Annotated in this window: 55 protein-coding genes and 1 tRNA gene (1 of these 56 running past the window's edge); 25 read left to right on the top strand and 31 right to left on the bottom strand. The window is 67.2% G+C overall.

The features are described 5' to 3' along the window. The 11 genes from VGP60_RS01365 to VGP60_RS01415 all read right to left on the bottom strand — a co-directional run. Positions 1–833 (bottom strand): solute symporter family protein (locus tag VGP60_RS01365; protein ID WP_414640269.1); only part of this gene is annotated, 833 nt, incomplete at its 3' end. Then, positions 830–1,165 carry a DUF485 domain-containing protein gene (locus VGP60_RS01370; protein ID WP_327545959.1) on the bottom strand — a complete coding sequence of 112 codons (336 nt, stop codon included), beginning with the start codon at positions 1,163–1,165 and terminating at the stop codon, positions 830–832. The genes VGP60_RS01365 and VGP60_RS01370, both read right to left, overlap by 4 nt. A 231-nt stretch (positions 1,166–1,396) precedes the next feature. Then, the gene (locus VGP60_RS01375; RefSeq protein WP_327545960.1) at positions 1,397–3,187 is read right to left on the bottom strand and encodes a cation acetate symporter; all 1,791 of its coding nucleotides are present in this window, start codon (positions 3,185–3,187) and stop codon (positions 1,397–1,399) included. Positions 3,188–3,238: 51 nt separating this feature from the next. Then, complete coding sequence (locus VGP60_RS01380; RefSeq protein ID WP_327545961.1) at positions 3,239–3,736, bottom strand: hypothetical protein; 498 nt, start codon at positions 3,734–3,736, stop codon at positions 3,239–3,241. A gap of 2 nt (positions 3,737–3,738) precedes the next feature. After that, positions 3,739–4,575, bottom strand: a complete 837-nt coding sequence (locus tag VGP60_RS01385; protein WP_327545962.1) for a LytTR family DNA-binding domain-containing protein — start codon at positions 4,573–4,575, stop codon at positions 3,739–3,741. 130 nt (positions 4,576–4,705) lie between these two features. Next, the gene (locus VGP60_RS01390) at positions 4,706–6,151 is read right to left on the bottom strand and encodes a glycoside hydrolase family 16 protein (protein ID WP_327545963.1); all 1,446 of its coding nucleotides are present in this window, start codon (positions 6,149–6,151) and stop codon (positions 4,706–4,708) included. 233 nt (positions 6,152–6,384) lie between these two features. Continuing rightward, a complete protein-coding gene (locus VGP60_RS01395; RefSeq protein ID WP_327545964.1) occupies positions 6,385–7,230 on the bottom strand; it encodes a S49 family peptidase in 846 nt (281 codons plus the stop codon). A 39-nt stretch (positions 7,231–7,269) separates the two neighbouring features. Beyond that, the gene (locus VGP60_RS01400) at positions 7,270–8,562 is read right to left on the bottom strand and encodes a sensor histidine kinase (RefSeq protein ID WP_414640270.1); all 1,293 of its coding nucleotides are present in this window, start codon (positions 8,560–8,562) and stop codon (positions 7,270–7,272) included. A gap of 161 nt (positions 8,563–8,723) precedes the next feature. Next, the gene (locus VGP60_RS01405; RefSeq protein ID WP_327545965.1) at positions 8,724–9,575 is read right to left on the bottom strand and encodes an Fpg/Nei family DNA glycosylase; all 852 of its coding nucleotides are present in this window, start codon (positions 9,573–9,575) and stop codon (positions 8,724–8,726) included. 17 nt (positions 9,576–9,592) lie between these two features. Next, positions 9,593–10,033, bottom strand: coding sequence for a DUF983 domain-containing protein (locus VGP60_RS01410; RefSeq protein WP_327545966.1), 441 nt, complete (start codon positions 10,031–10,033; stop codon positions 9,593–9,595). A gap of 103 nt (positions 10,034–10,136) precedes the next feature. Beyond that, entirely contained in the window at positions 10,137–11,636 is a 1,500-nt protein-coding gene (locus VGP60_RS01415) for a sigma-70 family RNA polymerase sigma factor (protein ID WP_327545967.1), read from the bottom strand. A gap of 181 nt (positions 11,637–11,817) precedes the next feature. On the opposite strand from VGP60_RS01415, the gene VGP60_RS01420 reads away from it, so the two are divergent. Further along, positions 11,818–11,890: transfer RNA gene (locus VGP60_RS01420), tRNA-Gly, on the top strand. Positions 11,891–12,227: 337 nt separating this feature from the next. Next, the gene (locus VGP60_RS01425) at positions 12,228–12,788 is read left to right on the top strand and encodes an alkaline phosphatase family protein (RefSeq protein ID WP_327545968.1); all 561 of its coding nucleotides are present in this window, start codon (positions 12,228–12,230) and stop codon (positions 12,786–12,788) included. A gap of 24 nt (positions 12,789–12,812) precedes the next feature. Here VGP60_RS01425 and VGP60_RS01430 read toward each other — a convergent pair whose 3' ends face one another. The 3 genes from VGP60_RS01430 to VGP60_RS01440 form a co-directional block, all read right to left on the bottom strand. Further along, positions 12,813–13,214, bottom strand: a complete 402-nt coding sequence (locus VGP60_RS01430) for an Imm7 family immunity protein (protein ID WP_327545969.1) — start codon at positions 13,212–13,214, stop codon at positions 12,813–12,815. A 28-nt stretch (positions 13,215–13,242) separates the two neighbouring features. Next, a complete protein-coding gene (locus VGP60_RS01435; RefSeq protein WP_327545970.1) occupies positions 13,243–13,773 on the bottom strand; it encodes a DUF2716 domain-containing protein in 531 nt (176 codons plus the stop codon). A gap of 294 nt (positions 13,774–14,067) precedes the next feature. Then, positions 14,068–14,745, bottom strand: coding sequence for a GAF and ANTAR domain-containing protein (locus tag VGP60_RS01440; protein WP_327546017.1), 678 nt, complete (start codon positions 14,743–14,745; stop codon positions 14,068–14,070). A 194-nt stretch (positions 14,746–14,939) separates the two neighbouring features. On the opposite strand from VGP60_RS01440, the gene VGP60_RS01445 reads away from it, so the two are divergent. Beyond that, positions 14,940–16,019 carry a methyltransferase domain-containing protein gene (locus tag VGP60_RS01445; RefSeq protein ID WP_327545971.1) on the top strand — a complete coding sequence of 360 codons (1,080 nt, stop codon included), beginning with the start codon at positions 14,940–14,942 and terminating at the stop codon, positions 16,017–16,019. A 65-nt stretch (positions 16,020–16,084) separates the two neighbouring features. On the opposite strand, the gene VGP60_RS01450 is transcribed toward VGP60_RS01445, so the two are convergent. Next, a complete protein-coding gene (locus VGP60_RS01450; RefSeq protein ID WP_327545972.1) occupies positions 16,085–16,693 on the bottom strand; it encodes a hypothetical protein in 609 nt (202 codons plus the stop codon). A gap of 287 nt (positions 16,694–16,980) precedes the next feature. Here VGP60_RS01450 and VGP60_RS01455 point away from each other — a divergent pair, with 287 nt between their 5' ends. The 4 genes from VGP60_RS01455 to VGP60_RS01470 all read left to right on the top strand — a co-directional run bounded on the left by VGP60_RS01455 (position 16,981) and on the right by VGP60_RS01470 (position 24,411). Beyond that, positions 16,981–18,081 carry a hypothetical protein gene (locus tag VGP60_RS01455; protein WP_327545973.1) on the top strand — a complete coding sequence of 367 codons (1,101 nt, stop codon included), beginning with the start codon at positions 16,981–16,983 and terminating at the stop codon, positions 18,079–18,081. A gap of 127 nt (positions 18,082–18,208) precedes the next feature. Further along, positions 18,209–19,456 (top strand): hypothetical protein, encoded by a 1,248-nt coding sequence (locus VGP60_RS01460; protein WP_327545974.1) that lies wholly within the window; start codon positions 18,209–18,211, stop codon positions 19,454–19,456. A 22-nt stretch (positions 19,457–19,478) separates the two neighbouring features. Beyond that, the gene (locus VGP60_RS01465; protein ID WP_327545975.1) at positions 19,479–23,174 is read left to right on the top strand and encodes an FkbM family methyltransferase; all 3,696 of its coding nucleotides are present in this window, start codon (positions 19,479–19,481) and stop codon (positions 23,172–23,174) included. Between the two features lie 67 nt (positions 23,175–23,241). Beyond that, the gene (locus VGP60_RS01470) at positions 23,242–24,411 is read left to right on the top strand and encodes an acyltransferase (protein ID WP_327545976.1); all 1,170 of its coding nucleotides are present in this window, start codon (positions 23,242–23,244) and stop codon (positions 24,409–24,411) included. Positions 24,412–24,569: 158 nt separating this feature from the next. Here VGP60_RS01470 and VGP60_RS01475 read toward each other — a convergent pair whose 3' ends face one another. The 3 genes from VGP60_RS01475 to VGP60_RS01485 form a co-directional block, all read right to left on the bottom strand. Then, positions 24,570–25,238, bottom strand: coding sequence for a response regulator transcription factor (locus VGP60_RS01475; protein WP_327545977.1), 669 nt, complete (start codon positions 25,236–25,238; stop codon positions 24,570–24,572). Beyond that, positions 25,235–26,320, bottom strand: a complete 1,086-nt coding sequence (locus tag VGP60_RS01480; protein ID WP_327545978.1) for a sensor histidine kinase — start codon at positions 26,318–26,320, stop codon at positions 25,235–25,237. Before VGP60_RS01480 ends, VGP60_RS01475 begins: the two co-directional genes overlap by 4 nt. Before the next feature lie 127 nt (positions 26,321–26,447). After that, complete coding sequence (locus tag VGP60_RS01485) at positions 26,448–27,284, bottom strand: helix-turn-helix transcriptional regulator (protein ID WP_327545979.1); 837 nt, start codon at positions 27,282–27,284, stop codon at positions 26,448–26,450. A gap of 102 nt (positions 27,285–27,386) precedes the next feature. On the opposite strand from VGP60_RS01485, the gene VGP60_RS01490 reads away from it, so the two are divergent. From VGP60_RS01490 to VGP60_RS01510, 5 genes are all read left to right on the top strand, one after another. Further along, positions 27,387–28,820, top strand: coding sequence for an MFS transporter (locus tag VGP60_RS01490; RefSeq protein WP_327545980.1), 1,434 nt, complete (start codon positions 27,387–27,389; stop codon positions 28,818–28,820). Positions 28,821–28,937: 117 nt separating this feature from the next. Continuing rightward, the gene (locus VGP60_RS01495) at positions 28,938–29,453 is read left to right on the top strand and encodes a sigma-70 family RNA polymerase sigma factor (RefSeq protein ID WP_327545981.1); all 516 of its coding nucleotides are present in this window, start codon (positions 28,938–28,940) and stop codon (positions 29,451–29,453) included. After that, positions 29,450–30,328, top strand: a complete 879-nt coding sequence (locus VGP60_RS01500; protein WP_327545982.1) for a VOC family protein — start codon at positions 29,450–29,452, stop codon at positions 30,326–30,328. The genes VGP60_RS01495 and VGP60_RS01500 overlap by 4 nt, the downstream gene beginning before the upstream one ends. Before the next feature lie 12 nt (positions 30,329–30,340). Next, a complete protein-coding gene (locus VGP60_RS01505) occupies positions 30,341–30,754 on the top strand; it encodes a hypothetical protein (protein WP_327545983.1) in 414 nt (137 codons plus the stop codon). 41 nt (positions 30,755–30,795) lie between these two features. Beyond that, on the top strand, positions 30,796–31,671 hold the full coding sequence (locus VGP60_RS01510; RefSeq protein ID WP_327545984.1) for a phytanoyl-CoA dioxygenase family protein: 876 nt from the start codon (positions 30,796–30,798) through the stop codon (positions 31,669–31,671). Between the two features lie 84 nt (positions 31,672–31,755). Here the strand turns inward: VGP60_RS01510 and VGP60_RS01515 are convergent, their stop codons facing one another. Next, a complete protein-coding gene (locus VGP60_RS01515) occupies positions 31,756–33,537 on the bottom strand; it encodes a gamma-glutamyltransferase family protein (protein ID WP_327545985.1) in 1,782 nt (593 codons plus the stop codon). A 9-nt stretch (positions 33,538–33,546) separates the two neighbouring features. Next, positions 33,547–34,854: a UDP-glucose/GDP-mannose dehydrogenase family protein gene (locus VGP60_RS01520; RefSeq protein ID WP_327545986.1), complete on the bottom strand. Its 1,308-nt coding sequence runs from the start codon at positions 34,852–34,854 to the stop codon at positions 33,547–33,549. Between the two features lie 157 nt (positions 34,855–35,011). On the opposite strand from VGP60_RS01520, the gene VGP60_RS01525 reads away from it, so the two are divergent. Both VGP60_RS01525 and VGP60_RS01530 read left to right on the top strand, forming a co-directional pair. Beyond that, positions 35,012–35,770, top strand: coding sequence for an SDR family NAD(P)-dependent oxidoreductase (locus VGP60_RS01525; protein WP_327545987.1), 759 nt, complete (start codon positions 35,012–35,014; stop codon positions 35,768–35,770). Positions 35,771–35,848: 78 nt separating this feature from the next. Further along, a complete protein-coding gene (locus VGP60_RS01530) occupies positions 35,849–36,382 on the top strand; it encodes a hypothetical protein (RefSeq protein WP_327545988.1) in 534 nt (177 codons plus the stop codon). On the opposite strand, the gene VGP60_RS01535 is transcribed toward VGP60_RS01530, so the two are convergent. Continuing rightward, complete coding sequence (locus VGP60_RS01535) at positions 36,379–38,025, bottom strand: TM0106 family RecB-like putative nuclease (protein WP_327545989.1); 1,647 nt, start codon at positions 38,023–38,025, stop codon at positions 36,379–36,381. The two genes, VGP60_RS01530 and VGP60_RS01535, sit on opposite strands and share 4 nt — an antisense overlap. An 88-nt stretch (positions 38,026–38,113) precedes the next feature. Between VGP60_RS01535 and VGP60_RS01540 the strand changes: the two genes are divergently transcribed. Beyond that, positions 38,114–38,578, top strand: coding sequence for a DUF6474 family protein (locus VGP60_RS01540; protein WP_327545990.1), 465 nt, complete (start codon positions 38,114–38,116; stop codon positions 38,576–38,578). A gap of 62 nt (positions 38,579–38,640) precedes the next feature. Here VGP60_RS01540 and VGP60_RS01545 read toward each other — a convergent pair whose 3' ends face one another. From VGP60_RS01545 to VGP60_RS01560, 4 genes are all read right to left on the bottom strand, one after another. Further along, positions 38,641–39,621 (bottom strand): glycine betaine ABC transporter substrate-binding protein, encoded by a 981-nt coding sequence (locus VGP60_RS01545; protein WP_327545991.1) that lies wholly within the window; start codon positions 39,619–39,621, stop codon positions 38,641–38,643. Next, on the bottom strand, positions 39,621–40,397 hold the full coding sequence (locus tag VGP60_RS01550; RefSeq protein WP_327545992.1) for an ABC transporter permease: 777 nt from the start codon (positions 40,395–40,397) through the stop codon (positions 39,621–39,623). Before VGP60_RS01550 ends, VGP60_RS01545 begins: the two co-directional genes overlap by 1 nt. Next, a complete protein-coding gene (locus VGP60_RS01555; RefSeq protein WP_327546018.1) occupies positions 40,394–41,533 on the bottom strand; it encodes an ATP-binding cassette domain-containing protein in 1,140 nt (379 codons plus the stop codon). Before VGP60_RS01555 ends, VGP60_RS01550 begins: the two co-directional genes overlap by 4 nt. A 73-nt stretch (positions 41,534–41,606) precedes the next feature. Continuing rightward, positions 41,607–42,254 (bottom strand): ABC transporter permease, encoded by a 648-nt coding sequence (locus tag VGP60_RS01560; protein WP_327545993.1) that lies wholly within the window; start codon positions 42,252–42,254, stop codon positions 41,607–41,609. Positions 42,255–42,560: 306 nt separating this feature from the next. On the opposite strand from VGP60_RS01560, the gene VGP60_RS01565 reads away from it, so the two are divergent. From VGP60_RS01565 to VGP60_RS01580, 4 genes are all read left to right on the top strand, one after another. Next, positions 42,561–43,112: a hypothetical protein gene (locus tag VGP60_RS01565; protein WP_327545994.1), complete on the top strand. Its 552-nt coding sequence runs from the start codon at positions 42,561–42,563 to the stop codon at positions 43,110–43,112. Positions 43,113–43,177: 65 nt separating this feature from the next. Then, positions 43,178–43,951: a YcnI family protein gene (locus VGP60_RS01570; protein WP_327545995.1), complete on the top strand. Its 774-nt coding sequence runs from the start codon at positions 43,178–43,180 to the stop codon at positions 43,949–43,951. Further along, positions 43,951–44,493: a copper resistance CopC family protein gene (locus VGP60_RS01575; protein WP_327545996.1), complete on the top strand. Its 543-nt coding sequence runs from the start codon at positions 43,951–43,953 to the stop codon at positions 44,491–44,493. Before VGP60_RS01570 ends, VGP60_RS01575 begins: the two co-directional genes overlap by 1 nt. Next, positions 44,493–45,521, top strand: coding sequence for a copper resistance D family protein (locus VGP60_RS01580; RefSeq protein WP_327545997.1), 1,029 nt, complete (start codon positions 44,493–44,495; stop codon positions 45,519–45,521). Before VGP60_RS01575 ends, VGP60_RS01580 begins: the two co-directional genes overlap by 1 nt. A gap of 350 nt (positions 45,522–45,871) precedes the next feature. Here the strand turns inward: VGP60_RS01580 and VGP60_RS01585 are convergent, their stop codons facing one another. Further along, positions 45,872–46,759 (bottom strand): aminoglycoside phosphotransferase family protein, encoded by an 888-nt coding sequence (locus VGP60_RS01585; protein ID WP_327545998.1) that lies wholly within the window; start codon positions 46,757–46,759, stop codon positions 45,872–45,874. Between the two features lie 20 nt (positions 46,760–46,779). Beyond that, positions 46,780–48,168, bottom strand: coding sequence for a helix-turn-helix transcriptional regulator (locus tag VGP60_RS01590; protein WP_327545999.1), 1,389 nt, complete (start codon positions 48,166–48,168; stop codon positions 46,780–46,782). Between the two features lie 316 nt (positions 48,169–48,484). Here VGP60_RS01590 and VGP60_RS01595 point away from each other — a divergent pair, with 316 nt between their 5' ends. The 4 genes from VGP60_RS01595 (at position 48,485) to VGP60_RS01610 (ending at position 50,689) form a co-directional block, all read left to right on the top strand. Next, positions 48,485–48,817: a hypothetical protein gene (locus VGP60_RS01595; protein WP_327546000.1), complete on the top strand. Its 333-nt coding sequence runs from the start codon at positions 48,485–48,487 to the stop codon at positions 48,815–48,817. A gap of 12 nt (positions 48,818–48,829) precedes the next feature. Continuing rightward, positions 48,830–49,231: a hypothetical protein gene (locus VGP60_RS01600; RefSeq protein WP_327546001.1), complete on the top strand. Its 402-nt coding sequence runs from the start codon at positions 48,830–48,832 to the stop codon at positions 49,229–49,231. 422 nt (positions 49,232–49,653) lie between these two features. Beyond that, positions 49,654–50,508 (top strand): helix-turn-helix transcriptional regulator, encoded by an 855-nt coding sequence (locus tag VGP60_RS01605; RefSeq protein WP_327546002.1) that lies wholly within the window; start codon positions 49,654–49,656, stop codon positions 50,506–50,508. Positions 50,509–50,512: 4 nt separating this feature from the next. Beyond that, complete coding sequence (locus tag VGP60_RS01610; protein WP_327546003.1) at positions 50,513–50,689, top strand: DUF397 domain-containing protein; 177 nt, start codon at positions 50,513–50,515, stop codon at positions 50,687–50,689. Here VGP60_RS01610 and VGP60_RS01615 read toward each other — a convergent pair. Continuing rightward, the gene (locus tag VGP60_RS01615) at positions 50,664–51,914 is read right to left on the bottom strand and encodes an MFS transporter (RefSeq protein ID WP_327546004.1); all 1,251 of its coding nucleotides are present in this window, start codon (positions 51,912–51,914) and stop codon (positions 50,664–50,666) included. The genes VGP60_RS01610 and VGP60_RS01615 overlap by 26 nt on opposite strands. Then, positions 51,907–53,229, bottom strand: a complete 1,323-nt coding sequence (locus VGP60_RS01620; RefSeq protein ID WP_327546005.1) for a GH1 family beta-glucosidase — start codon at positions 53,227–53,229, stop codon at positions 51,907–51,909. The genes VGP60_RS01615 and VGP60_RS01620 overlap by 8 nt, the downstream gene beginning before the upstream one ends. A 140-nt stretch (positions 53,230–53,369) precedes the next feature. On the opposite strand from VGP60_RS01620, the gene VGP60_RS01625 reads away from it, so the two are divergent. Further along, positions 53,370–54,011, top strand: coding sequence for a TetR/AcrR family transcriptional regulator (locus tag VGP60_RS01625; RefSeq protein ID WP_327546006.1), 642 nt, complete (start codon positions 53,370–53,372; stop codon positions 54,009–54,011). A 43-nt stretch (positions 54,012–54,054) separates the two neighbouring features. Here the strand turns inward: VGP60_RS01625 and VGP60_RS01630 are convergent, their stop codons facing one another. Then, positions 54,055–55,245, bottom strand: coding sequence for an alanine racemase (locus VGP60_RS01630; RefSeq protein WP_327546007.1), 1,191 nt, complete (start codon positions 55,243–55,245; stop codon positions 54,055–54,057). An 89-nt stretch (positions 55,246–55,334) separates the two neighbouring features. Between VGP60_RS01630 and VGP60_RS01635 the strand changes: the two genes are divergently transcribed. After that, complete coding sequence (locus tag VGP60_RS01635) at positions 55,335–56,642, top strand: D-arabinono-1,4-lactone oxidase (RefSeq protein WP_327546008.1); 1,308 nt, start codon at positions 55,335–55,337, stop codon at positions 56,640–56,642. On the opposite strand, the gene VGP60_RS01640 is transcribed toward VGP60_RS01635, so the two are convergent. Then, a protein-coding gene (locus VGP60_RS01640) for a hypothetical protein (RefSeq protein WP_327546009.1) crosses the window boundary here: on the bottom strand, positions 56,599–56,855 show its 3' portion. 181 nt of this gene lie beyond the right edge of the window; the window shows 257 of its 438 coding nt (coding positions 182–438); its start codon lies beyond the right edge, outside the window; it ends in the stop codon at positions 56,599–56,601. The genes VGP60_RS01635 and VGP60_RS01640 overlap by 44 nt on opposite strands.

Consider the following 56,855-nt stretch of genomic DNA (forward strand, 5'->3'; position numbering starts at 1 on the left):
TAGAAGCGCATCAGCACGTGCGGCAGGCCGGCGGTGCCGAGTACCAGGGCGATGCCGAGCGAGAGGAAGTCGAGCTTCGACGTCCCGGTGGCGCCGTACTGCTTGCCCGGTCCGAGCAGCGCCTCGCCCTTCGCCCCGCCGCCCGCCTTGTCGACGGCGCCTTGCAGCAGGCTCGACAGGTTGAAGCCGTATTTGCCGAGCACCCAGAGTGTCATCACGAACGCACCGGCGATGAGCAGGACCGCCTTGATGATCTGCACCCAGGTGGTGCCCTTCATGCCGCCGACGAGCACGTAGACGATCATCAGGACGCCGACCACGGCGATGACGAGCGACTGCCCGGCCTTGCTCTCGATGCCCAGCAGCAACGCGACCAGCCCACCGGCCCCGGCCATCTGCGCGAGCAGGTAGAAGAACGACACGGCCAGCGTCGACACCGCCGCGGCGGCGCGCACCGGGCGTTGCTTCATCCGGAACGCCAGCACGTCACCCATGGTGAACTTGCCGGTGTTCCGCAGGAGCTCCGCGACCAGCAACAGCGCGACGAGCCACGCCACCAGGAAGCCGATCGAATAGAGGAAACCGTCGTACCCGTTGATCGCGATGGCCCCGGCGATCCCCAGGAACGACGCCGCCGAGAGGTAATCGCCGGAAATCGCGATGCCGTTCTGCGGACCGGTGAAGGCTCGCCCGGCGGCGTAGTAGTCCGACGCGGTCTTGCTGTTGCGGCTGGCCCGGAACACGATCACGAGAGTGATCAGCACGAACACCGCGAAAATGGTGATGTTCAGCGCCGGGTTACTGCCCTCGACCGGCGCGGCGAGGTTGATCATTTGGCTGCTCCCTCGATATCGCCGCGGATCTTGTCGGAGATCGGGTCGAGGTTCTTGTTCGCGTAGCGCACGTACAACCCGGTGATCACAAAGGTCGAGACGAACTGCAGCAGGCCGAAGATCAGGCCGACGGTGATGTTGCCCGCCACCTTCGTCGACATGAACCCGTGGGCGTAGTCGGCGAGCAGCACGTAAAGCAGGTACCAGAGCAGGAAGATCGCCGACACCGGGAAGACGAAGTTACGCAAGCGCTTGCGTAACCGGGCGAATTCCGGGCTGGCTTGGATCTGTTCCCAATCGGTCTCGGCCTCGTGGGCGACGTCTTTCTCCATTGCGGACCTCCTGCTCCGTCGGTTCCCGACACGCCGGGTTTCGAGTCGTTGATCGGTTGTTTTTGCCTGCGGCACGACTCAAGCGCCGACTGAGATCATCCCCCCGCAGGGCCACCCATGCTGATAATCCGATTGAGTGAACGGTATGACGCAAAGTAGATCAATGCGCGTCTGTTCTCGACGGAATGTCCTGATTCGATTACCGAAGGGAATGTCATCGCCCCGAACCGGCTACTTGCGGTGCTTTCCCTTGGTCAGCCGCACCTTTTCCTCGACCTGGTTCCCGAACCGCGCGACGGCCCGGTCCCGCATGAAGCCCAGCGGATCCGGCGCGTGCAAGCGCAACATCACGGCGTTGAGATCCTCGGGGATGCCGTACTTCGTGGCCTTGCTGACGACGTAGGTCGTGAGGAACGCGGCCGGCACGGTGATCAGCGCGGGCTGGCTGGTGAACCAGGGCGCCCAGTTGCCGGTGTACCCGCTGACGATGTCGGCGACCAATGCGAGCAGCACGAGCCCGCCACCGACAGTCATCCCGGCCATCGCGCCGGGCCAGCTCAGCTTCCGCCACCAGATGCCGAGCACCAGCAGCGGGCTGAACGTCGACGCCGCGAGCGCGAACGACATGCCGACGCTGAACGAAATGTCCTCGGCCCGCAGCAGTACCGCCAGCACCATCGGCAGGAACGCGACGATCGCCGTCGCCACGCGGAAGTCCCGTACCCGCCCCGGAAGCACGTCGGTCGAGACCACTCCGGCGACACTGACCAGCAGCCCGGACGAGCTCGACAGGAAGGCGGCGAACGCGCCCGCCGCCGTCACCGCGCCCAGAATCTGCCCCGCGACGCCGGGCAACAACGCGCTCGGCAGGCGCAGCACGGCCGCGTCCGACTCGCCGGTCACCAGCAACTCAGGCACGTACATCCGGGAGAGCGCGCCGAGCATGGTCGGGAAGAGATAGAACAAACCCAGTAACAGCAACACATGTACGGTCGTGCGCCGCGCGGCCTTCCCGTCGGGGTTGGTGTAGAACCGCACCAGCACATGCGGAAGTCCCATAGTGCCGAGGAACAACGCGAAGATCAGCGAGTACGTCTGCAGCAGGTCGGTCACACCACCGGAGCTCGCGCGCAGCCAGTCCGCGTTCTGCGTCTGCGCGCCGCTGATGACCGGGACCGGGGTGCCGGCGGAGAAGCGCAGCGTCGTTCCCGCGGCGACCTGACGCTTGATCCCCGACGCCCAGTACACCTCGCCGTCCGCCGTCGCGCCGTCCACTCGCCCATACGCCCAGAGGTTCACCGACCCGGCGACCTCGACGGTGATGTCCGTCTTGACGTCGACCGTGGTCTCCTGCACGAAAACCGGCGGCGCCTCCGCACCGAGCGGCCGGGCGCCGTCCGGGCCGCCACCGCCGAGGAAGACCACGCACAGGATGAACGTCGGCGCCGCGATCGCGAACAGCTTGAGCCAGTACTGGAACGCCTGCACCACGGTGATCGCGCGCATGCCGCCGGCGATCACGTTGACCGCGACCAGGAAGGTCACCAGCACCGCGCCGGCCCACGCCGGGACCGGCAGGATCGTCGCCAGGGTCAGCCCGGCGCCCTGCAGCTGCGGGACCATGTAGAGGATGCCGATGAAGATGACGAACGCCGTCGAGAACTTGCGCAACGAAACCGAACCAAGCCGCGCCTCGATGAAGTCGGGCAGTGTGTACGCGCCGGAACGCCGCAGCGGCGCGGCGACGAAGAGCATCAGCGCCAGATAACCCGCGGTGAACCCGATCGGGAACCACAGCGCGTCGGCGCCGTCCTTGAGCACGACCCCCGCGACCCCCAGGAAGGACGCGGCGGAGAGGTACTCACCGGAGATGGCGGCGGCGTTGCGGCGCGAGCGGACCGTTCGCCGCGCGACGAGGAAGTCATGGGTGGTGACGGCGAACCGGGACGAGCGGTGACCCAGATAGAAGGTCACCACGGCGACCAGCACGATGCCGGTCAACGCCCATGGGTTCAGCTGCACTGGGAGATCCTCGCACTCGAGCGCCCGCGCTCGGTCTTCGACTGGTTGCGGTCAGTTCTCGATCATGTCGACGAAATCGCGCTCGTGCCGCTCGGCGAGCCGGTTGTACCAAAGCCCGACACCGAACAGCAACGGAAACGGCACGACCCCGAGGATCAGCCACGGCATCGGCACGCCGATGAACGACAGCCGGCCGAACGACGGGACGAAGTAGAACAGGATCGGCAGCGACCCGAGCAGGGCCACGACCAGCAACGCCAGCAGCAGTCCGGTCCGGAGCTGCGCCTTGACGAGGTCCTTGATGAGGAGCTCGCCCCAGCTGGTCTGTTCTTCCAACTCGACGCGGGCACGCAGGGTGTTGGCGGCGACCCGCGGATCGGCGAGCACCACCCGTTGCCGGCGGATCTTCTGCTGCGGCTCCGCCTGTTGCTGGTTCAGGAACTGCTCGACCAGATCGGGTTCGGGCGGGTCGGTGCGGTTCAGGTTCTTGCCGAGGGTCGGATCCGGTTTGCGGAACCCGTCTTCCCCGTAGTAGTTGTCTTCGGTCATCGCTAGGAGTTTCTAGACGAGCCGACCAGCCGGTCCTTCAACTCGCGGGTGTGCCGTCTGCTGACCGGCAGCACCTTCTCCTCGTTGCCGATGACCACCTGGTAGCCGCCCTGGCCCATCCGCAGCTCGGTGATGAGCCCGAGCGCGACCAGGAACGACCGGTGGATCCGCACGAAGCCGGCCTTTTCCCAGCGCTCTTCGAGCTGTGCGAGCGGGATCCGCACGAGGTGGCTGCCGTCGGTGGTGAACAGGCGCGCGTAGTCGCCCTGCGCCTCGACCCACCGGACCGAAGAACGCTGGATGAGTTTCGTGGTGCCTGCCAGCTCGACCGGGATGACCTCGTCGTCGTTCTTGACCGGCGCGGCGCCGCCTGGCGGCGCGTCGAGCGAAGGCGCGGACTGGAGCTTCTCCACGACCCGCTGGATCGCCCTGTCCAGGCGGTTCTGCTTGCACGGCTTGAGCACGTAGTCGATCGCGCCGAGTTCGAACGCGTTGACGGCCTCGTCGGCATGCCCGGTCACGAAGACGAGCAGCGGCGGCGGGCTCAGCGCGCTGAGCACCTTCGACATCTCCATGCCCGACAGCCCTGGCATCTGGATGTCGGCGAACACGGCGTCGACCGGGGGAAGGCCGCGTTCCTTCCGCATCCTGAGCTCGGGGTCGTCGGACGCGATGATGCGCCGCAACGCCTCGGAAGCGTCGACCGCTTCGAGAACACGGCTGACTTGGTGGTTGCTGTCCAGACAGTGGACCAACTCGGACAAACCATGCGGCTCATCGTCCACAGCGAGGACGATGAGCTGACGGGTGGCATCTTGAGCACTCACAGTGATTCGCATCCTGCCTATTGCAGGCGGCAATGTCCATACCTTCGAGACCACGCGCACCGATGAGATGGTCCCGCGTTCGACCGTACCGCCCAACGGTGCCGATGCCCCCACGCTGAAGGCACCGGCACCGAATGACCGACTAGTGGCCGAAGGTGAACCAGTTCAGGTTCACGAAGTCAGCCGGTTGGCCGCTCGTGAACGTCAGGTACACCGTGTGGACCCCGGTCGTGGCGCCGATGTTGGCCGGGATCGTGCGCCAGCTCTGCCAGCCGCCGGTGTTGCCGACGGCGAAGCTGCCGACCGGTGCGTTGCTCCGGCTGTCCAGCCGCACTTCGACCAGGCCGCTCACCCCGCCCGCGGCCCCCGAGGCGACTCTCGCCACGAACTGGCGGCCGGGCGTGCTCCCGAAGTCGACGTTCGGATAGGACGCCCAGTCCCCGTTGCCCGCCGGGCCGACAGCCTGTCCGCCACCGGTGTCGGTTGTGGACTGCGTGGCCAGTCCGCCCTGCTGACCGAAGGATTCGGCCTGGATGGTGGCGTAGGCGTTGCCGGGATTACCCGGCGTGGTCGGCGTGGTGGGCGTCGTCGGAGTGGTGGGTGTGGTCGGGGTCGTCGTGGTGCCACCACCACTGGTGGACACCGACACGTAGTCGACGACCATCGGGCGACCGGGCACGATTCCCGGTCCTGGTGTGGTGGTGCCCGAGTTGTTGTTCGGGAAGGCGCCACCGATCGCGACGTTCAGCAGGATGAAATAGCCCGCGTGGTTGGTCATGTTGGCCCACGTCGTGGCGTCGACCTGGTTCTGGCTGACGGAGTGGAACTGCTGCCCGTCGACGAACCAGCGGAAGACCTGCGGCGAGGCGCTCGCGTCCCACTCGAAGCGGTACGTGTGGAACGCGGACTGGCAGCTCGCGCCGGGGCAGGCCCGGTTGGCCACGATGCCGGTGGTCTCGTTGCACGGGCCGCCGGGGTTGACGCCGCAGTGCAGCACGCCCCACACGGAGTTGATCCCGTTGACGTTCTCCATGATGTCGAACTCGCCGATGGCGGGCCAGTTCCAGTTGTTGCCGCGGTACGGCGAGCCCAGCGCCCAGAATGCGGGCCAGTAGCCGAGCGCGGCGGCCCCGGTGACGTTCGGCATCTGGATGCGGCTTTCGATCCGCATCGCACCGCCTGCGGGCGGCTTGAAGTTGGTCCGCTGCGTCTCGATCCGGGCCGACGTCCACGCGCCCGCGCCGTCGCGTTGCGGGGTGATCTTCAGGTTGCCCGCGCCGTCGAGGGCCAGGTTGTTCGGGTTGGTCGTGTAGTTCTGGATCTCACCGGTGCCCCAGTTCCCCGGCCCGCCCGGGTAGCCGAACCCGGTGTCGTAGATCCAGTTGGACGCGGACGGCAATGAGTTGGCGGCGCCGTTGAAGTCGTCCGCGAAAACTGTGGTCCAGCCCGGGTCCGGTGGCGGGACCGAGGCTTCGGCGGTCATGGTGAGCGGAATGGCGACCAGCACCGCGCCGGCGACCGCACTCAACGTGCCCCACCAGCGCCGGCGGGTTCGTGGCGCTCTGGACGAAACTGATGTGACGGGCATGGGTGACCTCCTCGTCAACCCGAACCGGCCGATACAGGGCATTTGTTGCCGGTCACAACAAAGCCTCGCCCCATGAGACCTGAAGGTCTAGACCATGTCTGTACGCCATTCGAGTGAAAGTGTGGTCCTTATCACATGGTGCCAAGCCTTAATATGCACTTTCTCGCCTAAGTGCCCCCCTTTTCGCGACGTGAAAAGGGGGGCACTTAGGCGAGAAAGTGCGACCGGTTAACTCAAAGCCCGAATCGCGACCAAGCCGCTTTCGTCGTCACCGCGTCGATCAACGCACTGGCCGCCGCCGGCGCGCCGATACCCAGCCTCGCCAGCAACGCTTTCTTGGGCTCCGCAACGGAAATCTCCGCCCCCGGGTACCGCGCGTTGATCACCTCGCGTAACGTCCCGACCCCGTCGATGAGCCCGAGTTCCAACGCCTTGTTCCCGAGCCAGACGTCACCGGTGAACAGATCTTCCTCGGTGGACAATTTGTCCCCGCGACGTTCCTTGACCCATTCCACGAACAATTCGTGCAGCTGGGAATGCATCTTTTTCAACCACTCGACGTCTTCCGGCTTCTCCGGGCTGAACGGGTCGAGCCGCGACTTGTTGGCGCCCGCGGTGTGCAGCCGGCGCTCGATGCCGAAGCGCTCCAGCAGCCCGGTGAAGCCGAACCCGCCGCTGATCACGCCGATCGAGCCGACCATCGACGTCCGGTGCGCGAAGATCTCGTCGGCCGCGCAGGCGAGCCAGTACCCGCCGGAAGCGGCGACGTCCTCGCAGAACGCGATCACCGGCACGTTCTTCTTGTCCGCGAGCTGCCGGATCCGCTCCGCGACCAGGCCCGACTGCGTGGGTGCCCCACCGGGCGAGTTGATCTGCAGCGCGACGGCCTTGAGGCGGTCGTGGCTGAACGCCCTGGTGAGCGCGGACTCCACCGCGGAGAGGTTGATCGAGCCCCTGGCCAGCGGCGACGGCGACGGCGTGATGACGCCATGCAGTTTCACCACGGCGACGATGTCGGTGCGATCACCCCTGTCGCCGATCATCGGGAGGCGGGAAGTCAGCTTGTCCGTGACGCTCATATCGCCACCTTACTGACGTTTTGACCCGGCTTCAGCGCGCTAGACGCCGCCGCGCGCCGCCGGCAGCACGCCGCTGCGCGAGCCGATGCCGCCGTTGTCCAGCTGGGGCTGGTCGTCGCCCTCGTCTTCACCGGGGGCGAAGTCGGGCAGGTTCGGGCGGACGCCGTTGACGAACTTCGGCACCCGGAGCGTCACCTTCATGCCCGCGCCCGGCGCGGTTTCGACGATCAGCGCGTAGTCGCCACCGAAGACCTGCTGCATGCGCTGGTTGATGTTCCCGAGCCCGACGTGCGCGCCCGTGCGATGCGAGCTGCGGAGCCCTTCGAGCCGCGACGGGTCCATGCCGATGCCGTCGTCCTCGACGCTGATCAGCGCTTCGGAACCGAAGTCCTGCGCGATCACCGTCACCGTGCCGCCGCTGGGCTTGTTCGCCAGCCCGTGCTTGACCGCGTTCTCGACGAGCGGCTGGATGATCAGGAACGGCACGACCACCGCGAGCACCTCGGGCGCGATCTTCATCCGGACTTCGAGCCGTCCACCGAAGCGCGCGGCCTCGATGGTCAGGTAACGGTCGATGTTGCGGAGTTCCTCGCTCAACGTCGTGAACATGCCCGAAGTACGGAACGAGTACCGCGTGAAGTCCGCGAACTCCATGAGCAACTCCCGCGCTTCCTCGGGATCCGTGCGGATCAGCGAGGAGATCGTGTTGAGCGCGTTGTAGACGAAGTGCGGCGAAATCTGCGCGCGCAGCGCCTTGATCTCGGACTGCTGCAGCTGGTGCTTGGATTCGTCGAGCCGCGCGAGTTCGAACTGCGTGCAGACGAAGTGCGCGACGGCGTCGGCCATCTCGATGAGCCTGCCGCGCGTCCGGCCGACGACGATCAGCGCCGCCTCGGTCTCGCCTTCGACGATCAGCGGCACGATGACCGCCGTTTTCATCCGGCAGGTCCCGCGGTGGTTGCAGGGCATCTTGTCGTGCTGGACGACCTCGCGCCGGTGCTTGCGGATCGCCGAGCCGATCGCCTCGACCAGGTCGACGTAGTGGTCGTTGGCCTCGCCGTCCCACGAAAGCAGCGTGCCTTCGCCGTCGGTGATGCCGACGGCCACACACTTCAGCATGTCGAGCAGCTGGGTGGTGATCTTGTCCGCGGCCTCCTCGGTGAGGCCTTCCCGCAGGTCAGGGGTCGCTTTCGACAACCCGTGCACCGCTTCCAGCCGCGCGTTCTCGACGACATGACCAGGCTGGCGCGCCTTGATGATCATGACAACGATGACGATGAGGAGCACGCCGACCAGTCCCCAGGGAACGATCTGAGCAATAGGCCAGTACACAGCCTCAATGCTCTGCGCTCTGGCATCCGGCTGCAAGGCTTGCAACCCACTTTCTGTGCGATTTGGAAAACGGAGAGTGGGCCAGACCCTACCCATTGTCCGGTGAGACACCCGATGGTTTTCGTGTGGTTCACCCGCGAAGCTGAATGGTGACCGCGAAACTATTTCAGCAGGCGGGACATCCGCCGATCGGCCAGCGGTTTGCCACCGGTCTGGCAGGTGGGGCAGTACTGGAACGATTTGTCCGCGAACGAGATCTCCCGCACGGTGTCACCGCAGACCGGGCACGGCAGGCCCGTTCGCGCGTGGACGCGCAGGCCGGACCGCTTCTCGCCCTTGAGGCGCGCCGCGTCCTGCCCGACTGAGCGGGTGACGGCACTGGTCAGGATCTCGTGGATGGCGTCGGCGAGCCTGTCGAGCGCCTCGTCGGGGAGCTTGCCGGGCGTGGAGTACGGCGAAAGCTTGGCCATGTGCATGATCTCGTCGGAGTAGGCGTTGCCGATCCCGGCGATCACTTTCTGGTCCGTCAACGCCGTTTTCAGGCGTTCGGTGCGGCCGGCGAACAACTCGCCGAGTTTCGCCCGATCGAGCGACAACGCGTCGGGGCCGAGCCGCGCGACGCTGGCGACCTCGCTGGGGTCGCGCACGATCCACACCGCGAGCCCCTTTTTCGTGCCCGCCTCGGTGAGGTCGAACCCTGGCCCGCCGAGATGGACGCGCAGGGAGATCGGGCTCTTGCCGGGTTTGAGCGGGGTCGGCGACAACGCGTCGGACCAGCGCAGCCACCCGGCACGCGCGAGATGCGTGATCAGATGCAGCTCGCCGACGACGAGGTCGAGGTGCTTGCCGAAGCGGCCGGCCCCGGTCACCTCGAGGCCCCGCAGGTCGGTGTAGGACGGGCTGAACGTTTTGAGCACGCTCAGCGAGGCCACGTCGATCCGGCTGATCGTGCGGCCGACGGCGTGTTCGCGCAGGTGGTGGGCCAGCGCTTCGACTTCCGGCAACTCCGGCATGCTGCCAGTGTCGTTGGCTATTCCACCGGGCGCAACGGGCCGTCGAAGTCCGGCAGCGAGTGGGCCTGGATGGTCTTCGCGATCTTGACGACCTCGCCGCGGATGCGGAACATGCCGCGCACGTTGCCGACCCAGCGCTCGGCGGGCCGGTCACCGGTCATGTCGCCCTCGGTTTCGGCGACGACCTTCCACGGCCGGCGAAGGATCCAGCGCAGCGGGAAGAAGAGCATGACGAGCAGCAGCGCGAGAATCACCCAAGCGGGGACGTGCACGTCGGCCGGCGTCCAGACGACCAGCACCAGCGCGAGGATCACGGTCACCACGATCATCGCGATGCCCGAGCCGTAGCTGTCCGCGACGTCGTGGTCGAAGCTGTCCGAGGTGGCGGGCTGCCGCCACTCCATCTCGGCGCGCACCACCCAGTCCCGGCCGTCATCGCCCTGCACCAGCCGGTTCATCTGTTCCTCCCGCGCGACGCTCGCTCCCGGTGAGCGCGTTCCACCGTACCGTGATCGCGGCCGGCTTCGCGAGGCCAGAATCCCTGGAGATCGGGTGTTTCGGCTACTCGGGTGACACCGCGGAGGACGTCGAATCCGGCGATGTGGCGGAATCGGAGCCACTGATCGTCGTATCGGCGGTGGTCGTGGGCTTGGGGCTCGAGGACGGCGGACGCCACGGCGGCGTGCCCGTCGACCACGGGTAGCTCGGCTTGGGTTTGCACGAAGGCTCTTCGGTGTCCGAGGGCTGGGACGAGTCCGGCGCTGCCGTCTCCGAGAGGAGCGGCGCGTCGTCCCGGGCGCTCGTGGTGGTGGCCTCCGCCGGCGGCGGGTCCAGCCGCGGCTCACCGGACGGCTCTGTGGTCCCGAATCCGGGCTCGGTCCCCGGCTTCGCGGGCGGGATCCCGGCACCGCCGTCCGGGGCCGTCCCGGCGTTCTGGGGGGCGCCGAGCGGCACTCCCGCGGCGCCGCCACGGGCCACGTCACCGCTGACGTGGTGCACGAACGGGCCGGCGGCCTTCACATTCAGCTGATCGATACCGAGCGCGATCTGCGGCGGCTCGGGAACCGGCGCCTGCGGATCGACCCGCAGGTCGTCGCCGGTCTTGCCGGACAAGCCGACCGTCTGGTGGCTGTCGGCGTCGAAAACCGCCGGGCCGACGGCGATGCCGAAGGCACCCGCTGCCGCGGTGGACGCGAGCGCCATCCCGACCTTGATCTTGGATCCGACCAGCACGCTCTTCACCGCGGCCAAGACACCGCCACCGCCACCGAAGCCCAGTGCGGCGGCGGGCACCAGCAGCACGACGACACCGGCGTGCGCCCGCAGCGACGAGCAGACGTCCCGCAGCTCGTCGTGGGTCGCCCGGCACGAGGTGCAGCCGAGAAGATGGGTCCTGATCCGGCGCGCTTCGGTGCCCGTGACACTGCCCGCGGTGTAGCCGCCGAGCTTTTCGACGACCGCGCGGCAGCCGTCGGAACTGCGGTTCACGGCCAGGTGGGCCTGCAGATACGCGGCGCGGAGGCCTTGGCGGGCGCGGCGGGCGAGCGCGGCCGTCGCGTTGGCGCTGAGCCCGAAATGGGGCGCGACCATCGCCGGCTGCTCGCCCTCGACCTCGGTCTGCCAGAGCACGGTCCGCCAGCGCTCGGGAAGGCTGGTGAACGCCGTGGTGATCAGCGTGTGTTCGGCGGAGCGGGCGTGCGTATCCGCCCCTGCCCCCACCCGGAAGGTCAGTTCGTCGTCGCTGACCGGGACGTCGCGGCGCGCGCCGTGCCATTCCCACGACACCCGGCGCGCGACCGTCAGCAGGTAGGCACGCACGTAGTCGCGTGGCCCGGCCCCGCGGCGGATCGCCTGCAGGACGCGGAAGAACGTCTCGGCCGTGATGTCCTCGGCTTCGGACTGGTCCGAAGCGATGCTCCGGGCCAGCCTGCGGACGGCGGCGGCGTGCAGTTCGAAGAGCTCGCCGAAGGCCGCGTCCTCGCCTCCCCGCAGCCGCAGCAGAAGTGCCTGCTCGTCGGATCCCGAGGCCGCCTGATGCGGCACTGTGCCCTGCTCGGTCATCCGGCCAGGCACCTCCTCCCCGAATTACCAACCATTCGGTCGAATGGAGACACCATACGGAGCGAAACCCTCGTCGTCACCCCTTGTACGCCAGGAGTGACGGAAGAGGTTGATGAAGGGTGGGTCGCACGGGCACTGGGACGTCGTATAGGCTGTGCCCAGCACCAGTTGATCGGTGCTTGCGGACGTGGCGCAGCTGGTAGCGCATCACCTTGCCAAGGTGAGGGTCGCGAGTTCGAATCTCGTCGTCCGCTCGCGAAGGGCCCTGTGTTTTGCGGAAACGCGAACATGGGGCCCTTTCCGTTTGAGTAGACACCGCGTTTTGACTAGACACCGCGTTTTGGGCGGACACCGGGCTTGCACCGTGCGGAACACACTAGACCGTCCGGCCCAATGTCTAGACCATTGTGGCCAAGATCATGGTGGCCATCTCGGACTCTCCGCTGGCCTAGACCAGTGGTCGTGGCCCTCACCTCCCCTTCATCTCATTACGCCGTTTAGGACATCGCGGACACGGCCGACGCGTTCCGTTCCTGTTCGGATGTCGCCTTCTCGCGAATTCTTAACCGGCTATTTCCACCTTTGTTCCCCGTGACCGAACTGACCCGCCGCCGGTGTCGCCGCCGCCGCGGCCGCGACTTCCCTTATGCCACCCAATGTGCAGCGCGCACTCGCCCAGGGCGCCCCCAAACACGGTTCCCTGCGCGATATCGAACATGTCGTCATGCTGATGCAGGAAAACCGTTCCTTCGGCCGACGTCCCACGCCTGGCAGGTGCAGCACGACGCCTGGAACGGTGGGAAAATGGACAACTGGCTGCCGGCGCACCGCAAAGCCGACGGCAAGAACGGCTCGTACGTCATGGGCTACCACACCCGCGCCGATCTGCCGTTCCAGTTCGCGCTCGCCGAGACGTTCACCGTCTGCGATTCCTGCCATTGCTCGGTTTTCGGCCCCACGGCGTGGGCGAAAACCGCGTTCATCCTGAACTACGACGAAAACGACGGCCTCTTCGACCACACTTCGGTGTTGCAGCTGCTGGAAAAGGTGACCGGCGTGACCGAGCCGAACATCTCGCAGTGGCGGCGCAAGACGTTCGGTGACCTGACTCAGGAACCCGGCCACCGCCCGCGAGTCCCGCGCGGCCACTAAAAATGCCACCGTGGCCAAAGAACGCTAGTGATCGAACTCCGGATAAACGTCCACAATGGTCGGTGCGACCGGGGAAAGCAGGGTGTCCGCCATTTCCGTGACCTGGCCACGGGCCATCCGGTGGACACGGAACTCGTTGTCGTGCTGGAGATCCTGGTCGTCCCAGACATGCAGGAGCCCGTAGGACCCGGGGGCGAGCTCACCGATCCTGGTGTACAGGTCCAGCAGATCCGGCGCCATCGTGGCGCCGTGTTTGTCTAGGCCGCCGAGGTGCAGCACCGGCACCCCGTTCACCCAGCGAAGATCGACGAGGTCGATCTCCCCGAAGTCCCGTACCGCCCGGCGCACCCGCTCGACGAGTCGCTCGAGCAGCGACGTTTCGTCGTCGTTCGCCTGGATCGTGACCCACCCGTGGTATTCGAACACGCGGAGAGCCTAAGTCCAGCGGTTTTCCTCAGACGAGGGCGGTCCCGTCACGCCGGAGAACCGCCGTCATCGCGTCGTTCCGGTGCGTCTCGACGGCGTCGACGAGTTCCTTGCCGAACACGCAGAGCGAGCGTTCCCACGGATGGCCCAGGGTGCCGAACCTGAAGTCCTGCGCGAGGAACAGATGGTAGTCACCGCGCGGGAAAACCGGTACCGGCCAGCGCTGCGACCCGCCCATGCGGTGCGGCCAGAACCGGTAGGACTGGTGCTGCCAGTGCAGCGCCCACACCCACTCGTCCGGCTGGACGCAGGCGCGCAGTGCCTGCAGCGCCAGCGTGGCCACGTCATCTTCCTTGACCGAGTACGGGCCGAGGCGGAACTCGGCGGACGCGCGGTCGGCGTCACCGGCGGAAAGATCCCAGGTGACCGACGGCGACGGCTCACGGAAGCCTGGCCACGCGTTGGCGTACGTGCTCGGCCAGAAGCCCAGCTTGTCGTAAACCCAGTACCACGCCGGTTCGTCGGCGACTCTGGACAGCTGTTCCCAGGCAGGATTCACTATCGACCTCAGTTGCTCGCACCGGCTAAGACCTTGAAAGCTTCGTATTCGACGCCGGAGTTGTCCAGTTGAGTTTGCGCTAGTTGCGGAATCGCTTCGCAATGGGGGTTGCGACCGGCCGGTTGACAGTTATGAAATTGATACCGAACGTCGATCTTGTCCCGGCATTCGTTCGACTGAATGCCGATCTTCGAAGCAGTGCGCAACCGAACGGCCGAGGACGCCGGGCTCGTTCGGCGGTACCGTGCCGACCCCTTTTATGATTCGCCCATCCTGACTGTCCACAAAGGGCAATCAGGGGTCGAGCCGCACCGCTTCGGCGACGAATCGCCCGGCGACGTCGTGCAGTTTGACGTTGTCCCGCTGCGACCGCGAAACGAGCGCCGCGAACGCTTCGTCCGGGGTCAATCCCCGTGCCGCCATCAGGATGCCCTTGGCCTGCTCGATCACCGCACGCGAGCTGAGCGCCCGCCGGAGCTGCTCGGCCGACTCCTTCGCCCGCAGATAGCGGCGCGCGCTGCGCAACGCCAGCACGACCATCGTCGTGTAGAGGTCCAGCAGTTTGCCCTCGACCTCGAGGAAACCGTGTTCCTGGAAACCGAACAGGTTCATCGCCCCGGACAGCGCCTCGTCGACGGCCAGCGGCGCGGCCAGGTAACTGGCGACACCCAGTTCACGCGCCGAAGCCGTGAACTCGGGCCAAAGCTCCTCGGCCTTCCAGACGTCGACGCGCACGATCTCGCCGGTCGCCGCCGCGCGCAGACACGGCCCGTCACCTTGCCGGTACTGCTCGGCGTCGATGTCCGACGCCCGGCGATCGGTACCGGCGGCGGTTTCCGCGACGCCGTCGCGCACGACCGTGATGCTGGCCATGTCCGCGCCGGGGATCACCCGGATGGCCTGGTCACAGACAGTCTGAAGCACCGACCCGAGATCGTCCTCGCGATCGAAGGTCTCGGTCAGCGCTTCCATCGCGCTGGTGACTTCGTCGATCTGCTCGTCCAAGCGTTCCAAGCTCCGCACCACAGTGTCGCTCTTTTCTCCACGGAACGGCTCTCGCCGGCCGACCCGCACACAACCGATGAGGATCCTACTTCCAGTTTGGGCCCGCATAGGATGAACCGGCACGAACAACACTGGGGTCGATTCACCTTCAAGGAGCAGGCATGGCGCTGGACGAGCTCAAGAGCACCTGGGACAGCTTGGGCAGCGTCGATCCACTCTGGGCCGTGCTCACCGATCCCGCCCGCCGCAACGGCGGCTGGGATCTCGAAGAATTCATGGAAACCGGCCGTCTGACCGTCGGTGCCGCCGTGGACACGCTGACCAGGCACGACGTTTCACTGGGCGAACGGGTGCTCGATTTCGGCTGCGGTGTCGGCAGGCTGAGCAACGCACTGGCCGAGCACGCCAAGTCCGTGGTCGGGGTCGACCTGGCGGCGTCGATGGTGGACCGGGCTCGCGAACTCAACCGGCACCCGGACCAGGTCGAATTCGTGCTCTACGACGGCCTCACCCTGCCGTTCGAAGACGGTTCCTTCGACGGCGCGCTGAGCTTGCTCGTCCTCCAGCACGGGCGGCCGGAAGTCCAGCTGCGCTGCCTGATGGAGCTGCAGCGGGTGGTGCGGCCCGGTGGGGTGCTCATGCTCCAGATCCCGAGCCGGCCACTGCCGCCGAAACCGTTGGCAGCGGACGCCTACCAAGCGCAGATCGATCTGCAGGACGCGCCGGCGAGCCTGGCCGCCGGCGAGCGCGCGACGCTGACCGTGAACCTGGTCAACGTCAGCGAGCGCACCTGGCCCGCTTCGGCGATCATCCAGCTCGGCAACCACTGGCTCGACGGCGAGAACATGCTGGTGCTCAACGACGGCCGCACGATGTTGACCGCGGACGTCGAACCCGGTGACTTCGTCGAGCTGCCGCTGACCGTCACGGCCCCCGAAGCCGCGGGCACCTACGAGCTGGAAATCGACCTGGTGCACGAAAACGTGACCTGGTGGAAGAACGCCGGCACGGAAACCGCCCGCGCGACGGTGACCGTCGGCGGTGCCCGGCAGGAGACCGTGGCCGAATCGGCCCCCGCCGAGGACACCCATCCCGGCGACGCGATCGAAATGCACGGCCTGCACATCGAATTCCTGCGTGATCTGTTCGAATACAGCAACACCGACGTACTCGCCGCCATTCAAGACGGTTCTGCGGGCGAGGAATGGGAGAACTACACGTACATTCTCCGCCGCCGCTAGCGATCGAACACGGCAAAAGGGGCAGGGCGAGACAACTCGCCCTGCCCCTTTGTCACGTGGCGTTCCTAAGCGGCGGATTCCCACAACGTCAGGAACGAAGTCGCCTCGCTGCGCACCCACGGCTCCATCCGCGTCCGGTCACGGCTGTTGAGCGTGTATTCCTTGGCCCGCCGGACATCCACGACCAGCGCCGTCGCTTCGGGCAGCAGATCGTCCATGACCTGTTCCATGCTCCACAGCGCGAGGTTCGCACCGTCGCGCGTCAGCGGGGCCTCCTTGAAGTAGAGCCAAGTCGCGAAGACCTCGCCATTGGGCTTGCGCAGGCCGAGCTGCGGCGAAATCCGCGATTCGAACTCGCCGTGCCGCCATTTCGCGCGGCCGACGTCCACCAGCTCCGGCTTGCGCCGCCCCAGGTAACGCAGCCAGCCTTCGGCGACGGCCGTGTAGTGCGTCAGCGACTTCGGAATCGCCTGATCGACGAGTGTCTCCATGGACTCGGCGTCCAGCCCGGACGCCCGCCCCGCGCGGATGGCGTTCGTGGCCCGTCCGTAGAAGTCGAACGCACCGCGCTCCGGGTTGTCGAAAAGACGGCGGTACCGCTTGACGAACGACGTCCGCGCCGCGCCCGAACTAGTGCTGTAACCAACAAACGTCGGCAGGGTGACATAGGCCATTGAGCTGCCCTCCGTGTCTTGCTCCCCATCCAGGTCCACACCCCTGGTTTCCCTACTATTTTACGAGGTGGCACCGACAAAAACGGCCTGTTCAGGAGGCCTTCGGGCAGGCAAAATGCCCGCCGGGGAAATCGGGGTTGCCCTGACCCCGCCCAACCACGACATACTGCACCCGTACGCATCTGAACGCGCTTGTTCCGGCAGTCGTAGGACGGTCTGTCCGAGCAGCGCAATACCCTGTGGGCACCCACCACACTGGGGTATTCGAACGGGCAAGGGGTTCCGCCATGGGCTGGCAGGAAGAACTGCGGCAGCTGGACGTCGAGCTGGCCAATGGGCGCATCACCCCCGAGAGCCACCGTAAGCAGCGTGACGAGCTGCTCGCGGTCGCCTCCGGTGGCGGCGCGGCGTCGCCGGTCGCGTCCCCGCTGCACCGGCCGCGGAGCCCGCAAGGTCCACCGGCGCCGCAGTGGCAGAGCACCAACCCCGGTCACCAGGTCACGGAGCCCGTCACCCCGCCACCGGCGCAAAAGCCGCAGCGGCCCGCGCCGGCTCAGCCGTTCACCACCGAGCGGCGGACGACAGCGCCCAGCCCAGCCGACGAGCGGCACACCGACTGGCTGCCCTACCCGATCCCGGCCGCCGGCCGGTTCGATTCGGCGACGGTGGTCCGTCCCGCGGTGCTGCCGCCGCCTCCGCCGCAGACGTTCCAGCCCCAGTCACAGCAGGACTCCCGGCGGTCGGGTCATCGGCGGCCCGACACCATGGACCCGCCGCCCAGGAAGAACCGCGGCACACCGGTCTGGCTCTTCATCGCGCTCGGTGTGGTCCTCGTGGGCGCACTGGTCGCCGGCGGTATGTGGTGGATCGGCGGCACCAGCGACAACGCCGTGGACACCGGCGCGACGTCGCTCGACAAGAGCTTGCCCGTCCTTCCGGGCACCGCGGGGCCGAACAATTCCACCGTTTCGGTGTACAAGGCGCTCGACCTGAGGCTGATCGGGCAGCACACCGCCGATCTCATGAACGCGAACCACGCGCAGGAGATCACCTTCCGCAGCTCCGCGGAAATGGCCGACCAGACCTACAGTTACACGCTTTTCGTCGTCAAGACGCCGTCCCCGGTCGACGCGACGAACCTGGCGGAGGACCTGACCCAGTACGCGGAGACCAGCGGATTCACCGACATGCACCTGGCCGACGCGCCGGCGAGGTCCGCGCTCAGTGTGGAGAGCCCGCAAGGGACACTGGGACAGAGCTGGTATTCGTCGGCCAACCTGACCGTCGGGGTCGGGATTTCCCAGCTGCCGAGCGGCGACGCGGCCCTGCTGCGCGAGCGTGTGGCCAAGACCCGAAACCAGCTCACCGGCGTCCTCCCGCGCGGCTGATCCACGATCAGATCACAAATTCGACCCGCACCGGCCACCGAGAGCGAGACCATGCACAATATGCGGCGTAGTCGCAGATAGGCCTTCGCGGGCCGTGCGTAACAAAAGCCATACGGGGGTTTACCGGGTGTCCTGGCAGGAGCAGCTACGAAACCTGGACGAGGAGCTCGCATCGGGCCGTCTCTCCGCCGACGAGTACCGGCAGCGCCGTGACCAGGTGCTAACGTCCGCCGTCACCCCGGGAGACAGCTCCCAGCCGTATGCTCCGCCGTCCCCGCCTCCCGGCACGCCGCCACAGGGCCAGCCGCAGTCGCAGCCGCCTCAGGGGCAGCCGCCGACGGCGGAGTCGACGCAGATCATCGCTCCGGTGAGTCCCTCACGGGGATTCCCGCAGCAGAACGCGCCGCAGGCGAACACACCCCAGCAGAACTCCGAGGCCACCCAGGTCGTGCGGGGCCTCGACCCCAGCGCCGATCGCACCCAGGCCGTCCAGGGTGGCTGGCCCGCGACGCCGGGCGACGCCGATCGCACCCAGGTCGTCCCCGGCGGCACCGCGTCCTCACCTCCCGGCGGGATTCCCATGGGCGGCCACCGGCCGCAGCAGCCCACGTGGAACACCCCGGACACCGACGCCAGCCCGCCGTGGGGTGGCAGCGAGTTCCCGCCGCTTCCGGCGCAGGGCCCGGACAGCTGGATCACCCAGGGTCCGGAGGTCTTCGGCACGAAGAGCGGCGGCAAGGGCAAGATCATCGGCATCGTGGTGGCCGTGCTGGTGCTGGCCGGGCTCGGTGTCGGCGCCTTCCTGATCTGGGGTCAGGGCTCGTCCAGCGAGCAAGCAGGCCCCGGCGACCAGACGCCGCCCGCCGCGAGTTCGCAGGCCCCGCCGCCGGCGCCCCCGGACCCGCTGCCCACCGCCAAGCTGGCAGGCCAGGCCGAGGCGCACCCCGAGATCAAGTCCATGGCGGACATCCCGCAGCTCAACTACCTCGGCCCCAAAGAGCTCGAGGCGTATAACACCGCGACCTCGGGCGCCGGCGACACCAAGGTCGTCGTCTACCACCTGACCGACGGCAGCCAGGTCGTGCTCATGCTGACGGAGGCCTTCGCCCCCGCCGCGGCACAGGACGCCGTCGAGAAGCTGAAGGACGTCCAGGTCGAGAACGGCGCGAAGACGGACACCGCGTCTCCGGTCGGTGTGCAGACGACCGAAATCGGGGTCAAGGGCGGCCAGCCGGCCCAGGTTCGCGGCCACTACGTCAGCGGCAGTGTGATCGTCCGGGTGGACGTGGCGAACACTTCCGGGCTCGAAGCGGCCAAGAGCTCGTACGAGACCGCTCTCGCGGCTCAGTTGAGCGCGCTTCCCAGCAATGGCTGAGGCGCACGCACCAGCACCGGCCGTGACAGCGTGCACCATCGTCGCGAGGAACTACCTTCCCGCGGCGAGGGTGCTCGCGCGGTCCTATCTGCGGCATCACCCCGAAGGTGATTTCGTCATCGCGGTCATCGACGCGGACGAGGCGGATCTCGGCGGGCAGGACGGGTTCCGGGTCGTCGGCCGGGACGCGTTCGGCATCGACGAAGACACCTACCTGCGCATGGCGACCGCGTACTCGATCACCGAGTTGGCGACCTCGGTCAAGCCGTACCTGTTGCGACAGTTGCTGCGCGACAGGCAGGTAGCGATCTATCTCGACCCGGACATCCAGGTGTTCGCGCCGATGCCCGAGCTCGCTGTGCTGGCCGCCGAACACGGAATCGTGCTCACGCCGCATTTCCTCGCGCCGCTGCCGCAGGACGGCATGGAGCCCGACGACGCCGTGATCATGGGGACGGGCATCTTCAACCTCGGTTTCGTCGCCGTGGGTACCGGTGCCGGGGACTTCCTGGACTTCTGGGCGCAGCGCCTGCGGCACGACGCGATCGTCGCCCCGGAAAAGCAGCTGTTCACCGATCAGCGCTGGGTCGACCAGGTACCGGCGCTGTTCGGTCACCACGTGCTCCGGGACCCCGGGTTCAACGTGGCCTACTGGAACCTGCACGACCGCTCGGTCGGCCGTGACGCCGAGGGCACGCTCACCGCGGGCGGGCACCGGCTCCGGTTCTTCCACTTCAGCGGCTACCGGCCGGAAACGAACTGGCTGCTGAGCTTCCATCTCGCCCGCAAGCCCCGGATCCTGCTTTCCGAGCATCCCGAAGTACGAGCCCTGTGCGACGCCTACGGTGCCGCGCTGAAGGCCGCCGGGTACGCCGAAACGCTGGACGCGGTGGCCTACGGTTTCGCGAAGTTCGGCGACGGCCAGTCGTTGACGCCGATCAGCCGCCGGTTGTTCCGTGACGGCTGGATCAAGGCCGAGCTCACGAAGAAGCCGTTGCCACCACACGCTTTCGGCGCCGACGGCGGAGCGGCCTTGCGGGCCTGGCTGCTTTCGTCGGACGAAGACGCGCACGCCGCCGCCGGTCTCAACAGGCTGGTCATGGCCGTCTGGGAAGCACGGGTGGATCTGCAGCTCGCCTTCCCGCAGCCGACCGGCGCGGATTCGGCCCGGCTGCGCAGCTGGTGCGGCCTGTCCGGGGTCTCCGAGGGCATGCTGCCCGAATGGGCCGTCCCGGCCGAGCCGGAGCCGCCGGCCGCGCCCGACGAGGAATTCGGCGTCAACCTGCTCGGTTACCTGACCGCGGAACTCGGTGTCGGCGAGATGGGCCGCATCGTGCACGACGCCATCTCGCTCGCGAAGGTCCCGGTCGTCTCCGTACTCGAAGAACGCTCGCTGCAGAGCCGGACCGGGATCGACCAGCCGGAAACCGTGGGCAAGCCCCATTTCCCGGTCAGTGTGCTCGCGGTCAACGCCGACCAGACGGCGGCGGTGCTCGCGAACCACCCCGAGGTCGGCTACCAGCGTTACCGGATCGGCTTGTGGGCTTGGGAGCTCGAGGACTTTCCCCAGGCACAGCACCACGCCTTCGATTTGCTCGACGAGGTGTGGACGGTCTCGGACTTCTGCCGGGACGCGCTCGCCAGGCACACCACGATCCCGGTGAAGACGATCCCGGTGCCGGTCCGCGATCACGGCGCCGTCAACGCGCCGCGCCGCGCCGCCGGTGACCCCGCTCAGTTCCTGTTCGCCTTCGACTTCAACAGCACCGCGCAGCGGAAGAACCCGGGCGGGGTCGTCGCCGCGTTCCAGCGCGCGTTCCCCGAACGCGAAGACGTGCGCCTGGTCATCAAGACGATCAACGCGCGCCTGCATCCCGGGGTGGCGGAACGGCTCCGGATCGAGGTCGCCGACGACCCGCGGATCGAGCTGATCGAGCGCTACCTGAGCGTCGCCGAACTGCACGAGCTTTACGACACCAGCACTTGTTACGTGTCCCTGCACCGGAGTGAGGGCTTCGGCCTGACCGTGGCCGAGGCCATGGTGCGCGCGATGCCGGTGATCTCGACGGACTACTCGAGCACGCGCGAGTTCCTCGACGAGCGGACCGGCTGGCCGATCCGCTACCGGATGGTCCCGGTGGGCAACGGCGCCCTCCCGTACCACCCGGACGGCGTCTGGGCGGATCCCGACGTCGGTGCCGCCGCGGCCGCGATGCGGCAGATCGTCGAAGATCCGGAAGAAGCCACACGCCGCGGCAAGGCCGCTCGCGAACACATCCTGCGGACCCGTTCGATGGAGACGGCCGCCGCCTGGATGCACGCCGAGCTTTCGCAGGCTTACGAGACGTGGCAAGCGAAACGCGGCGCTCTCGCCGCGCCGCCCGCCCCCGAACAACTCGACCACCCGCTGTCGCCGATGCACAACGCGCGGGAAGCCCTGCGCTGGCGCCCGGAGCCGGGCGCGTCCTCGCGGGTGCCGCTCGCCCCCGCGATGCGCAAAGCGGTGCTGCGCGTCATCGACCACTACGACGTCCACCAGCGCAACGTCATGGGCGCGCTGCAAGACGGCGTGGAGAGCACCGCTCAGCGGTTGCTCGGCAGGCTCGAAGCCGTCGAGGCGGCGTTGGAAGAGTCGCGGCGCGCGGCGCAACGTGACGCCGAATTCACCACCAGGCTCAGCGCCAAGCTGGCGACGACCCAGTCGGCATTGGACGAACTTCGCCACCAGGCGCCCGGAACCCAATCCACGCTGCAGGGCGTCGCGGAAGACGTGACCCGGCTCCAGACCGAGCTGACGTCCGGGTTCGAGGCCTCACAATCGTTGTCGCACAGCATGTTCCAGGAGCGCGACGCGCGACTGGACAACAACGAGCACCTGATCCGGCGGATCACGGCAGACGTCGAAGCGGTGCACGAAGCCGCGCGGCTCGTCCACAGCCCGGTCCCCGACGGTGCCGAGGTGGTCCTCTGTGACGCGGGTGCGCTGCTCCTGCCCGCGGACGACGTCGTCCTGCCGTGGATCCGTTACCACCGCTCGTGGGAGAAGTCCGAAGCCACGAAGATGACCGAGTTGGCGAGCCGCCGGCCGGGTGCGTTCCTCGACGTCGGCGCACACGTCGGCTACCACACGCTGAGCCTGCTGCGCACGACTCCGGGTGTCACGCGGGTGGTCGCCGTCGAGGTGGACGCCACCAACGCCGGTTTCCTGCGGCGGAACCTCGCCGCGAACCTGCCCGCTTGGCAGGCGGAACGCGTCACCGTGGTCGAGGCCGCCGCCTGGGACACCGACGCCGGCGTACGCCTTGTCCGTGCCGCGGAGACCAACAGCGGCGATCACCGCGTTCGTGAAGCCGCCGAGGGCGACGGCACGGACGTCGTGCCGTCGGTTCGGCTGGAGACGCTTCCGGAGGTCACGGCTCAGCCCGTCACGCTGGTGAAGGTGGACCTGCAGGGGCGCGATCACCGTGCGCTCGCGGGACTCCGGGCGATCCTGGAACGCGACCGGCCCGACGTCGTCTGCGAATTCTCACCCGAAGCGATCGAAGAGCTCGGTGACGATCCCTCGCAGGTACTCGCGGGCTACCGCAAGCTCGGCTATCGGCTGCTGACGATCGAAGCGGACGGCCGGGTCGTCGACGACTACACCGACGACGAGCTGATCCGTGGCGCCAGAACGGACGAACGGGAGTTCTTCACCCTGTGGCTGTGCCCTGCCTGAGCGGATGTGTTGGTTAGTCGCAAACTGAGAAAGCCGGGAAGCTACCCTGTGGCGGACACAGGGGGTGGTGACTCTGACGACCACGCAGTCGAAGCGCCGAATCGTCTTCATCGACATCGGCAGGGCGATGGCCGCGCTTCTCGTGTTCTACAGCCACCTGGCCGAGCCGTGGGTGCACGCGAAGGGCGAACACGCGCCCTACATCGACTTCATCGACGCTTTGACGAGCGGGCCGATGCACATGGCGGGCCAGGGCATCGGGCAGATCGCGGTGCCGTTCTTCTTCCTGGTCAGTGGTTTCGTGGTGACGCCGATCGCGATGCGGCAGGGCCAGGGGCGCTTCACGCTGAACCGGGTCATCCGGATCTACGCGCCGATGCTGTTCACCGTGCTGTTGACCGCCGTCCTGCTGGCAGCGAATCTCCACCCGCCGTCAACCGGCCAGTCGCAGCTGCTCACCCCGGTCACCGTGCTGACGAACATCACCTTGGCCAACTACCTGATCTTCCCGCAGGTGGTGCTGATCCCGGTGGCGTGGACGATGATCATCGAGGTCATCTTCTACGCGATGATTTTGCTGGTGCTGCCGGTGCTCCGCCGGGCGGTGTGGCTGGCCATCGCCATCGAGCTCACCTTCGTTTTCGTCGTGCTGATGAGCCGGACCCATTACAGCGCCTCGTATTCGCTGTTCGGCGTCGCGGTTTCGTATCTCCCGGCGATGATCATCGGCCAGATCATCTGGGCGACCGCGAGCAAGCGGATCCCGCTGTGGGCCGGTTGGACCTACGGGGCGATCGCGTGGTCGCTCTACGTCCTCGCCGACATCGTGGACGTCGGCCGGATCGACAATTCGTACAACCTCGCGCTCGCGTTCGCGATCGTCTGCTTCCTGATGGGGATGTTCGCCGAACCGAGGCTGAAGGAACGGCCGTTCTGGACGGCGTTGTCCGAGCGCAGCTATTCGCTTTATCTCCTGCACATGCTGGTTTCGTTCGTCCTGCTCGAACTGCTGCGCCCGGCGGTGCCGCTGCCTCTCGCGTTGCTGATCGTCATCGTGGTGACCTTCGGCGTCGTGGAGATCTCGTACCGGCTGGTCGAGCAGCCCAGTCACAAGCTGGCCAGGAAACTGGCGACCCGGTTCGACAAACCCGGGTCCGGGAAACCGAAACCGCAGCCTCCACCACCCAGAGATCCCGAATCCACCGTCGTCATGCAACGAGTTAATTCGAACGGGTGACTTAGGCCACCTCCGTCAACGAGGTCCCACCACTGGGCGTCCTACCAACGCAGCATCAGCTGCGAGGAGGTAGTCCATGTGGGTTCAGATCATCATCGTTTCGGTGTTGGCCGTGGTGTTCCTCGTTCGCCTGACCAGGCAGCTGCGGCACCGGTGAGTCACTTGCCGCGTGGCGTGACCAGGCCTGATTCGTAGGCGAGCACGACAAGCTGTGCCCTGTCGCGAGCGCCGATCTTGGTCATGATGCGGCTGACGTGGGTACGGGCCGTCGCCGTCGAGATGACCAGCTGAGCGGCGATTTCGTCGTTCGACAGGCCGCCGGCGACCAGCGCGAGCACCTCACGTTCCCGGTCGGTCACCTCGCGGACGGCGCTGGAGTCGACGCGGCGGTTCTCCGGGCGGCCCACGAACTCGGCGATCAGCCGACGGGTGACTGTCGGCGCGAGTAGCGCTTCACCGGCGTTGATCACCTGCAACGCGCGAAGCAGCTCCACCGGCTCGGTGTCCTTCAGCAGGAACCCGCTCGCCCCGGCCCGCAGCGCTTCGTAGACGTACTCGTCGACGTCGAAAGTGGTCAGCACCAGCACCTTCACCCCGGACAGCTCGGGGTTCGAAGTGATCTGGCGAGTCGCTTCGAGCCCATCGACCCCGGGCATCCGGATGTCCATCACGACGATGTCCGGCCGATGCCGGAGCGCCTGGGCGACCGCCTCCGTGCCGTTCCCGGCTTCCCCGCAGACCTCGAACCCGTCCTCGGTCTCCAGCAGCACCCGGAAACCGGCGCGGACGAGCACCTGGTCGTCGGCCAGCACCACGCGGATGTTCACGAGTCCCCCTCCTGCAGTGGAAGTTCGGCACGCACTTCGAATCCCCCTTCGACCGGCCTGGCGAGCACTTTGCCGCCGAGCGCGGCGGCGCGTTCGCCCATGCCGCGCAGGCCGTTGCCGAGTTTCGGCTCCGCGGCCCCCATACCGTCGTCGGTCACGACGAGTTCGAAGAAGCCCTCGCGCCGGTCGAAACGGACCTGGACGTTTTTGGGCTGGTTCGCGTGCCGGACCACGTTGGTCAATGACTCTTGCAGGATCCGGTACGCGGCGCCATCGGTCGGCGCGGGCAGCTCGCCCGGCGAGCCCTCGACGCGCACGACAAGCCCTGTCGCGCGGGCGTGCTCGAACAGTTCGGACATCTGGCGCAGGCTCGGCGCGGGGGCGCGGTCCTCCCCCGACCGCAGCACGGCGAGGGTCGCGCGCAGATCCTTCAGCGCGGACGCGCTGGCTTCCTTGATGTTGAGCAGTGCTTCCTTGGCCTGCTCGGGACGTCGATCGGCGACATGCGCGGCGACCCCGGCCTGGACGTTGATCATCGCGAGGCTGTGGGCGACGACGTCGTGCACATCGCGGGCGATCCGCAGCCGTTCCTGCTCGGCCATCCGCCCCTGGTGCTCCACGGCCCGCTCTCGCGAGGCCCGCACGGCGGTGACCTGGTTGCGGACGGCGGTCCCGATGCCCACCACGGCGACGATCCAGACCACGAACAGCCCGGCGCGGGCGTCCAAGAAGATTTCCCCGCCAGTGGCCAGGTAGACCACGAACCCGACGAGCATCAGCGATCCACCCGCGATGCCCGCCCTGACCGGGCCCTGGCGCTGGGTGAGCGTGAACAGCGCGATCGTCGGCAGGAACACCGCGGGCCCGCCCGGATACCCTGAGATCCAGTAATACGCCCAGGTCAACGCCGCGACCACGAGGAACACCGTCAGCGGGAACCGGCGCCGGACCATTAGCGGCAGCGCGGCGGCGAGCAGCCAGAGGTAACCGAAGACGTCGAGGCGGTGCACGTCGGGCTGCCAGCGGGAGGCACCCGTTGTCGCTCCGAGCACGAAGAGCGTCACGAACAGGGTCGACACCACTGTCCATCTCGCCGGATCGCGTTCTCTCCATCGCTCTTGCCACACGCCGGAAAAGCTACCCGGCCCAGGTGACATTCGCGTCCGTCGCGAAGCGGCTCTCGGGCTACGACACCCGACGTACGCGGCGCTAGCCGAAGACCGGCAGCTTCGACGCGGTTTCCTCGTCGGCCGGGGTGTAGGCGGCCAGCGAGATTTCGGAGCGCGGGCCGAAGTAGAGGTACGCGAAGTCGAACCGCAGCAGCCCCACGTCCGGGTGCTCGAAGCGCTTGGTCCGGATGCGCTCGGAGGTGACCTCGTGCTGGTTCCACAGCCGCTCGAACACCGGCGATTCCTTCCGAAGCCGCTTCACCAGGCATTTCCACGCCGGCTCGGCGACATGCTCGGCCATCGCCGCGCGGAAGCCCGCGACCATCCGCGGCGCGTTGGTGTCGAAGTCCGGCAGCCGCTTGCGCCATTCCGGGTTGGTCAAGCACTGGAGCAACGAGTTGCGCTCCTCGAACGGGATCGCGTCGACGTCGCCCATCAGCCAGTCGTAGCCACGGTTGTAGGCCAGGATGTCGCAGCGCGCGTTGCGCACCATGGCGGGGAACGGTTCGAGCTGGCGCATCATCACGTGGATCGACGGCGAGATGGACCGGCATTCCTTTTCGGCGGGCGGCTCGGGCGCGCCCGCGAGGGTGAAGAGGTGCGAGTGCTCGTACGGGTCGAGCCGCAGCGTCCGCGAGATGGCGTCGAGCACCTGCTCGGAGGCGTTGATGTCGCGGCCCTGCTCGAGCCAGGTGTACCAGGTGACCCCGACCCCGGCGAGCTGCGCGACCTCTTCGCGGCGCAGGCCCGGCGTCCGGCGTCGACCGGCGAACGGCAACCCGACCTGCTCCGGCGTGATGCGCTCGCGGCGGCTGCGCAGGAAGGCGGCCAGCTCGTGGCGGCGCACGGCGGCGGGATCTTGCAGGACAGCGGTCATGGTCCCAGGGTCGCACGTCCGCGAGCCTATTACCAGGTAGTCGTGGTACCCGGATAAACAGACTCCTGGTACCAGGTTAAATGAGCGTGGAACCTAGTACTCATGACGACTCAGACAGCGGCACCCACCCTCGCCGCGCCGCAGTCAGTCAGGCCGGGGCTTACCCCTGCCGGCCTGGTGACCGTGCTGCTGGGGGCAGCACTTCCCCTGATCGACTTCTTCATCGTCAACGTCGCGCTGCCGACGATCGATGCCGACTTCAACGCCTCGACGCCCACCCTCGAACTCGTGGTGGCCGCCTACGGCATCACCTACGCCGTCCTGCTCGTCGTCGGCGGACGGCTCGGCGACGCCTTCGGGCGCCGCAAGCTCTTCATCGCCGGGCTCACGGCGTTCACGATCACTTCGCTGGTCTGCGGCATCGCGCCGACCGCGGAAATGCTGGTGGTCGCCAGGGCCGCCCAGGGCGCGTCGGCCGCGCTGATGCTGCCGCAGGTCCTCTCCATCATCCAGGCCACGACCAGCGGCGAACAGCGCTCGAAGGCGCTGGGCATGTACGGCGCGACCGCCGGGATCTCCATGTTCATCGGCCAGTTGCTGGGCGGCGTGCTCGTCGCGGCGGACATCGCCGGGACCGGCTGGCGGCCGATCTTCCTGATCAACGTGCCGATCGGCCTGCTGGGCCTGTTCCTCGCGAAGAGGACCCTGCCGGAGACGCGCTCCGCGAACCCGCTCGGCGTCGACCACCTCGGCACGACGTTGCTCGGCATCTCACTGCTGTCGCTGCTCATCCCGCTGATGGAAGGCAGTGCCCTCGGCTGGCCCACCTGGACGATCGTGCTGCTCGCGCTCTTCCCCTTCGCCTTCGCCGGGTTCGTTCACGTCGAGCGGCGACTCGAACGGGCCGGTGGTGTGCCACTGCTGCCGCCGTCGATCCTGAAGATGCCGAGCATCCGCCGCGGCCTCGGCGTCGGCGCGCCGTTCTTCACCGGCTTCGGCGGCTTCATGTTCGTCGTCGCGATGACCCTGCAGGACGGCCTGCACCTCGGCCCCCTCGCCTCCGGCGCCGCGCTGACGCCGATGGCCGTCGGCTTCCTGGCAACGTCGTTGATCAGCAGCCGCCTGGTGACCAGGTTCGGTCAGCGGGTGGTGTCGTTCGGACTGTTCACGCAGGTGGTGGGGTTGCTGGTGATGCTTTTGTCGATCCGGCTGGCCTGGCCGGACCTGAACGTCCTCGACCTCGCGCCCGGGATGCTGATCTGCGGTATCGGTCAGGGAATGGCGATGACCACGCTGTTCCGGGTGGTGCTCTCGAAGGTGCCGACCGAGCTCGCGGGCGTCGGGAGTGGTGTCTTGACCACCACTCAGCAGACGTTCCTGGCGCTCGGCGTCGCCACCCTCGGAAGCCTTTTCGGCTCCCTGAGCGCGCCGGACTCGCTGGGTATCGAAGGCGCCTTTGTCCTCGTGATCGGCATCCAAGCAGTGCTCTCGCTCGGCGTCGCCCTCCTCGCCCGCACCCTCCCCGACCCGCGCTAACGGTCCGTGAAGGCCTTCACGACCAGTCGCGCAGCGAGTGGTCGTGAAGGCGAGTGGTCCGGAAAATTATCTGGGGTTGTCCGTCGGAAAAGGGGGTCGCCGGACGACGATGAGGGTGTGAGCGAACCTCGGGTGCGGCCGGACCCGGCCTTCGCGGTGCTCGACCTGTACGAGTCGGCGCTTCCGGAGGTCTACGGGTACCTGCTGTCCCGGTGCGGCAATCGCACGCTCGCCGAGGAACTGACGTCCGAGACGTTCCTGGGCGCGGTGAGCGCGTGCCGGAAGTCGGCAGCGCCGGTGAGCGTCGCGTGGTTGATCGGCGTGGCGCGGCACAAGCTCGCCGACCATTGGCGCCGCCGCGAGCGTGAGGAGCGTGGGTTGCGGCTGGTGCACGAGTCGGAACCCGAAACCGTCGATCCGTGGGACGGCGAGCTGGACGCGATCCTCGCTCGCGAAGTGCTCGGGTCGCTCGGCGCGCATCACCAGGCGGCACTGACCTTGCGTTACGTCGACGGGCTCGGCGTGCCCGAGGTCGCCGCGCATCTCGACCGGACCGTGCACGCCACCGAAGCGTTGCTGGTGCGCGCTCGCGCCGCTTTCCGGAAGGCCTACCAGGAGAAGGGGGAGCAATGACTGATCCGTTCGACGCCCTCCGCCGGCCTGGGGAAGCCGTCCGCCCCGACCCCGATTTCGCCGCCGAGCTGCGCGACAACCTGCGCCGCTTGGTACTGAACGGAGACCAGATGACCACCACCGAAGCAGTCCAAGCCCAAACCCGTTCCCTGACGCCGTACCTCGCCGTGTCCGACGCCCGCGCGGCGCTCGACTTCTACGTCGACGTGTTCGGCGCGACCCGCCGCGGCGAGCCGATCGTGATGCCGGACGGCAAGGTCGGGCACGCCGAGCTGGCCATCGGTGACACCGTGTTGATGCTCGCCGAGGAACACCCCGAGATCGGCCATGTCGCCGCGACCAACGGCGGCGCGTCGATCCGCGTCGAAGTGTCCGATGTGGACGGTTCGATGGCGCGGGCTGTCGAGCGCGGGGCCACGGTCATCCGAGAGGTGACCGAGTCTTCGTACGGGCGCGGCGGCTCGTTCCGCGATCCGTTCGGACAGCGCTGGCTGGTGGCACAGGCCGCTCCGCGCGCGGGCACCGACACTGTGCGGCACGGCCAGGCCGGGTACTTCACGTTCCAGGTGCCCGCGGCCGAACCCGCGAAGGCGTTCTACGGTGCCGTGCTCGGCTGGCAGTTCTCGCCGGGCCGCGTTGAGGGCGCCTGGGGCGTCGAGGGCAACGGCCTGCAGGGTGGGCTCTGGGGCGGTCCGGGCCGCCAGATCGGGTGGAAACTGATGTACGCCGTCGACGACCTGACCTCGGCGTTGGAGCGGGTCCGCGCGCAAGGTGGCCAGGCCGGCGAGGTGGAGCACGAGTCGTACGGGATGACAGCGGATTGTGTTGATAATCAAGGCATCGAGTTCTGGCTGTGGGAGCAAATCGGGGAGTGACATAGTAGGACGATGGAGTCGTGCTGGACGCCGAGGAGTGACGCCGAACTGACCGCGGGCTGGCGGCTGTGGCTCGAGCTGAGCACCCAGATCTGGCCGGACGCGACCTGGGACGGCACCCCGGCCGACGCCCTCCGCAGGCTCCGCGAGCTCTTCTCGCTCTGCGACAAGATCGAGTCGGACTTCCTCGCGGAGCCGGGCGCCGAGAAGTCGGCCGAGATCGTCGGGCTGTTGCAGTCGATGGTCGTGGCGGCGGCCACGCCGATGGAGCTGTGGTCGGACGACACCTACCCACTCGACGAGGAACGCACCGCTCTCCTGCACGCCGACCTCGCCTGCTTCGCCGACCACGCGCAGGGTGTCCTACGACTCCTCGCCGTCGGTGGCGGCTGGACCTCCCTCAACGTCACGACCCCGCCACGATAAATCGGTTGCCTGGGCCCGGCGGCCCGCCGCATGGTGGTGCGATGGGGATCGCAGAGACATGGGAGACGGACGGGTTCGTCGTTCTTCCCGGCTATTTGTCCGCCGAAGAACTGGCTCCGGCCCAGGCCGAACTGGGGAAGATGTTCCCTTCGGCCGAAGGCTTCCATGACGGCAGCGACCCACGTCGTGCGCGTTTTCTCGACGACGAGTTCAACGGCATCGACGGATTTCCTTTCGCCAGCACGGAACTGAGCCTGCTGGCCGTGCATCCCAAGATCGTCGGGTTGGCCGAGACCCTGCTCGGCGAAGACCTGCGCATCTACTCGGCCGAGTCGTGGGCGAAGTACACCGGCGCCGCCGACTACGACCAGGACCTGCACCGCGACTATCTCAACCACACGATCGTGGTGCCCAGCAGCACGTTCCGGCAGGTGGAGATGTTCGTCTACCTGGTCGACGTGCCGGAAGCGCTCGGCCCGCCGCATCTGGTTCCCGCCACCCAGTTGCCCGCCACGCCTAACTGGTTCCCGCGCTTCGGCGACAGCGAGAGCGATTTCGTCGCCAACGGAGACAACTCGGCGCTGTACGACGCCGAGGTCTCGGCCGCCGGGCCCGCGGGAACGGTCGTCGCTTTTGGGCTCGACACGTTCCATCGCGGCACCGCGATGGCTCAACCGGGTGGCGCGAGGTACACCATGCACCTCAACTACCGACCCGCCGCGGCCGAGTGGGCGCAGCGCCACGCGTGGGCCGAGCGCAGCCACGAACCGGCCTGGTACCGATTCGTCGGGCGGGCGACTCCGCATCAGCTGGCCTTGTTCGGTTTCCCGCCGCCCGGACATTCGTTCTGGACGCCCGAAGCCCTCGCCGGAACAGCGCTGCGCTACCCGGAGCTCGACCTCTCGCCCTGGGCCTAGGTCGTGTCTGGTAAATCTGTTCGATGGGCTTCGTGATCCAGGTGGTTAGACCGCGAACTTGATTTGCCAGACACGGCAATACACCTAGCGGCCGACGGCGTAGCCCTGCATGCCCCGGGGGTTCGCGGCGGCGCGCAGGATGCCGGTCGCCGGGTCGCGCGAAACGGCCGAAAGCCGGCCAAGCGCCCACTCGCCCGCATCGACGACGCTGTGCCCACGCTCGCCCAGTTCGTCCATTGTGGACTTCCCCAAGCGCGACTCGACGACGAGTTCGCGTGGCGTCCAGGAGCGCGGGTAGAACGAGCTCGGGAACGCGGTGGTGTGCCAGTTGGGCGCGTCGATCGACTCCTGCAGGTTCAGCCCGGCGAGGGTGTGCGCGAGCCAGAAGCACAGCTGCCACTGGTCCTGCTGGTCACCACCGGGCGTGCCGAAGGCGATCGTCGGCTCGCCGCCACGCAGGGCCATCGACGGCGAAAGCGTGATGCGGGGCCGTTTTCCGGGCGCCAGCGAGTTCGGGAGGCCCTGTTCGAGCCAGAACATCTGCCCGCGCGAGTCGAGGCAGAAGCCCAGCTCGGGGATGGTCGGGCTGGACTGCAGCCAGCCGCCGGACGGCGTCGCCGAGATCATGTTGCCCGCCGCGTCGACGACGTCGATGTGCACGGTGTCGCCGCGGGTTTCACCGGTCGGGCCGACGGTCGGTTCGCCGGTGGCGCCGGAGCCCGCTTGGAGTCCGCGGAGGCGTTCGAGGATCGCGGGCAGTTTCGGCGCGACGCCGCCGGGCGAGCCAGGGCGGAGTTCGGCGCTGGCTTCGTCAGTGATCAGCGCGCGGCGCTGGGCGGTGTACTCGGCCGAGAGCAGGGCGTCCATCGGGACGTCGGAGTCGCCGTACCAAGCTTCGCGGTCGGCGAAGGCGAGCTTCGCGCACTCGGTGGCGAGGTGGACGGTGCGAGCCGTCGGCAGTCCGTCTACATAGGACAGTTCGTCGCGGAAACCGTCCAGCAGCAACAACTGCTGAGTCAGCGCGGGGCCTTGTGTCCACGGGCCGAGCTTGACGACACTCCAGTCACCGAGGTCGGTGATCAGCGCGTCCTCGTAGGTCGCTTCCCAGTTCGCCATGTCCTGGCCGGTGATCAGGCCCGCGTGGTCACGCCCGGAGTCGTCGCGGAACGCCTGCTTGGAGAAAGTGTCGACATATTCCGCGACGAAACCGTGCGACCAGGCGCGGCGGGCGGCGTCGATCTGGGCTTCGCGGCCGGTGACGGCTTCGGCCTCGGACAGCAGCCGCTCCCAGGTCCCGGCGAGGGTCGGGTTGCGGTGCAACGTGCCGGGGGCGGGCGGCTTGCCGTCGACGAGCCAGAGGTCGGCCGACGACTTCCAGTGGTTCTTGAACAGTTCCGACACCGTCTCGATGGTCGCCGAGACGCGGTCGACCAGTGGAACGCCGTGCTGCGCATAGGAAATCGCGTACTTGAGGACGTCACGCAGACTCTTGGTGCCGTGGTCGCGCAGCAGCAGAAGCCAGCCGTCCCACGCGCCGGGGACCGTTCCCGGGAGCAGCCCGCTGCCCGGGATGAGGTCGAGCCCCAGGTCGGCGAAGTGTTCGGGCGTCGCCGCGGCGGGCGAGACGCCCTGGCCCGCGAGGACCCGCGGCGTGCGGTCGGTGGCCGTCACGAAGATCGCCGGGACCTGCCCGGCGGGGCCGTTCAGATGCGGTTCGGCGACTTGGAGGACAAAACCGGCGGCCACCGCCGCGTCGAAGGCGTTGCCGCCGTTTTCGAGCACCGCCATACCGGTGGCCGAAGCCAGCCAATGCGTCGACGCCACCATGCCATGGGTTCCGGATAGCTCCGGCCGGGTCGTGAACACCCGGCGATACTACGCGTTGCTAACGACTTTTGAGTAGGCCTTCGGTCGGCCGATGCCCTGCCAGGAGAGTCCGACACCCAGGATGAGCTGCGGATCCAGCAGATTCCGGGTGTCCACAACTGTGTCCCCGACCATCATCTCGGCCATGTACGACCAGTCGAGCCGCTTGAACTCGTCCCACTCCGTCAGCACGACGACGGCGTCCGCACCCTTGGCCACCTGGTAGGCGTCGTCGACCACGGTCATGCCCGCGATCTCGCCGCCGACAGCCGGGTCGTACGCCGTGAGCTCGGCGCCCAGCGCGCCCAGCACCGAGGCCACCGCGAGCGCCGGCGAGTCGCGCAGGTCGTTCGTCCCGGCCTTGAACGCCAGCCCCAGCAGCCCGATCCGCGCCCCGGCGAGCCTGCCGCCGACAGCGCCCGCGATCTTCGCGACGATCCGGTCCCGCTGCGCGAGGTTCTCGTCGATCGCGGCGCCGAGCATGCCGAAGTCGAACTTCACCGACTCCGCGATCCGCAGCAGCGCGTGCGTGTCCTTCGGCAGGCACGACCCTCCCCAGCCCGGCCCCGGCTTCAGGAACGAGCGGCCGATGCGACGGTCGTGGCCCATGCCTTCGGTGACCTTGTCGATGTCCGCGTCGAGCCGTTCGCACAGCTCCGCGATCGAGTTGACGTACGAAAGCTTCATCGCGAGGAAGCAGTTCGCCGCGTACTTCACCAGCTCCGCGCTCGCCGCGTCGGAGACGACCGTCGGCGCCGCGAGGTCGGCGTACAGCTCGCCCACCCAGCGCGCCGCGCCCTCGTCGTCCGAGCCGACGACGATCCGGTCCGGGCCGAGGAAGTCGGCGACGGCAGTGCCCTCGCGCAGGAACTCCGGGTTCGACACCACCGGGATGTCCGAGCGGCCGACGAGCTCGCGGATCCGCCGCGAGGTGCCCACCGGCACGGTCGACTTCGTGATCAGCGCGCAGCGCGGCGGCAGGACGTCGCCGATCTCGGCCGTCACCGCCTCCACCGCGCGCAGGTCCGCCGCGCCAGCGGCACCCATCGGCGTCGGTACACAGAGGAACACGCCCTCGGCGTCCCGCACGGCTTCTCTGGCCCCGACGACGAACGTGAGCCTGCCGCTGGTCAGCCCACGGCCGACCAATTCGGACAGTCCCGGTTCGAGAATGTCCACTCGTCCGGCCGCGAGCCGCGCGACCTTCGCCTCGTCGACGTCGACGCAAGTGACCTGATGTCCGAGGCCTGCCAGGCAGGCTCCCGTGGTCAATCCGACGTATCCGGTCCCCACCACCACGATCCGAGCTGCGGTCATGAGCTGAAGGTGACAGCCCGAGTTGGCCGCAGCACTAACGGAAGCGGACAGGCCCGAATACTCCTCGCGACGGGTGAGGAGTCTCATTCTCCCGGCGACGCGAACGAGCGTTAACCTAAGGCGAATATTGGCCAGCTCAGGAAGGAACCGGAGAACAATGCAGATCACCGACACCGCCGCGCTCGTCACAGGTGGGGCTTCCGGGCTGGGCGGCGCGACCGCCAAGGCACTGGCCGCGAAGGGCGCGCGGGTTTTCGCGCTCGACCTCGCGGGCTCGATCGAGAAGGCCGAGCAGGTCGACGGCGTCACCTACGTCGAGGCCGACGTGACGAACCCCGACCAGGTCCAGGCCGCGGTGGACACGGCAGCGGGCTCGGGCGTGCCGCTGCGGACCGTGGTGAACTGCGCCGGCATCGGCCCGGCCGCGCGGATCCTGTCCAAAAAGGGCAAGCACGACCTGAACCTGTACGCGAAGGTCATCCAGATCAACCTGATCGGCACGTTCAACGTCATGACATTGGCCGCCGAGGCGATCTCCCAGACCGACCCGCTCGTCGACGACGCTCGCGGCGTCATCATCAACACGGCGTCCGTCGCCGCTTACGACGGCCAGATCGGGCAGGCCGCATACGCGTCCTCGAAGGGTGGCGTTGTCGGGCTGACGCTGTCCGCCGCGCGTGACCTGGCGTCCTACGGTATCCGCGTGCTGACCATCGCGCCCGGCATCATCGACACCCCGATGCTCGCGACCGTCAGCGAGGAGTTCCGCGAGAAGCTCGCCGCCGGCATCCCGTTCCCGAAGCGCCTCGGCCGCCCAGACGAATACGCGCAGCTCGCGCTGAGCCTCGTCGACCACGACTACCTGAACGGCGAGGTCATCCGCATGGACGGCTCCCTCCGCATGGCCCCGCGCTAGCCCACTCCGGGGAATGTGTCGACACATTCCCCGGAGGTGCGCCAAGGTGGGTAGTCGTCGTCTGGAGGAGGACCTGCCTTGGCCAGCTCGCCTTGGGGTGAAGACCCGCTCGAGCTGATCCGGCGGACGGTCCCCGCGTCGGTCTATATCGACGTCGACATCGACCATTTCGAAGTCGAGCGCGCGTTCATCGGCTTGCTGACGGCGTTCGACCTGGAGATCGCCGAGACCTTCCCGCCGATCCGCGGTTCCTGGTTCCGCGCGTTCACCGCACGCGCCAAGAAAGCCGCCACCGCACCGGAATTCACCTCACGGCTGGCCAAGATCGAGCGCGCGCTGGAGCTGCAGACGATCCACCGCGTCCAGGCCGAGGTCGACTCCGCGCAGGGTGCCGCCGTCGCCAAGCTGATCACCGCGCTAGGCAGCGCGCCCAACGCGATCATCCAGGTCGGTTCCGTCCTGCTGATCAAGGTCGACGGCGTGCCGGTGGTGCGCAACCTGACACAGGTCGAGCTCACGCATCTCGAACGCAATCCCGCCCTGTTCCGCGACCCGGCCGCGGCACTGCACGAACTGCAGCAGGTCAACGGGCCCGCGAAACAGGTGAACTAGAGGTCCTCCATGAACGGGACCTCGGTCTGCGCGCGGGTGGACATCCAGCTGCGCAACGCTTGCGTAGCCAGGACGTCGTCCTCGTTGTACTGCAAGAGCCGCTCGCGCTGGGTGTCGTCGGGCAGTTCACCATCCATGCCGACGGCGTCGCGGTACCAGCCCATCGACGCCTCGCCGCCGGCTTCCGGGTCACGCCAGGTGAACCCGGCGACCGGCGCGATCACCTTCAAGCCCTTGCCCTGCGCGCAAAGGAACTGGTCCGAAACGCTGCGGAACAGATCCACCCATTCCTCGGAGTCCACAAAGGACACGATTTCCGCACGGGTCGGGATCCCCGGGTAGGTACCGAATCGCTCGACCGAACCGAACAGCCACCGGTTCTCCGCCATCGCGTTGTAGCAATACGCGCGGAAAGTCAGGCCGGCCGCTTCGGTCCGTGCGCGGACATCGCTCAGCCAAGCCCAGAACTCCGCGAACGACCGCGCTTCGTCGGTCGTCGGCACCGGATCCCAGGTCGCGAACGCGCGATACCCGTGCTCCAGCCCGATGTCGGCGCCGCTCAACAAACAGCCCCAAAGATACGCGCCGGACTCGCCGAAACTCTCCATGTCGACGTCGACCTCGACATCCCCGCGCGGCACGACGACCTCGGTGACGCGCCGGACCACGGTCAGGTCCGCGAGCCACGCCCGCGCGAGCGCGACGGCGTCGGTGAAGTTGCCCGCCGTCCACGTCATCGGCGGCTCGTCGGCCGGGCTCAGCGCGGCCAGTTCGTCCACTGTGGAGATTCCGGCCTTGCGCAGCTCACCAGCGTCCTCTCCGCGCACCACCAGGCTGACGTCGCGCGTGCGGTTCAGCTCGGTCTCGCAGGTCGGCCACCACGGGCACCGGCGGCACTCCAGGATGCGTGACGGTTGCGCGAGCGGCTCGTCGCCGCTCGCGGCCGCGGTGGCGACGGCCAGCCTGTCGGCGAAGCGGCTGTCGTACTCAGCCAGCGTGCTGCGGCCACCGGGCCAGGTCTGCGCCGCGAGGTCATGCCAGACGACGACGTCGGCGTCCAGGCCGATGACCCCGCCGAGCGCGCGATGCTTCTCGGCGTGGCCGAGCGACTGCAGCATCTTCCGCAGATGCGCCAGCCGGAGCTGGTCACGCGGCTGCGAACGGACCTTTCGAGCAGGATCGGAAATCTGATGCGCCGGATCGAGGTCGGTCATGATCGTGGTCGCCGCGCCCGCACCGCGATCGGTGATGCGGTGCCGGACGACCAGCACCGGCAGATAGCCGTGCTCGGTCTTGACCAGCAACTCGACCCCGCCGCGCCGATGGCCGACCCGGTCCACCGCGAACAACGCGCCCCAGATGAACGGCACGCCGTCGGCCAGCGCCTGTTCGGTCGCGAGGACCCGATCGGTGGTCGGCTGCTCCCGGCTGATCGTCACCCAGTCGCCCTCGGGCACGTTCTGCGCGTCCGCGAGCCGCTTCGCGATTTCGAGCCGATGCGTTGCGGCATCGGCTATCCGCTGCTCCGCGGCCGGGTCCGGCGGCAGGAGCGGGGTCTCCCGCATGGTCGGATCGTGCTCGAGATGCACGCGTCGGCGACAGCGGGTGACCGCTCCCGCATCTAGCAACACCTCTGAACCCATAAGGATCACTTTAGAAGCTCTCGGTCACGCCGACATGCCCAGCATGCTCGGGACCAGTAAGTTCGACCCGACAGGGAAGGTAGGAGCCATGGTGCGCAAGGCGAAGAAGGTCGCGGGGGAAGGCAGGTTCACCCCGAAGAACGCACGCAACGCTCTCGGCGTGGCGAAGGTGGTCGGGCCGGTCGTGATCCCGGTCGTCGCGCCCTTCGCGATCCAGGCCGCCGGCAAGATGCGGGAGGCCTACGACCGCTACCAGGCACGGAAGCTCGGCGTCGACGTCGGACGGCTCGGGGAGTTCACCGGCCGCGGTGCCGCACTGCACGCGAGGATTTCCGGACTGTCCGAAGGTCTCGCCGAGCTGAAGAAGTCTGCGAAGGCCACCGAAGCGGACGTCAAGTTCGCCAACGACACCCAGGCGACGCTGGAGCAGCTCGCCGCGTCCGTCCGCGCGTCGGAGCGGATGCCGACCCCACGTCGCAAGTCGACAGCGCGAGCCGTCGCCACCGAGCTGGAACAGCTCGAGGACCAGTTGCTGCACCGGCTCGGGGTCTAGCAAAGTGCTATGAACGGACCTTTCCTCGCAAAAAACGCTAGGAAAGGTCCGTTCATAGCGCGTCAGCCGACCTTCACGAAGCCCTTCGACACCATCCAGTCGCGGGCGACCTCGCCCGGGTCGCGGCCTTCGATGTCGACCTGCTTGCCGAGTTCGATCATCTGGTTGTTGTCGATCGCCGCGGCGATCGGCTCCAGCACCTGACGCACCTGCGGGTGGTCCTTGACGAACTGCGAGCGCAGCGTCGGGGCCACGTTGTACTGCGGGAAGAACTTCTTGTCGTCCGCCAGCACGTGCAGGTTCAGCCCGGCGATCCGGCCGTCGGTCGTGAAGATCTCGCCGAAGTTGCAGGTGCCGTTGGCGATCGACGAGTAGATCGTCCCGATGCCGAACGTCTTGATTTCGGCGGGCGTGAACCCGTAGGTCTTCTGCACCCCGGGCATGCCGTCCTGGCGGGAGGCGAACTCGGTTTCCACGCAGAAGACGCCCTGCTCGGGGTGTTCCTTGAGGAACGCCGTCATATCCGAGTTGGTCTTCAGGTTGTTCTTCTCCGCGAACGCCGCCGTGGTACCGAACGCGTAGGTGTTGTTCAGCGGTGAGTACTGCAGCCAGTCGATGCCGTACTGCTGGGCGTCGGCCTTCTTCACCGCTTCGAACTGCTCACGCTCGTCGGGGATCGGGTCGGTGTTGCCCTGGTAGTTGATCCAGCCGGTGCCGGTGTACTCCCAGGTGATGTCGATCTGCCCGGCGATGAGTGCCTGCCGGGCGCTGACGGAACCCTTGATGTCACTCATGTCCGTGATGTCCGCGCCCGCCGCCGACAACCCCAGCTCGGCCATGTACGCGAGCAGGATGTTCTCGGTGAAGTCCTTGGAGCCCACGGTGATCGGCAGGCCCTTCAGCCCGTCCATCGGCTGGATCGTCCCGGGCAGCACCTTGAACGGCAGCGCGGTGTTGATGTCCAAACCGCACCCGGCGAGCGAACCGGCGAGCACGGCCGTGACCCCGATGAGGGCCTTGATCCGGCGCGAAATCCGCGTCATCAGCGAAGTCCCTTCGGTCCGAGGAGCTGTTCCGCGATCGCGCCCAGCCAGTCGACCAGCAGAGCGAGTCCGACGGCCAGCACGGAACCGGTGATCAGCACCTTGTTCAGCTGGAGCTTGTAACCGGTGTCGATCAGCAGGCCGAAACCACCGGCGTTGACGAACTGCGCGAGCGTCGCCGTACCGACGGCCAGCACCAGCGAAGTCCGCAGCCCGGCCAGCATCAGCGGCACGGCGAGCGGGAATTCGATGCGCCACAACACACTCTGCGACGACATGCCGATCCCGCGGCCGGCGTCGACGAGCGACGGGTCGACCTGCTGCAGCCCGACCATCGTGTTACGCAGCACGGGAAGCAGCGAATAGAACGCCAGCGGGATGGCGGCGACCCACAGGCCGTCCCACCCAGTCCACAGGAAGAACAGCACCAGCACACCGAGTGCGGGCGCGGCCTGGCCGATGTTCGCGATGCCCAGGAAGATCGGGGCGAGGAATTTCGCCCCCGGCCGCGTCAGCAGGATGCCGAGCGGCACGGCGATGACCACGACCATCGCGGTCACCACGATGGTGATCAGGAGATGGTCGCCCAACGCCGTCAGCAGCGACGTCGCGTTGAGCGTTTCCTTCTCGTTGGGCTTGATCTCGCCGGTGAACGCCCAGAGCAGCACCGCACCGACCACGATGACGACCACCGCGGGCTGCGCGAACAGCCGGATGCGCTCGGCGCGCTTGGAGCCGGACTCGGTGGAAAACGCCGTATCTACGGTTGTCGTCACGCGGTAACACCTCCGTTGTGGTCGTCGGCGTGCTCTTCACGCAGCTGCTGGATGGTGTCGGTGACCGTCTTGATGTCGATGGTCCCGACGTACTCACCGCGGCTTCCGGTCACCACGGCGTTGCCGCCTTCGGTGAGGATCGCCTCGAGCGCGTCCTGCAGCGTGGACTGGAGGCTGACCGAGTCGCCGACCGGTCGTCCGGCGGAGGCGAGCGACGTCGCCGTGCCGAGTTCGCGGATGTGCACCCAGCGGATGGGCCGGTTGCGCTGGTCGAGGATCAGCGCGAAGGACACCTTCGCGTCGGCCATCTTCTGCTTGATCTGGGCGGGTGACTCACCGACGGTCGCGGTGACCGGCGCCGGCGTGATCTCGACGTCGCGCACCCGCAGCAGTGTCAGCTGCTTGAGCGAGGCTCCGGCGCCGACGAAGCCGGCGACGGTGTCGTTCGCCGGGTTGGCGAGGATCGCGTCCGGGGTGTCGTACTGCAGGATCGTCGACTGGTTGCCGAGCACCGCGATCTTGTCGCCGAGCTTCACGGCCTCGTCGAAGTCGTGCGTGACGAACACGATCGTCTTCTTGAGCTCGGTCTGCAGGCGCAGCAGCTCGTCCTGCAGGTTCCCTCGTGTGATCGGGTCGACCGCGCCGAACGGCTCGTCCATCAGCAGCACGGGCGGGTCGGCGGCGAGCGCACGAGCCACCCCGACACGCTGCTGCTGTCCGCCGGAGAGCTGACGCGGGTAGCGGTGGTAGTAGTCGGCGGGGTCCAGGCCGACCAGGTCCATCATCTCTTCGACGCGGGAATCGACCCGCTTCTTGTCCCAGCCGAGCAGGCCGGGGACCACGCCGATGTTCTGCGCCACGGTGAAGTGCGGGAACAGCCCGGCCTGCTGGATGGCGTAGCCGACGCGGCGGCGCAGGGTGTCGGCGTTCAGCTTGAGCGCGTCCTCCCCGCCGATGGTGATGCGGCCGGACGTCGGTTCGATGAGCCGGTTGATCATCCGCATGGTGGTCGTCTTGCCGCAGCCGGACGGGCCGACGAAGACGACGATCTTGCCCGCGGGGACTGTCATCGAGAAGTCGTCGACAGCCGCTTCGCGGGTGCCGGGGTAGCGCTTGGTGACGTTTTCGAGCTGGATCTCGACGCCTGAAACGCCGTTGTCGGAGCTGTCCGTGTTATCCGGGCCAGTTGTGGTAGTCGTTTGCGCGTTCTCAGACACGGACACCCCTTGAGACGGTAAGGCGGGCAATGATCATGTAGATGCCTTCGAGGATCAAGGCGAGGATGACGACACCGAGCGTCCCGGTGAGCGCCTGGTTGTCCGCGTTGGCGCTCCCGGCCCTGGTCAGGCCGGAGAAGACCTCGGAGCCGAGTCCCGGCCCCTTCGCGTATGCGGCGATGACGGCGATGCCCATGAGCATCTGGGTGGCCACGCGCATGCCGGTGAGGATCGCCGGCCAGGCCAGCCGGAGCTCGACCCTGGTCAAGACGCCGAAGCGGCTCATCCCGACGCCTTTGGCGGCGTCGCTGATCGCCGGATCGACGCTGCCGAGCCCGACGATCGTGTTCCGCACGATCGGGAGCAGCGCGTAGAGGACGAGCGCGATGACGGTCGGAGGGACACCGAGGCCGACCACGGGGATCAGGAGTCCCAGCAGTGCGAACGACGGAACGGTCAGGATGGTGCTGGCCAGCGCTGTCGCGAGCGCTGAGCCGAGCGGGCTGCGGTAAACCGCGATCCCGATGAGCACGCCGATGACGGCGGCGATGATCGTGCATTGGACGACGGCGCTTACGTGCAACAAAGCTTGTAACGACAGCTTGTCCCACCGGTCGGCCACATATTCGAAGAGATTCATCGTTCTCCCGGCGCGTGAGGGGCCCCCGCGTTAGGCCATTCGATACAGCCAAGGGCGGGCTGATCTGTACCCAGATACCGAAAGATCCAAACCCCCTTGGCCGTCAGTAGTGGGCAACCGTTCCCTATCGGCGGGAGATCGGCAACTAGACATCACCTGGTCAGGGCTCATTCAGGTTGGATCATCTCGCGCTGACCTGGGGATTCGTTGGGTTCAGACCTTTTTCATGTTTGGTTGTGTACAACTCTGTGTTCAGCTGTCGAGAGCCTGTCGCCTTGGCACCCTGTCGTCCCATACCCTCTGTTGGTGAGCATCCGCCGAACCGATCACAGCGCGTTACGCGTCGTGCGCGGTGGGCTGCTCGCGGTCAGTTCGGCGGTGCTCGCGGTGAGTGCGCATACGCTTGCGGACGGTAGCCTGCCCGATCTTCCGATGACGGTGTTGCTCACCGTGATGGTCGGCTGGACGGCCACCGCGCTCGCCGCCCAAGCCCGCGGCCCGGTGCCGACGGTCGCGATCCTCGGAGCCGCGCAGATAGTCATGCACGTCGTGCTGACCACGCTCGCGCCGCATTCCGACACGCACACCATGACATCCGGCGCGATGAGCGGCCTGACGATGACGACGGCCCACACCGTCGCCACGATACTGACGGCTTTGCTCGTCACGCGGGCCGAGTCGATGCTCCTGACCGTCCTCAACGCGATGCGTCTCCTGCTGCCGCCGGTTTGGCGCGCGGCCCCGGTGCCGGACCTGGTTCTCGCCCCGATCCCTGTGCCCGCCCCGGAAATCGGGCAGCTCGTCTCCGAGCTGTTCCGGTCCACCTTGGGCAGACGCGGCCCGCCGCTTTACTCCTGAACACCTCTTTTCCCTTCCCCTAACGGATCCCCGATTCGTTGCCTTCTCCCGTTCAGGAGTTTTTCTTGTCCCACAACCACTTCATTAAGCGTGCCGGTTTCCTTTCGGCCGCCATCGGGATCACCGGTCTGCTCAGCGCCGGCGTCGCGTCCGCGCACGTGACGGCGGACGTCTACGGCGCGCAGCCGACCAAGGGCGGCTACGGCGCGATCGTCTTGCGCGTCCCCAACGAGGACGCCGCGGCCGGCACCATCAAGGTCGAGGTCGACGTCAAGCCGGAGTACGCCATCAGCGGCGCGCGCACCAAGCCGGTTCCGGGCTGGACCGCTCTGGTCGAAAAGACCAAGCTGGACACTCCGGTGAAGACCGCGCCCGGAACGGAGATCAAGGAAGTCGTCTCGAAGATCAGCTGGACCGCGCAGCCTGGCAACAAGATCGCCGCCGGGTCGGCCGAGTTCCAGGAGTTCGAGATCAGTCTCGGCGCGCTGCCGAGCAACGTCGACGAGCTGGTCCTTCCGGCCATCCAGACCTACGAAGGCGGCAAGGTCGTCAGCTGGGACCAGGTCCAGGCCGCGGGTGCCGAGGAGCCGGAGTACCCGGCGCCGTCGGTGAAGCTCGCCGCGGCCAGCACCGACGACCACCACGGTGCGGCCGCGGCCGACACCGCTGACACGCACACCGAGGCTGCGGCGTCGAGCTCCAGCGACAACACCGCCCGCTGGCTCGGCGGCGCGGGCTTGGTCGTCGGCGCGCTCGGCCTCGGCGTAGGAGCGGGCGCGACCATCCGCGCCCGTAAGGCAGGCGCGAGCGCCACGACGAAGACCGAGGGCACTGAATAATGCGGAAAGCGCTGGTCGGCTTCGGGGTGGCGGTGCTGTTTCTTCTCGGCACCGCCGGCCCGGCGCTGGCGCACAACGTCCTGATCTCGACCAACCCGGCGAAGGACTCGTCCGTCGCCGCTGGTCCGGACAAGGTCCTGCTCACGTTCGACCAGTACGTGCAGAACGCCGACGTCAACCAGGTCGCGGTGACCGGGCCCAGCGGCGATCAGTGGGCCGAGGGCCCGGTTCAGGTGAGCGACAACGTCGTCAGCGCTCCGCTGCGGCCGCTCGGCCCGGCCGGCGTCTACACGATCGGCTACCGGATCCTGTCCGCCGACGGCCACTCGGTGACGGGCGAAGTCAAGTTCACCCTGACCCAGGCCGGCACCGGCACGCCCGCGACCGCGCAAGCCGCGAAGGCGCCCGGCACCGGTGACGCCGCCGCGCCCAGCGGTTCCGGCGGCGGAGTGCCGATCTGGGTGTGGATCGCCGGTGCGGTGGTCCTGCTCGGCGTCGGGATGACCGTCGCGCTGCGAACCGGCAAGGAGTCGGCGAAGTAATGACCCAGGCCGAGACCACCTCGACGAAAGTCCGTTATTCCACCCTGCTGTGCGTGGTGACCGCCGGACTGGTCGCCGCGCTGATCGGCGTCGCGCTGACAGCCACCTCGCCGATCCCCGGGGTGACGGACGCCAGCGAGGTGGTCTCGGCCGCGATCCCGATCGTGCGGGTGCTGCTGGACATGGCGGCCATCACCACGATCGGGCTCTCGCTGTTGTCCGTGCTGGTCGGGTACGACCGGCCGAAGCTGAGCGAGCCGATCATGAAGCTCGCGCGGCCCGGTGCGGTGGCCGGCGCGCTGGTGTGGTCGATGACCGCGTTCGTAACCCTGGTGTTGCAGACGTCGGAGTTCAAGCCGCAGTCGACGACGGTCAGTTTTGGTGACGTCGCCGAGTACGTGTCGCAGGTCGGTGCCGGGAAGGCGCTGCTGATCGTCGGCGTGCTGGCGTTGTTGCACGCCGGGTTGGGTGTGCTGGCGCTGCGGCACGGCGAGAAGGTTCCGGCGGAGGTGCGCGTCGGGCTCGGGTTGTTCGCGCTGCTGCCGCTGCCGGTGACCGGGCACGCGGTGAACTGGAACTACCACGACTACACGATGATTTCGATGGAGCTCCACGTGATGAGCGCCGTCGCGTGGACCGGCGGGCTCGGTGCGATGGCCGTGCTGCTGATCGGCAACCGGACGCTGCTGGCGCACGCGCTGCCGCGATTCTCGAAACTCGCGACGTTGTGCCTCATCTTGTCGGCGGCGACAGGGATGTTCAACGGCTTCATCGAGCTGTACCTGAACCCGACGGTGGACTTCTGGACAGCGCTGTTCACGTCGCCTTATGGGCAGCTGGTGCTGCTGAAGCTGCTGTGCACCGGCGTCATCGCGCTGCTGGGTGCGCATGTGCGGTGGAAGTTGATGCCGCAGATCATCCGGCACCACAAGACCGCGCTGGCGACCTGGGCGACGCTCGAGCTGACCGTCATGGGCTTGGCGTTCGGCTTCGCCGTCGTCCTGACCCGCGCCCCCGTCGCTTCCTGACCCACCACTCGTCGCCACAGGCGGGAAACACGGCTACGGGAGCGGGCGCAGCGCTGGTGTAGGCGTGTTTCCCCGTGGCGTAGGTGTGGTTCCCGTCTGTGTGGGTGTGGTTCCCGGTGCGGGGGATGAGCGGATCTCACCTGGCAAGATCGGGGAGGGGAAAGAGAGAGGGTGAGAGGAAAGATCGAAATGACGGGGAGTAGCTGCAAATTGCGCATTTGGGGTTGCAGATCCGCCAGACAGGGTGATTAGCGCAACCGAATTGTCTACTCTCAGCAATGATTAATTCGCAGCGACGAACGGTCATTCAGCCTCGCCGAATAGTGAAAACATTAGTTCTTCTAGGCCATTCAGCGGTACCTGTACCAACGATTCTCAGTTCGGCCCTCGCGAAGATCGTCCAGCCTTCGGTGCAATTCCTCGCGCACGTTGGGGTGACTGCGCAAGATCGGCAGGACACTCGTTGTCAGCTTCAGTTCCCGCACCGCTCTGAGCACCGGAAACCCGCTCCAGGACGTCACGTCGAAGCCGTAGCCGTCCACAAGCGACTGGTACCGCCCGGCCGGGTCCCCGAACCGCTCACGGCCGACCGCGAGCGGCGTCAGGTCCCATTCCGGTGGCCCTACGCAGGAAGAATCGAAGTCGCAGAGCACCGGCCCGCCAGGTCCGACCAGTACGTTGCCGGGATGCGCGTCGCCGTGCACCAGGCCGCGCGGCAGGGCGAAGTCCAGCTGGCCCAACGCCGTTTCCAGCTCGTCACAGCGGCCCAGCAGGAACTGCCGATCGCGGTCGCGCAATTCTTCGGCGTCGCCGACGCGGGCACGCACCGCATCCATCGGCGACCACGTCGCGAGGCCGTCGGGCGGTGGAAGTGCGTGCACGCGGAGTAACAGGACTGAAAGGTCAGCGGCGGTCGGTTCCCGCCCGGTGGAAGCCACTTTCTGCCAGACAGTTACGAGGTGTTCACCGACTCGCAGCGGCTGCCGGACGTCGGGAAGTAACCGAATAGCGGGCACATCGTGCGCCGCGAAATGCTCCGCGACGCGGACGACCTTGCCGACGCGGTGCCGCAACGCACGCGAGCCGACGATCCGGACCACAACCGGATCGTCGGCCAGCGCGTAGACGGCGTTGTTGGTGAATCGGAGGAGTTCGGCACCGGCGGCGGCATAACCGAGTAAGGCGCAGGTCTGTCCCAGCGCCTCGTCGAGTATTTCCCTGGTGAAGCGCCCGTCCAAGTCAGGCCGCTAGGGTCAAGTCAGGCCGCGAAGAAAGCGCTCAGTCTGTCCGCCAGCTCGCGGGCGTCGGCGTTGTTGCGCCGCAGCTCCGCCTCGATCTGGAGGGGCTTCAGACGGTCACGCACCCGGGCGGACTTGATGCCTTCGGCGCAGTCCAGCGCCTTGCCGCCGACCTTGGCGCCCTGGTCGATGTCGCCGTCGAGCAGGTGGTTCGTGGCGAGCGCGCCGAGCATGAACGTCTTGCTGCGCGCCATGTCGTCGTCGTAGGTATCAACAGCCCTGGTCAGGGCCGGAATCGCGTACTTGGTGTGGGTGACGTCCTGCTGCGCGAGCACGGTGTGGACGGTGCCGATCATCGCGTAGACGTCGGTCTCGTTGAAGAACTTGACCCAGGATTCGGCGTTGGCCAGGTCGGCTCGCGCGAATTCGTCCTTGGTCCGGCCGAGCAGCTTGGCGGCCTGGTCGTGGTTGCCCATCATCGCGTAGGCCCAGGCCTCGTTGGCGCAGAGCACGGCGACTGCCAGCTCAGAGCCCGATTCCTGCGCGGCGATCTGGCCGAGCTGGAACAGCTTGAGCGCGTCGTTCGGCGCGTCCTGGTGCAGGTAGACCCGGCCCATCCGGTAGAGGACGTTGGCGACGAGCGGGTGGTTGTCGCCCTGTTTCGCCAGGTCCAGCGCGTTGGCGAAATGCCCGCGGGCGGAGTCCATCAAGCCGGTGTCGAACGACGTCCAGCCGGCCAGACTGTGCAGGTCCGCCAGCGCCACGAACAGGCGCGACTTGACCAACTCGGTGCCGTTGGACTCGAGCATCTGCTGTCCCCAAGACAGCTGGGCGACCACTGCGTCGCGGCAAAAACCGCCGCCGTACTGGTAATCAAGCGCACGTAGCGCCCTTGTCGCGGCCTCGACCTGCCGCACGTCGGTCATCCCGATCCGGCCGGGGGCCGGTGTCCTCGCGGGGTTGGCGGACCAGTTGCCGGATTCCGTTCCCAGCACCGCGGCACCCATCGTGACCTGTGCGGCATGCGCGAGGAACCTCCGTCGCTTCACGGACTCGTCCTCCTCGGCCTGCTGGCCGCCGGCAGCACCGACGACCCGTATCGCTGTCGCCTCGTCATATGCGAGACCCATGTATCCACGGGCGACACCCAAGCCATCGGAGATCCTGGTGAGCACGTCGTAGGCCATGACCTGACGACCCTTGAGGATCTCCGACACTTCGGACTGCGATTGGCCGGTCATCGCGGCGATCTGGCGCTGGGACACGCCGTGCTGGCGCAGCAGCCGATAGACGGTACTGATCTCCCGCTTCGACAGAGCCTCCCGCATGTCTGGTTTCTCCCAGGCATCCGACGGGATCAGCTGGCCTTGCCGACCGTCTTGACCGCTACCGCCATTACCGGCGTCCATTGCGCCCCCTCACAGTCCGTTGGGCGTCTACAAACAGCGTAGGCACGTTCATTCAACCCCGCTAAAGCCGTTTTAGGCGAGCTGATCGGTCCGAACGAAGTTCCGTGACCGCTTACCGTGGAACCCGGACCGGTCGCAGCCCGAACGCGGTTCCCACCTTCTATCGCTCGCCGTTTGGTCGCAATGTAGTTGTCAGTTCTCCGTGACCAACCAGGCACCGCCAGCGATCACAGAGAGCTACCGAAGACCCAGACAGCACAGCAGTTCCCGTTACGCAGTGTTTGTTCCCGGCATATGGACAGAGCGGAGTAACCCGGTGGAGTTCGTGGATTCGATCACAGCAGGACGTGCTGGGACAGCCACGAGCCCCGTGCGGCCCTCGGGGCCAGTCACGGTGGCCCGCATGGCCCCCTCTTCCCCGCCGGTGGACCCGCGCACCGCGAACGTCCGTCGGTACGAGGGCGGCCAGCTCATCTGGCGCGTGCAGTGCGGTGACCTCATCAACCGCGAACGTGCGGTGACCGTGTTCGTCGAAGACAACCAGGTAGTACTGGTTTCCCCGCCAGGAGAGACCGCGCGACTGACAACTGGCCAGCTCGGCCAGCTCAGGGCCGCGCTCAATGAAGCCGCCAAAATGGCGGAAAGGTAACGGTGGTTCCAGGTGGATCAAATCCTCGGGCAGGTTCTCCGCAATGCCGTATGGGAACGCCTCGACATGCTCTCCGATCTGGCCAATCGTGCCGACGCCCACTCGCTTGTGTCGGTGGCACGTTCCGAGCTCCCACGCCTGACTGAGGGCTGGCGCGCCATGCTCCTGGCGCACGAGCCCGACGAGCGCGGCGACTGCCCGACCTGCTCCACCCGGTGGCACCGCTGCAAGGCGCCGTGCTCGGTGTGGCAGGTCGCGCACGAGCACCTGGTCGCCGGCGGCCTGGCACCGCAGCAGGACCCGAAGCGTCAGGGGCGTCGCAAGCCGCTGCCGACGCAGACCCGTGGCGGAAGCGCCCCCGCGCCCTCGCCTGCGGAAACCACTGGTCGGCACGCGCTGATTGTCGGTGCCTGACCCCAAGACTGGCGAGCATGGCCGACCGACCGCCCCCATCGGGTTGACGCCGACGCTCGCCAATTACCGAAGGCCGGCTCGTCCGTACCCCCGAGCGTGATGAGCCGGCCCTCGGTTCCTTCCTCCCCGGTCCCCACCGCGATTAATCGAAAAATTTACGTGTTAGCCCTAGCCAACGCCTCGCGACCTCGCTAGATTATTGATCAATACCACCTAGTAACACCTCGCTGTCGAGGAGCTTCACGCCTACTCGACGGCCCATGATCACCGCGGGCCGGTGCCGTTGCACTCCCCTCCCCCGACCGGCACCGGCCTGCGGTCCCCACCTAGGTGGTGGTGCGAAGACGCATCGCTCGACCCCTTACGGTGAACGCGCGCGTGGCATATACCACTTGCCAGCGCAGCGGTCCTACGGTCGGTTCATGACTGAGGAATCGACGGCGAGACGCCGTGAGCTGGGTAGCGAGCTGCGAATTCTGCGCAAGCGGCACAACATGAGCGGTCATCAGCTGGGCAGACGACTGGAATGGCCGCCCAGCAACATCTCTCGCTTGGAAACGGGCGTCCGACCCCTTCCCATCACTGACGTCGCCATGTTCCTGGCGACCGTCAACGCCAACGCCGAGGAACGCGCCCGCCTCCTGAAACTCGCCGAGCTCAAGGACGACAGTTACTGGGTCCGCCCATACTTCAGCCAGCTCGCCGACCCCATGAAGTCCCTTGTCCTGCAAGAATCCCTGGCCGAATCGATCGTCAGTTACGAGCCCCTGATCATCCCCGGCCTGCTCCAGACCGAGCCCTACGTGCGCACAGTCTTCGAAAACTTCGGCCGCCACACGCGCGAGCGAGTGGATTTTCTGGTCAAAGCCCGCATGGATCGCCAGATGTTGCTGTCTCGATGGAAACCGCCGCGCTGCACGTTCTTCATCCACGAACGCGCGCTGCGAACAGTCGTTGGCAACGCACAGCTGATGTACGAGCAGCTTCTCAACCTGGTGCTTTCGAGCAACATGTCCCGCTGCTGCATCAGGATCATTCCGGACTCAGTGCCCAGCCTGCGCACCTTGGCCAGCCCGTTCTTCGTCATGGAGTTCGGCGACCATCCAGCGGTCGTCTACACCGATACCCATGCGGCAGGGATCTTCATCGACGATCGAGCTGGCGTCGAGGAGCATTACCTAATCGCTGCGAGCCTGGAACAAAATGCCCTGCTTGAGGGAGACTCAAGGGAGTGGCTTGTCCAGATGGCGAGCGAGTACGAGCGCATGGAGGAGTAACCACATGGCCTGGACCAAGAGCAGTCACAGCGAAGGTGCCGAGCACTCCAACTGCGTCGAAGTTCTGCTCCAGCCCCAGGCCATCGCAGTGCGTGATTCCAAGGCCCCCGCAGCCGGTCACTTGACGTTGCCGAACCCGGCTTGGGCCGCCCTGATCACCTCACTGAACGCACGCGAGTAATCAGGAAACCGGCGATAATCGTCGCCACCGCCGATGCGGCGAACAGCGCCCGATAGCCGCCGAGTTGCGCCAATAGCACCGTCGCGACGAGCGGCGCGACCACCTGCGGCAGCGAATTGGCGATGTTGACCACGCCCAAGTCCTTCGCGCGGTCCTCCGCGGCGGGCAAAACCGAGGTAAGGATCGCCAGCGCCACGGCCATATACGCGCCATACCCGACACCGAGGAGCGGCGAGGCGATCAGTGCGGCGGTCCAGTTCTGCCAGAACGCCAAGATCAAGGCGGCGAGCGCCATCACCGCTGCCGCCGCGAGGACGAACGGCTTACGCCGCCGCGACCTGTCCGAGAAATGCCCCGCCGCGACCGCGCCGCCGATCAGCGCGACGCCGTAGAGGCCCATCATGATCAGCAGTCCGGTGTCCGGGTCTTCGAGGTGCACCGCGTCCCGGAGGAAGAACAACAGGAACAGCGTCCCGAGTGCGTTTCCGGTCCCGACCATGAAGTGACAGGCCCACGCCCACGCGAAATCCGGGTGCTCGCGCGGCGAGATCCGCAGGCTCGCCAGGACCTCCCGCACCTTGGCCGCGGGCCGGAACGCGGCGGGCAATGTGGCGTCGGGCGTGCGCAGTACGAACGCGATCGCGCCGAGCACCACGATCACCGCGCACGCGATGTATCCGCCCGGCAAGCTCGTGACCAGCACTGTCACCAGCACCGCACCCAGCACCGTGCCCAGCATCTGACTGATCCCGACGAGCCCGCCGATATGCGCACGCTGGTCCACCGGCACGCGGTCGGGGATCGCTGAGGTGAGTGTCGCGAGCATGCCGTTGAGCCCGGCGGAAACCAGGCACCAGCCGAGGATCATCACGCCGACGTTGCCCGCCGATGCGAGCACGAGCAGGCCGATCGCGCCGAGGGTCGCCCCGGCGAGCGTCCACGGGTGGCGGCGGCCGAACCGCGAACACGTCCGGTCCGACAGCAGCCCGATCAGGGGGTTCGCGACGAGCGACACCAACGCGCCGACGCCGGTCACCAGACTGAAAACGAACTCCTTGTTCGCGGAGTCCAGCAGCTCGGCCTGCGTCGGGAGCAGCACCTGGATCGGCGCGTAGATCCCGAGCCAGAGCCCGATGTTCGCGAAGAACAGCAGGCTCATCCAGCTCTTGCGGACATGGATGGTCGGCTCGGCGAGCGCCGCCGGTCTGCCTTCGACTTCAGTCATGCGTGACCAGCTTCCGGTACCACTCGTAGGAATCCTTCGGCGTCCTTCGCTGGTTCCCGTAGTCGATGTGCACGAGACCGAAGCGCGGCGCGTAGCCCTTGGACCACTCGAAGTTGTCGAGCAGCGACCAGACGAAATACCCGCGGATGTCGACACCGTGGTCCATCGCCTCACGGACCGCGGTGAGGTGACTTTCGAGGAAGTCGATGCGCTCGGGGTCGTGCACTTTGCCGTCCGGCCCGACCTCATCGGCGAAACTGCAGCCGTTCTCCGTGATGAAGATCGGCGGCAGGTTCTCCTTGTAGCGATCCTGGAACGACACCAGCATCTCGCGCAACGCGTGCGGCACGATCGGCGAGTCGTTGGTGGTCATCGGATAACCCTCGATCGGGCGAAGTTCGAACGGAAGCGGATTGTCCGGTCCGGGTGCGGCGACGCCTTGGGGCTCGTAGTAGTTGACGCCGTAGAAGTCGAGGGGCTGCGCGATGGCCGGAAGATCGTCGGCGAATCCCTCGGGCAGGTGACGCTGGATTTCCTCGGGGTAGGAGCCGAGGAGCACAGGCTCGGTGTACATCCGGTTGAGCAGCGCGTCGAGCCAGATCGCGGCGGCTTGGTCCTCATCGGTGTCGGCCGCGGGCCAGATCGGGCTGTGGTTGTTGGCCGTGCCGATATTGGTCGCGCCCGCCGCGCGCAGCGCCTGGACGGCGAGTCCGTGCGCGAGATTTTGGTAGTGCGCGGTGGGAATCGCGTCGAGCAGCAGGAACTGGCCGGGCGCGTACTCGCCGATTCCGTAGCCGTAGATGGACGTGACCATCGGCTCGTTGATCGGGATCCACATCTTCACGCGGTCGGCGAACCGCTCTCCGAGGATCGACGCGTACTCGGCAAAACGCTCCGCGGTGTCGCGCGCGAGCCAGCCGCCGGCGTCCTCGAGAGCCTGCGGAGTGTCCCAGTGATAGAGCGTCGCGCAGGGCGCGATGCCCGCTTCGCAGACACCATCGAGTAGTCGATCATAGAAATCGAGGCCCTCTTTGTTCGCCGATCCCGTGCCGTCCGGCTGTATTCTGGGCCAGGCAAAGGACATTCGGTACGCCCCGACCCCAAGTTCCGCCATCAGGGCGATGTCTTCCGGGTAGCGGTGATAGTGATCGGCAGCTACCTTTGCGTGCTCACCGCGTGCGATCTTGCCCTCCGTGGCGGTGAACGTGTCCCAAATGGACGGTCCGCGGCCGCCTTCGCTCGTGGCGCCTTCGATCTGGAACGCCGAGGTGGACACACCCCAGACGAAATCGGGCGGGAAGGTCAAGTTTTCCACTGGCGATCTCTTTCATCGAGGCATCTTCAGAGGGCAAGTCAGGAGAACATGAAAAGTTCTCATATGCTAGGCCTTCACTCGTCCGTGGGGAAGCCCGTTCGCACGATAAAGTCGCTGATCAGCAGATTGAGGAGCCCGACGTGTCCGACATCCAGGCCGCCAAGGCGACGGCCGAGGCGACCCCGCTTCGCCGGCAGCCGGTCCAGCAACGCAGTGCCAAACGTGTGGAGCAGATGCTCGACGCCAGCGCCCAGCTGATCGACGAGCTCGGCTACGACGCGCTGACGACAACGCTCATCGCGAAACGGGCGGGTGTGGCCGTCGGTTCGCTGTACCAGTTCTTCCCCGACAAGCGCGCTGTCGTGCAGGCGCTGACCCAGCGAAACCTCGAACGCTTCATCGCTTCGGTGACCGAGCGGCTCGCCACCATGGACCACGGGCACTGGTGGGACGTCGTCGACTCGATCCTCGACATCTACCTCCGCATGCACCGCGAGATCCCCGGATTCTCGAAGGTGCACTTCGGTGACGTCGTCGACAGACAGTTGCTCGACGAGAGCCGGGACAACAACACCGTGCTCGTCGACGCACTCGCGGAAATCCTGACGCCGAAGCTCGGCTTCCCGCCGGACGACCTGCGGTTCGCGCTGACGATCGCCAACGAAACGGCGGACGCGCTGTTGAAATTGGCCTTCCGACGCGATCCGCGCGGCGACGAGCAGATCGTCACGGAGACGAAATACGTGGTCAAACGCTATTTGGCGAGCAAGTTCGGCGAGTAGTCCCCAAGTTGTCCACAGGCATCCACATCTGTGGACAACTAACTCACCCGAAGTTCTTGCCTTCGCCGCGGTAAGTCGGGACGGTTCGCTCGACCCGATCGCCGACGACGATGTGGTACGCGGTGAAGCGCTCGGCGAGTTCGCCGGCCTTGGAGTGGCGCAGCCAGACGCGGTCGCCGAGTTTCAGCGACCGCGCGGCTTTGCCCACCACGGGGGTCTGCACTTCGCCGGCGCCTTCGAGCGGAAGCATGCCGAGCCCGGCGGGGAGGTACGGCGACGGGCGCCGCGAGATCTCGTTCGGGCCGGAACCGATGTAGCCGCCGGAAAACAGCGTCGCGATGTTCTTCGACGGCCGCCGCACCACGGGCAACGCGAAGAGCGCGGCGGGCTGCGGCTTGAAGCGCGAGTAGAAGTCGAACAGCGTCGGGCCGATCAGGCCGGAACCCGCGGCGATCTCGGTCACCGCGGCTTCCGCGCCGGTCGTCTCGATGCTGCCGGTGCCGCCGCCGTTGACGAACTCGATGTCGGTCACCGCGCGCACGGCCTTCACCGCCGCGGCACGCCGCTTCGCGAGTTCGGCGGCCGAGCGGATCTGCATCCAGTGGACGATCGCGTTCTTGACGGCGTTGCCCGCGGTGTCGCCGAGACCGGCGATCTGACCTTCGTAGGCCATCATGCCGGAGACCTGGAAACCCTTACGTGACAACACAATCCTTGCGAGTTCGGCGGCCTGCTTCGGGGTGAACACCGGCGAGCGCCGGGTGCCGACATGCAGGCCGGGGAGCGGGCGCCACGACGCGTCGAGCTCGAGGCAGACCCGGATTTCGGGGTGGTCGTGGCCGAGCGCGGAGTCGACGAGGTCGAGATGCGCCGGCGAATCGATCATGATCGAGATCGCCGCGCGGGCCTTGTCGCTGGCCGCCAGCCGACGCAGCGCGCCGTGATCGGCGGTCGGGTACGCGACCACGATGTCGTCGGTGGTGCCCAGCTCGACGTGCCAAAGCGCCTCGGCGAGCGAGTAGCACATCAGGCCTTCGAAGCCGGGCATCGCGAGGACGCGCTCCAGCAGATACCGGCACCGCACGGACTTGCTCACGACGCGGATCGGCTTACCGGCCGCGCGGCGGGCGAGGGCGGCCGCGTTGGCGTCGAACGCCGCGAGATCGACGATTGCCAAGGGCGGGTCGAGATCCTTGGTCGCCAGGTCGAACGGCGTCGCGGTTCCTGAGGTCACAATGGCTACGGTACGACAGAAAAGCTTGAAACGCGAATACCATTCACTTATGGTTTCGGAACTCAGACTCTGAATGGATGGGCCCGCAGATGACACGGTGGACGAACTGGGCCGGTACGGCGACGGCCGTCCCGCAGCGTGTGCACAAACCACGCAGCACCCCCGAGCTCGCCGAAGTCGTCGCGAACGCGGCGGTCGAAGGCCGGAAAATCAGGCCCTGGGGCAGCGGACATTCGTTCACGCCCATCTGCGTCGCCGAGTCGGACGCCGTCGACCTGACGAATTGGACGGGGATCGCTTCCGCCGATGTCAGCACCGGCTTAGTGACCGTTCGGTCGGGAACCACGATCAAAGTTCTCAACGCAGAGCTCGATCACCTCGGCCTGGGTCTCATCAATCTGGGTGACATCGACGCGCAGACCGTCGCCGGCGCGATCTCGACCGGCACCCACGGCACCGGCGCCCGGCTCGGCGGCCTCGCGACGCAGGTCGCCGCGCTGGAAATCGTCCTCGCCGACGGCTCCGTAACGCACTGCTCGGCCGACCACCGCCCCGACCTTTTCGCCGCCGCCCGCGTCGGCCTGGGCGCGCTCGGCGTCATCTCGACGGTGACGCTGCAGTGCGAAAAGGCGTTTTGCCTGTCCGCGCAGGAGCGTCCGGAGCCGCTGGAACAGGTGCTCGAAAGCTTCGACGAACTCGCCGCGTCGAACGACCACTACGAGTTCTACTGGTTCCCGTACGGCAGCAACGCGCTGGTCAAGCAAAACAACCGGCTGCCAGCGGGCGCCGAATGTCAGCCGCTGAGCAAGGCACGGCAGTTCCTCGACTACGAGATCATGGAGAACGTCGCGTTCGGCAGTTTCTGCCGCATCGGCCGCGCGATGCCGCGCCTGGTGCAGCCGCTCGGACGCATCGCGTCGTCGAGCCTTTCGTCCCGTGACTACAGCGACGTGTCGCATCGCGTGTTCGTGACGCACCGAGCGGTCAAGTTCGTCGAGTCGGAATTCGCTGTTCCACGTGAATCACTGCACGACGTCCTCGCCGAACTGCGCGCGCTGGTGCCGACACTGGAAAACCCGGTGATGTTCCCGGTCGAGGTACGCGTCGCCGCGGCCGACGACATCTGGCTTTCCACGGCGAACGGGCGGGACTCAGCGTACATCGCGATCCACCAGTACGTCGGCATGCCGTACCGCGAGTACTTCGCGGGCTTCGCGTCGATCGTCGGCCAGGTCGGCGGGCGGCCGCACTGGGGCAAGATGCACGACCTCGACGCGTCGACCCTGCGCGAGCGCTACCCGCACTTCGACGACTTCCTGCAGGTCCGCAAGGAAGTCGACCCGGCAGGCGTTTTCACCAACGCCTACCTGGACCAGGTGTTAGGTCCGGTCTCGTAGGGCGAAGCCGCCTGATGACGTAGTAATTCGTCGCCACGACCAACAGCGTGATGACGCTGAATGTCAGGTACAAGCCGGTGAGCACGCCGAACTGCGTTGTGATCACCACGAGAACCGCACCGGAGACCAGGCCACACAGCAGGCCCATGATCCCCAGCGCGGACACCAACGCGCGAAGTCCACGCGCGCGGTTCTCGTCCAACGATCCGGTCG

This window comes from Amycolatopsis sp., assembly GCF_036008905.1.
Lineage (GTDB): Bacteria > Actinomycetota > Actinomycetes > Mycobacteriales > Pseudonocardiaceae > Amycolatopsis.

Excerpts from the sequence above, each read along its gene's own strand:
- VGP60_RS01525 (WP_327545987.1), top strand. The coding sequence starts at position 35,012 with ATGCAGATCACCGACACCGCCGCGCTCGTCACAGGTGGGGCTTCCGGG.
- VGP60_RS01450 (WP_327545972.1), bottom strand. The coding sequence starts at position 16,693 with ATGGCCTATGTCACCCTGCCGACGTTTGTTGGTTACAGCACTAGTTCG.
- VGP60_RS01500 (WP_327545982.1), top strand. The coding sequence starts at position 29,450 with ATGACTGATCCGTTCGACGCCCTCCGCCGGCCTGGGGAAGCCGTCCGC.
- VGP60_RS01390 (WP_327545963.1), bottom strand. The coding sequence starts at position 6,151 with ATGCCCGTCACATCAGTTTCGTCCAGAGCGCCACGAACCCGCCGGCGC.
- VGP60_RS01560 (WP_327545993.1), bottom strand. The coding sequence starts at position 42,254 with ATGAATCTCTTCGAATATGTGGCCGACCGGTGGGACAAGCTGTCGTTA.
- VGP60_RS01590 (WP_327545999.1), bottom strand. The coding sequence starts at position 48,168 with ATGGACGCCGGTAATGGCGGTAGCGGTCAAGACGGTCGGCAAGGCCAG.
- VGP60_RS01490 (WP_327545980.1), top strand. The coding sequence starts at position 27,387 with ATGACGACTCAGACAGCGGCACCCACCCTCGCCGCGCCGCAGTCAGTC.
- VGP60_RS01370 (WP_327545959.1), bottom strand. The coding sequence starts at position 1,165 with ATGGAGAAAGACGTCGCCCACGAGGCCGAGACCGATTGGGAACAGATC.
- VGP60_RS01615 (WP_327546004.1), bottom strand. The coding sequence starts at position 51,914 with ATGACTGAAGTCGAAGGCAGACCGGCGGCGCTCGCCGAGCCGACCATC.
- VGP60_RS01440 (WP_327546017.1), bottom strand. The coding sequence starts at position 14,745 with ATGGAAGCGCTGACCGAGACCTTCGATCGCGAGGACGATCTCGGGTCG.
- VGP60_RS01445 (WP_327545971.1), top strand. The coding sequence starts at position 14,940 with ATGGCGCTGGACGAGCTCAAGAGCACCTGGGACAGCTTGGGCAGCGTC.
- VGP60_RS01415 (WP_327545967.1), bottom strand. The coding sequence starts at position 11,636 with ATGACCGAGCAGGGCACAGTGCCGCATCAGGCGGCCTCGGGATCCGAC.
- VGP60_RS01505 (WP_327545983.1), top strand. The coding sequence starts at position 30,341 with ATGGAGTCGTGCTGGACGCCGAGGAGTGACGCCGAACTGACCGCGGGC.
- VGP60_RS01545 (WP_327545991.1), bottom strand. The coding sequence starts at position 39,621 with ATGACGCGGATTTCGCGCCGGATCAAGGCCCTCATCGGGGTCACGGCC.
- VGP60_RS01520 (WP_327545986.1), bottom strand. The coding sequence starts at position 34,854 with ATGACCGCAGCTCGGATCGTGGTGGTGGGGACCGGATACGTCGGATTG.
- VGP60_RS01510 (WP_327545984.1), top strand. The coding sequence starts at position 30,796 with ATGGGGATCGCAGAGACATGGGAGACGGACGGGTTCGTCGTTCTTCCC.
- VGP60_RS01635 (WP_327546008.1), top strand. The coding sequence starts at position 55,335 with ATGACACGGTGGACGAACTGGGCCGGTACGGCGACGGCCGTCCCGCAG.
- VGP60_RS01575 (WP_327545996.1), top strand. The coding sequence starts at position 43,951 with ATGCGGAAAGCGCTGGTCGGCTTCGGGGTGGCGGTGCTGTTTCTTCTC.
- VGP60_RS01605 (WP_327546002.1), top strand. The coding sequence starts at position 49,654 with ATGACTGAGGAATCGACGGCGAGACGCCGTGAGCTGGGTAGCGAGCTG.
- VGP60_RS01540 (WP_327545990.1), top strand. The coding sequence starts at position 38,114 with ATGGTGCGCAAGGCGAAGAAGGTCGCGGGGGAAGGCAGGTTCACCCCG.
- VGP60_RS01580 (WP_327545997.1), top strand. The coding sequence starts at position 44,493 with ATGACCCAGGCCGAGACCACCTCGACGAAAGTCCGTTATTCCACCCTG.
- VGP60_RS01405 (WP_327545965.1), bottom strand. The coding sequence starts at position 9,575 with ATGCCGGAGTTGCCGGAAGTCGAAGCGCTGGCCCACCACCTGCGCGAA.
- VGP60_RS01455 (WP_327545973.1), top strand. The coding sequence starts at position 16,981 with ATGGGCTGGCAGGAAGAACTGCGGCAGCTGGACGTCGAGCTGGCCAAT.
- VGP60_RS01485 (WP_327545979.1), bottom strand. The coding sequence starts at position 27,284 with ATGACCGCTGTCCTGCAAGATCCCGCCGCCGTGCGCCGCCACGAGCTG.
- VGP60_RS01535 (WP_327545989.1), bottom strand. The coding sequence starts at position 38,025 with ATGGGTTCAGAGGTGTTGCTAGATGCGGGAGCGGTCACCCGCTGTCGC.
- VGP60_RS01395 (WP_327545964.1), bottom strand. The coding sequence starts at position 7,230 with ATGAGCGTCACGGACAAGCTGACTTCCCGCCTCCCGATGATCGGCGAC.
- VGP60_RS01610 (WP_327546003.1), top strand. The coding sequence starts at position 50,513 with ATGGCCTGGACCAAGAGCAGTCACAGCGAAGGTGCCGAGCACTCCAAC.
- VGP60_RS01380 (WP_327545961.1), bottom strand. The coding sequence starts at position 3,736 with ATGACCGAAGACAACTACTACGGGGAAGACGGGTTCCGCAAACCGGAT.
- VGP60_RS01410 (WP_327545966.1), bottom strand. The coding sequence starts at position 10,033 with ATGAACCGGCTGGTGCAGGGCGATGACGGCCGGGACTGGGTGGTGCGC.
- VGP60_RS01385 (WP_327545962.1), bottom strand. The coding sequence starts at position 4,575 with ATGCGAATCACTGTGAGTGCTCAAGATGCCACCCGTCAGCTCATCGTC.